The 57,528-nt window shown below is 51.5% G+C and carries 56 protein-coding genes (2 of these 56 running past the window's edge); 42 read left to right on the forward strand and 14 right to left on the reverse strand.

The genetic code is table 11. The features are described 5' to 3' along the window. Together BW972_RS06640 and BW972_RS06645 are read left to right on the forward strand one after the other, a co-directional pair. Positions 1-1,743, forward strand: partial view of a PAS domain-containing sensor histidine kinase gene (locus BW972_RS06640; RefSeq protein ID WP_234986314.1) — the 3' portion only. The gene continues 204 nt to the left of window position 1, outside the view; only the last 1,743 of its 1,947 coding nucleotides appear in the window; the start codon falls outside the window, past its left edge; it ends in the stop codon at positions 1,741-1,743. A gap of 182 nt (positions 1,744-1,925) precedes the next feature. After that, the gene (locus BW972_RS06645; protein ID WP_076421575.1) at positions 1,926-2,840 is read left to right on the forward strand and encodes a pirin family protein; all 915 of its coding nucleotides are present in this window, start codon (positions 1,926-1,928) and stop codon (positions 2,838-2,840) included. A gap of 10 nt (positions 2,841-2,850) precedes the next feature. On the opposite strand, the gene BW972_RS06650 is transcribed toward BW972_RS06645, so the two are convergent. Further along, positions 2,851-3,729 (reverse strand): AraC family transcriptional regulator, encoded by an 879-nt coding sequence (locus tag BW972_RS06650; protein WP_076421576.1) that lies wholly within the window; start codon positions 3,727-3,729, stop codon positions 2,851-2,853. A gap of 147 nt (positions 3,730-3,876) precedes the next feature. Between BW972_RS06650 and BW972_RS06655 the strand changes: the two genes are divergently transcribed. The 18 genes from BW972_RS06655 to BW972_RS06740 all read left to right on the forward strand — a co-directional run bounded on the left by BW972_RS06655 (position 3,877) and on the right by BW972_RS06740 (position 24,264). After that, positions 3,877-4,281, forward strand: coding sequence for a DUF983 domain-containing protein (locus BW972_RS06655; RefSeq protein ID WP_040574515.1), 405 nt, complete (start codon positions 3,877-3,879; stop codon positions 4,279-4,281). A 300-nt stretch (positions 4,282-4,581) separates the two neighbouring features. Continuing rightward, positions 4,582-5,172, forward strand: a complete 591-nt coding sequence (locus BW972_RS06660) for a TetR/AcrR family transcriptional regulator (RefSeq protein ID WP_007659077.1) — start codon at positions 4,582-4,584, stop codon at positions 5,170-5,172. A 212-nt stretch (positions 5,173-5,384) separates the two neighbouring features. Next, the gene (gene spt / locus BW972_RS06665) at positions 5,385-6,626 is read left to right on the forward strand and encodes a serine palmitoyltransferase (protein WP_076421577.1); all 1,242 of its coding nucleotides are present in this window, start codon (positions 5,385-5,387) and stop codon (positions 6,624-6,626) included. Further along, positions 6,604-7,725 (forward strand): hypothetical protein, encoded by a 1,122-nt coding sequence (locus BW972_RS06670; RefSeq protein WP_007659071.1) that lies wholly within the window; start codon positions 6,604-6,606, stop codon positions 7,723-7,725. The genes spt and BW972_RS06670 overlap by 23 nt, the downstream gene beginning before the upstream one ends. Then, positions 7,722-8,714 carry an NAD-dependent epimerase/dehydratase family protein gene (locus tag BW972_RS06675; RefSeq protein WP_076421578.1) on the forward strand — a complete coding sequence of 331 codons (993 nt, stop codon included), beginning with the start codon at positions 7,722-7,724 and terminating at the stop codon, positions 8,712-8,714. Before BW972_RS06670 ends, BW972_RS06675 begins: the two co-directional genes overlap by 4 nt. Positions 8,715-8,753: 39 nt before the next feature. Continuing rightward, positions 8,754-10,082, forward strand: a complete 1,329-nt coding sequence (locus BW972_RS06680) for an inositol-3-phosphate synthase (protein ID WP_076421579.1) — start codon at positions 8,754-8,756, stop codon at positions 10,080-10,082. Between the two features lie 9 nt (positions 10,083-10,091). Next, positions 10,092-10,553 (forward strand): phosphatidylglycerophosphatase A family protein, encoded by a 462-nt coding sequence (locus BW972_RS06685; protein ID WP_007657790.1) that lies wholly within the window; start codon positions 10,092-10,094, stop codon positions 10,551-10,553. Further along, positions 10,554-10,925, forward strand: coding sequence for a GtrA family protein (locus BW972_RS06690; RefSeq protein ID WP_007657789.1), 372 nt, complete (start codon positions 10,554-10,556; stop codon positions 10,923-10,925). Beyond that, positions 10,912-13,515: a DUF5686 and carboxypeptidase-like regulatory domain-containing protein gene (locus BW972_RS06695; protein WP_076421580.1), complete on the forward strand. Its 2,604-nt coding sequence runs from the start codon at positions 10,912-10,914 to the stop codon at positions 13,513-13,515. Before BW972_RS06690 ends, BW972_RS06695 begins: the two co-directional genes overlap by 14 nt. Before the next feature lie 18 nt (positions 13,516-13,533). Beyond that, positions 13,534-14,253, forward strand: a complete 720-nt coding sequence (locus BW972_RS06700) for a CDP-alcohol phosphatidyltransferase family protein (RefSeq protein WP_076421581.1) — start codon at positions 13,534-13,536, stop codon at positions 14,251-14,253. Positions 14,254-14,269: 16 nt separating this feature from the next. Continuing rightward, the gene (locus tag BW972_RS06705; RefSeq protein WP_076421582.1) at positions 14,270-14,830 is read left to right on the forward strand and encodes a DUF4833 domain-containing protein; all 561 of its coding nucleotides are present in this window, start codon (positions 14,270-14,272) and stop codon (positions 14,828-14,830) included. A 7-nt stretch (positions 14,831-14,837) separates the two neighbouring features. Then, positions 14,838-15,458 (forward strand): sterol desaturase family protein, encoded by a 621-nt coding sequence (locus tag BW972_RS06710; protein WP_076421583.1) that lies wholly within the window; start codon positions 14,838-14,840, stop codon positions 15,456-15,458. Between the two features lies 1 nt (position 15,459). Continuing rightward, the gene (locus BW972_RS06715; protein ID WP_076421584.1) at positions 15,460-16,410 is read left to right on the forward strand and encodes a phosphatase PAP2 family protein; all 951 of its coding nucleotides are present in this window, start codon (positions 15,460-15,462) and stop codon (positions 16,408-16,410) included. Between the two features lie 37 nt (positions 16,411-16,447). Beyond that, positions 16,448-17,077: an HAD family hydrolase gene (locus tag BW972_RS06720; protein ID WP_076421585.1), complete on the forward strand. Its 630-nt coding sequence runs from the start codon at positions 16,448-16,450 to the stop codon at positions 17,075-17,077. A 323-nt stretch (positions 17,078-17,400) separates the two neighbouring features. Further along, positions 17,401-18,312 (forward strand): ABC transporter ATP-binding protein, encoded by a 912-nt coding sequence (locus BW972_RS06725; protein WP_076421586.1) that lies wholly within the window; start codon positions 17,401-17,403, stop codon positions 18,310-18,312. Further along, positions 18,309-21,956, forward strand: a complete 3,648-nt coding sequence (locus BW972_RS06730) for an ABC transporter permease/M1 family aminopeptidase (protein WP_143731947.1) — start codon at positions 18,309-18,311, stop codon at positions 21,954-21,956. The genes BW972_RS06725 and BW972_RS06730 overlap by 4 nt, the downstream gene beginning before the upstream one ends. Positions 21,957-22,031: 75 nt before the next feature. Then, positions 22,032-23,549, forward strand: a complete 1,518-nt coding sequence (locus tag BW972_RS06735; protein ID WP_007657782.1) for a sensor histidine kinase — start codon at positions 22,032-22,034, stop codon at positions 23,547-23,549. Positions 23,550-23,586: 37 nt separating this feature from the next. Continuing rightward, a complete protein-coding gene (locus BW972_RS06740) occupies positions 23,587-24,264 on the forward strand; it encodes a LytR/AlgR family response regulator transcription factor (protein WP_076421588.1) in 678 nt (225 codons plus the stop codon). Positions 24,265-24,358: 94 nt separating this feature from the next. Here BW972_RS06740 and purL read toward each other — a convergent pair whose 3' ends face one another. The 3 genes from purL to BW972_RS06755 form a co-directional block, all read right to left on the reverse strand. Next, on the reverse strand, positions 24,359-28,042 hold the full coding sequence (gene purL, locus BW972_RS06745) for a phosphoribosylformylglycinamidine synthase (RefSeq protein ID WP_076421589.1): 3,684 nt from the start codon (positions 28,040-28,042) through the stop codon (positions 24,359-24,361). A 462-nt stretch (positions 28,043-28,504) separates the two neighbouring features. Beyond that, positions 28,505-29,170: a hypothetical protein gene (locus tag BW972_RS06750; RefSeq protein ID WP_076421590.1), complete on the reverse strand. Its 666-nt coding sequence runs from the start codon at positions 29,168-29,170 to the stop codon at positions 28,505-28,507. Then, on the reverse strand, positions 29,167-29,514 hold the full coding sequence (locus BW972_RS06755) for a PadR family transcriptional regulator (protein ID WP_076421591.1): 348 nt from the start codon (positions 29,512-29,514) through the stop codon (positions 29,167-29,169). Before BW972_RS06755 ends, BW972_RS06750 begins: the two co-directional genes overlap by 4 nt. Before the next feature lie 209 nt (positions 29,515-29,723). Between BW972_RS06755 and mug the strand changes: the two genes are divergently transcribed. Beyond that, on the forward strand, positions 29,724-30,287 hold the full coding sequence (gene mug, locus BW972_RS06760) for a G/U mismatch-specific DNA glycosylase (protein WP_076421592.1): 564 nt from the start codon (positions 29,724-29,726) through the stop codon (positions 30,285-30,287). Positions 30,288-30,508: 221 nt separating this feature from the next. Further along, positions 30,509-30,928, forward strand: a complete 420-nt coding sequence (locus tag BW972_RS06765; protein ID WP_076421593.1) for a hypothetical protein — start codon at positions 30,509-30,511, stop codon at positions 30,926-30,928. A gap of 11 nt (positions 30,929-30,939) precedes the next feature. On the opposite strand, the gene BW972_RS06770 is transcribed toward BW972_RS06765, so the two are convergent. Continuing rightward, the gene (locus BW972_RS06770) at positions 30,940-31,407 is read right to left on the reverse strand and encodes a DoxX family protein (protein ID WP_076421594.1); all 468 of its coding nucleotides are present in this window, start codon (positions 31,405-31,407) and stop codon (positions 30,940-30,942) included. A 196-nt stretch (positions 31,408-31,603) separates the two neighbouring features. Here BW972_RS06770 and BW972_RS06775 point away from each other — a divergent pair, with 196 nt between their 5' ends. The 4 genes from BW972_RS06775 to BW972_RS06790 all read left to right on the forward strand — a co-directional run bounded on the left by BW972_RS06775 (position 31,604) and on the right by BW972_RS06790 (position 38,072). Next, complete coding sequence (locus BW972_RS06775; RefSeq protein ID WP_007657760.1) at positions 31,604-32,179, forward strand: TetR/AcrR family transcriptional regulator; 576 nt, start codon at positions 31,604-31,606, stop codon at positions 32,177-32,179. 164 nt (positions 32,180-32,343) lie between these two features. Beyond that, a complete protein-coding gene (locus tag BW972_RS06780) occupies positions 32,344-33,678 on the forward strand; it encodes a TolC family protein (protein ID WP_076421595.1) in 1,335 nt (444 codons plus the stop codon). Between the two features lie 18 nt (positions 33,679-33,696). Then, entirely contained in the window at positions 33,697-34,842 is a 1,146-nt protein-coding gene (locus tag BW972_RS06785) for an efflux RND transporter periplasmic adaptor subunit (RefSeq protein ID WP_007657742.1), read from the forward strand. Between the two features lie 35 nt (positions 34,843-34,877). Continuing rightward, positions 34,878-38,072 carry an efflux RND transporter permease subunit gene (locus BW972_RS06790; RefSeq protein ID WP_076421596.1) on the forward strand — a complete coding sequence of 1,065 codons (3,195 nt, stop codon included), beginning with the start codon at positions 34,878-34,880 and terminating at the stop codon, positions 38,070-38,072. Between the two features lie 202 nt (positions 38,073-38,274). Here BW972_RS06790 and BW972_RS06795 read toward each other — a convergent pair whose 3' ends face one another. Continuing rightward, a complete protein-coding gene (locus tag BW972_RS06795) occupies positions 38,275-38,769 on the reverse strand; it encodes a hypothetical protein (protein WP_234986315.1) in 495 nt (164 codons plus the stop codon). 739 nt (positions 38,770-39,508) lie between these two features. Here BW972_RS06795 and BW972_RS06800 point away from each other — a divergent pair. From BW972_RS06800 to BW972_RS06820, 5 genes are all read left to right on the forward strand, one after another. Continuing rightward, a complete protein-coding gene (locus BW972_RS06800; RefSeq protein WP_076421598.1) occupies positions 39,509-42,178 on the forward strand; it encodes a PAS domain-containing protein in 2,670 nt (889 codons plus the stop codon). Positions 42,179-42,217: 39 nt separating this feature from the next. Further along, on the forward strand, positions 42,218-42,850 hold the full coding sequence (locus BW972_RS06805; RefSeq protein ID WP_007657733.1) for a response regulator: 633 nt from the start codon (positions 42,218-42,220) through the stop codon (positions 42,848-42,850). A gap of 352 nt (positions 42,851-43,202) precedes the next feature. After that, the gene (locus tag BW972_RS06810; protein WP_007657727.1) at positions 43,203-43,658 is read left to right on the forward strand and encodes a hypothetical protein; all 456 of its coding nucleotides are present in this window, start codon (positions 43,203-43,205) and stop codon (positions 43,656-43,658) included. A gap of 69 nt (positions 43,659-43,727) precedes the next feature. After that, positions 43,728-44,138, forward strand: a complete 411-nt coding sequence (locus BW972_RS06815) for a response regulator (protein ID WP_007657726.1) — start codon at positions 43,728-43,730, stop codon at positions 44,136-44,138. Between the two features lie 159 nt (positions 44,139-44,297). After that, entirely contained in the window at positions 44,298-45,599 is a 1,302-nt protein-coding gene (locus BW972_RS06820; RefSeq protein ID WP_076421599.1) for a DUF5690 family protein, read from the forward strand. A gap of 30 nt (positions 45,600-45,629) precedes the next feature. On the opposite strand, the gene BW972_RS06825 is transcribed toward BW972_RS06820, so the two are convergent. From BW972_RS06825 to BW972_RS19715, 8 genes are all read right to left on the reverse strand, one after another. Then, positions 45,630-46,001: a hypothetical protein gene (locus BW972_RS06825; protein WP_007657725.1), complete on the reverse strand. Its 372-nt coding sequence runs from the start codon at positions 45,999-46,001 to the stop codon at positions 45,630-45,632. Next, positions 45,974-46,270, reverse strand: coding sequence for a hypothetical protein (locus tag BW972_RS06830; protein WP_076421600.1), 297 nt, complete (start codon positions 46,268-46,270; stop codon positions 45,974-45,976). Before BW972_RS06830 ends, BW972_RS06825 begins: the two co-directional genes overlap by 28 nt. Before the next feature lie 284 nt (positions 46,271-46,554). After that, on the reverse strand, positions 46,555-47,007 hold the full coding sequence (locus BW972_RS06840) for a DoxX family protein (RefSeq protein ID WP_076421601.1): 453 nt from the start codon (positions 47,005-47,007) through the stop codon (positions 46,555-46,557). 20 nt (positions 47,008-47,027) lie between these two features. Continuing rightward, complete coding sequence (locus tag BW972_RS06845) at positions 47,028-47,600, reverse strand: YceI family protein (RefSeq protein ID WP_076421602.1); 573 nt, start codon at positions 47,598-47,600, stop codon at positions 47,028-47,030. A 48-nt stretch (positions 47,601-47,648) separates the two neighbouring features. After that, complete coding sequence (locus tag BW972_RS06850) at positions 47,649-48,311, reverse strand: NADPH-dependent F420 reductase (RefSeq protein ID WP_076422098.1); 663 nt, start codon at positions 48,309-48,311, stop codon at positions 47,649-47,651. A 113-nt stretch (positions 48,312-48,424) separates the two neighbouring features. Further along, positions 48,425-49,003, reverse strand: a complete 579-nt coding sequence (locus tag BW972_RS06855; protein ID WP_076421603.1) for a Crp/Fnr family transcriptional regulator — start codon at positions 49,001-49,003, stop codon at positions 48,425-48,427. 94 nt (positions 49,004-49,097) lie between these two features. Next, entirely contained in the window at positions 49,098-49,757 is a 660-nt protein-coding gene (locus BW972_RS06860; RefSeq protein WP_076421604.1) for an NADPH-dependent FMN reductase, read from the reverse strand. Between the two features lie 138 nt (positions 49,758-49,895). Next, a complete protein-coding gene (locus tag BW972_RS19715) occupies positions 49,896-50,096 on the reverse strand; it encodes a hypothetical protein (protein WP_143731949.1) in 201 nt (66 codons plus the stop codon). 80 nt (positions 50,097-50,176) lie between these two features. Between BW972_RS19715 and BW972_RS06865 the strand changes: the two genes are divergently transcribed. The 11 genes from BW972_RS06865 to pcaF all read left to right on the forward strand — a co-directional run. After that, entirely contained in the window at positions 50,177-50,557 is a 381-nt protein-coding gene (locus BW972_RS06865) for a cupin domain-containing protein (RefSeq protein WP_007661304.1), read from the forward strand. 35 nt (positions 50,558-50,592) lie between these two features. After that, complete coding sequence (locus BW972_RS06870; RefSeq protein WP_007661303.1) at positions 50,593-50,901, forward strand: GNAT family N-acetyltransferase; 309 nt, start codon at positions 50,593-50,595, stop codon at positions 50,899-50,901. Between the two features lie 8 nt (positions 50,902-50,909). Beyond that, positions 50,910-51,116: a 2Fe-2S iron-sulfur cluster-binding protein gene (locus BW972_RS06875; RefSeq protein ID WP_076421605.1), complete on the forward strand. Its 207-nt coding sequence runs from the start codon at positions 50,910-50,912 to the stop codon at positions 51,114-51,116. Positions 51,117-51,347: 231 nt separating this feature from the next. Then, on the forward strand, positions 51,348-51,557 hold the full coding sequence (locus BW972_RS06880) for a hypothetical protein (RefSeq protein WP_076421606.1): 210 nt from the start codon (positions 51,348-51,350) through the stop codon (positions 51,555-51,557). 1 nt (position 51,558) lies between these two features. Next, entirely contained in the window at positions 51,559-52,446 is an 888-nt protein-coding gene (locus BW972_RS06885) for a helix-turn-helix domain-containing protein (protein ID WP_076421607.1), read from the forward strand. 147 nt (positions 52,447-52,593) lie between these two features. Next, positions 52,594-53,715 (forward strand): muconate/chloromuconate family cycloisomerase, encoded by a 1,122-nt coding sequence (locus BW972_RS06890; RefSeq protein ID WP_076421608.1) that lies wholly within the window; start codon positions 52,594-52,596, stop codon positions 53,713-53,715. Positions 53,716-53,718: 3 nt separating this feature from the next. After that, complete coding sequence (gene catC, locus BW972_RS06895) at positions 53,719-54,015, forward strand: muconolactone Delta-isomerase (RefSeq protein ID WP_007660770.1); 297 nt, start codon at positions 53,719-53,721, stop codon at positions 54,013-54,015. A 47-nt stretch (positions 54,016-54,062) separates the two neighbouring features. Next, on the forward strand, positions 54,063-54,980 hold the full coding sequence (gene catA / locus BW972_RS06900; RefSeq protein ID WP_007660771.1) for a catechol 1,2-dioxygenase: 918 nt from the start codon (positions 54,063-54,065) through the stop codon (positions 54,978-54,980). 19 nt (positions 54,981-54,999) lie between these two features. Continuing rightward, positions 55,000-55,809: a 3-oxoadipate enol-lactonase gene (gene pcaD, locus BW972_RS06905; protein ID WP_076421609.1), complete on the forward strand. Its 810-nt coding sequence runs from the start codon at positions 55,000-55,002 to the stop codon at positions 55,807-55,809. A 6-nt stretch (positions 55,810-55,815) separates the two neighbouring features. Further along, on the forward strand, positions 55,816-57,162 hold the full coding sequence (locus BW972_RS06910) for a 3-oxoacid CoA-transferase (protein WP_076421610.1): 1,347 nt from the start codon (positions 55,816-55,818) through the stop codon (positions 57,160-57,162). A gap of 92 nt (positions 57,163-57,254) precedes the next feature. Continuing rightward, positions 57,255-57,528, forward strand: the start of a protein-coding gene (pcaF, locus tag BW972_RS06915; RefSeq protein ID WP_076421611.1) for a 3-oxoadipyl-CoA thiolase. The gene runs 935 nt beyond the window's last position; 274 of the gene's 1,209 nt are visible here — the first part of the coding sequence; the start codon lies at positions 57,255-57,257; its stop codon lies off the right edge, out of view.

A 57,528-nucleotide genomic window follows, 5' to 3' on the forward strand; every position in this document is an offset into this window, starting at 1 on the left:
ATCTTTTACACGAAAAAGGATGTTGCCGAAAATCACCCGGCAGCGGAACTGAGCAAAGCCATCCTGGAGGGCAAGTACACAGAGGAAGGCTGGCGCGTGAAAAAGGACGGCTCCGTCTTCTGGGCGAATGTGGTCATCACACCCGTGTATAACAAAGACCAGCAGCTGATTGCCTTCTCTAAGGTCACCCGAGACCTGTCGGAGCGCAAAAAGGCCGAGGATGATCTGTACCGTGCCTTTGAGGAGTTGAAGGAGAGCGAAGAACGCTTCCGTCTGCTCATAGAGGGGGTGACAGACTATGCCATCTTCATGCTGGACCCGGGGGGCAATGTGGCTACCTGGAATCATGGTGCCCGCCGCATGAATGGCTATGAAGCGCACGAGATCATCGGAAAGTATTTTTCCAGGTTCTACAGCCAGGAGCAGGTAGAGGAGGGGTTTCCGGATTATGAACTCAGGCAGGCAAAAGAGCACGGCAGATTTGAGGACACAGGCTGGCGCTATAGGAAGGACGGTTCTGTCTTCTGGGCAAACACGGTGATCACTGCCATTTTCAATGAAAAGAACGACCTGATCGGCTTTTCGAAAATAACCCGCGACCTGACTGAAAAGCTTCAGATGGAGCAACAGCTTTTCCGTGTGAATGAAGAGCTGCGGGAGAGTGAAGAAAAAAGCCGCCTGCTGATCGATGGTGTAAAGGACTACGCCATTCTGATGCTGAATCCAGAAGGGATCGTGATGAGCTGGAACGAAGGGGCCGAACGTATCAAGGGCTACAAATCAGGAGAGATCATCGGCCGTCATTTTTCTGCTTTCTACGATCGGGAATCTATCTCAAAAGGCTTTCCGCAGTATGAACTCAGGAAGGCGCAGGAGGTGGGTCGCTTTGAAGACGAGGGCTGGCGCATTCGCAAGGACGGTACTGCTTTTTGGGCAAATGTGGTGATAACCCCCATTTACAACGGCAAAAAGCGGCTGCTGGGTTACTCCAAAGTAACCCGGGACCTGACAGAACGCCGCCGCAACGAGGAGCTGATGCACAAGAATAGTGAGCTGATCAAGATCAACAACGAGCTTGATAATTTTGTGTACGCGGCCTCCCATGACCTGAAAGCGCCGATCACCAACCTCGAAGGCCTGCTGCAGGCGCTGGAGGAAGACCTGGAGGATGACTTACAGAAACACGAGGTGCTGTTAAAACACATGAATGGCGCACTGGGCACGCTTAAAAACGTGATCGCAGACTTGTCTGATGTGACGAAACTGAAACACGAGCACGAGGCACCGGAAGACGTGCAGATTCGGGACATGCTGGAAGACATCAAGATCAGCCTGCAGCCTTACATCGAACACACCGGGGCAGTTGTACAGTGCAAGGACATGGCCTTTGAGACCCTGCGCTACTCCCGCAAAAACCTGCGGAGCATTCTGTTCAACCTGGTCTCCAATGCCATCAAGTATTCGAACCCTGATCGAAGTCCGATCGTCAAAATCAGCACAACCATAACTGAAAGTGGGGTGTACGAACTCTCGGTACAGGATAACGGCCTGGGCCTGGCCCCGAGTCAGATCGGTAAGATTTTCTCTTTGTTTAAGCGTGCACATGACCATGTGGAGGGTTCAGGTATAGGACTATACCTGGTGAAGCGTATTCTCGACAACTCCGGCGACAGTATTTCAGTGGAAAGTGAGGAAGCAGTGGGTTCCAGATTTATAGTTCGCTTCCATCAGGCAAAGAAATGATGACCATACCTGTAATGTCATTTACCTTCCAGATGAAGGCAGGATAGAAGTAAAAAGGGACTGGGCGTAGCATAACTTTCAGCGTATACTTCAGTAAGTAGGTATGGGCGCGGCCCGGGCATGGCCATCGCGCAGAGGGAAGCGTTTCATGCCAGGTATAGGATTATATTAAATGTACACGAATGCTGGATCTTGTCATTGAAGCACGCAAAGCCTCGCTCGCTCCCGGAATGGACGTGCGGCGTATTCTGCCGTTTCGGCTCCGCCGCATGGTAGGCCCCTTTATCTTCATGGACCATGCCGGTCCTGTAGACCTGCAGCCGCCCATCAGCCACGACATGGATGTGCTGCCACATCCGCACATAGGCCTTTCCACGGTCAGCTACCTGTTTGGCGGACAGGTGACCCACCGCGACAGCCTGGGCGTGGAGCAGATCATCAGGCCGGGAGAGGTAAACTGGATGACAGCAGGTAGCGGCATTGCGCACTCCGAACGCTTCGAAGACCCTGCTACCCTGGCCGGGGGCGAGCTCGAAATGATTCAGACCTGGGTAGCGCTGCCTGAGAAGGATGAAGAGTCCGCCCCTTCGTTTGAGAACTATAAACCCGAACAACTTCCCGTTTTTACAGAAACCGGCGTATGGATGCGCCTGATTGCCGGCGACGCTTACGGGCTGCGCAACGGCGTGAAAACCCATTCCCCCCTGTTTTACCTGCATGTCGTGCTGGAAAAAGGCGCCCGTTTTGGTTTGCCAAAAGAGCACTCAGAACGGGGTGTTTATGTGGCCAAAGGCAGTATAGAAGTCTCCCACAGAACCTATACCGTAGGGCAGATGCTGGTCTTCAACATAGGGGCAGACCCTATGATCGTGGCAAAAGAACCAACTACTTTGATGCTGCTTGGCGGAGAGCCAGTGGGCGAGCGCTACATCTGGTGGAATTTTGTGTCCTCGCGCAAGGAGCGGATAGAACAGGCGAAAGCAGACTGGAAAGAAGGACGCATCCTGCTGCCACCCACTGACAACCTGGAGTACGTTCCACTTCCTGCCGATCGTTCCAAACCTGCCGGTGGCCCCTCGCCGCAGGCTCTGTCTTAAGGTATAGCCCTTACTTATTCGAAGCCCTGAATTGCTCGGGGGTGCAGCCTATGTGTTTTTTGAAAAAACGGAAGAAATAGGTATTGTCAAAGTAACCGAGTTCCGCAGCGATTTGAGAACTCGTGAGGTCAGCATGTACCAGGAGGCGCTGCGCCTCCAGCAATGTTCTGTCCTGTATCAGTTCCTTAGTGGTTTTGTTCAGGGCATTGCGGCAGACGTCGTTCAGGTGCTTGGGCGTCACATGCAGGCGTTCTGCATAAAAAGACACAGGTTGTTGCTCCTTGTAGTGCAGGTCGATGAGTCGCTCCAGCTGCTGCAGCAGGGCAAGATCTTTTGCAAAAGTCCCTTTCACAGCCTTACCCGGTCTGAAAATACGGGTTAGCTCGATCAGCAGTATGTCCAGGTACCTGCTAAGGGCCACATCTCGCATCAAACCGTTCTGCCTGTATTCCTGCTGCAGCAGTTGCAGGATGGGCATCAGGGTATTTTCATGAGCCTGGCTGATCCGGAGCACCGGGTTGTAGAGCAGGGCATTGAAAAACGGAAATTCGAACGGCATCCTGTGCGGATACTCCTTTGCATAAAACTCCTGCGAAAAGAAAATGATCAGGCCATCGGCATCACTCGAGAGCTCCCAACTGTGCACCTGCCCGGGCGTCAGAAAGAACACGTTGCCGGGCTGTACGTCATAGGTCTTGAAGTCTATGGTATGTGTACCCTGGCCCTGCGTGACAAACAGGATAATGTAAAAGTCGTGTTTGTGAGGTTTGCGGATGAACAGGTGCTCCTGCAGGTGGGCAGAAAAAGAGCTGATGTAGAAGTACCTGTCTTTGCGGGACCGGGCTTCAAAATCCTGTATCTGGTAAATGGGAAGATGTTCTTTTGCCATGGCAGTTTTCGTTCTATGCCCTCGGATGAATCACTTGATTTGAGCGCTGAGTGCGCAGCCTAAAAGTACAGCATTTCGTCGTTTTTGTGCCGATTCAACAGCATACTAAAGAGCTAAATTTGCTTAGTCATTAGGATACAGAACGTCATGAGCGAGAAAAAGTCATTTTTATACAGTGTCGCTACCGCAAAATGCCCGCGCTGCCGGGAGGGGAACATGTTTCCGGAAGGAACCTTGTATAGCCCCAGGTTCGCAGACATGCACGCGAACTGCCCCTGCTGCGGTCAGGTTTTTGAGCCGGAGCCGGGCTATTACTATGGGGCCATGTATGTGAGCTTCGCATTCAATGTGGCTGTTTTTCTGGTGTTTCTTTTTGTGATGTACCAGGCAGGAGTGGAGGTAACCATCCCCATGATGATGGCCCTGGTCGGAATAACCGTAGTGGGTTTGCTGCCGATCATCTTCCGACTGTCCCGATCCCTTTGGATCCATATCTTTATCAGGTATGAGGGGCCCAGCACCCAGATCCCCAAAAAGTTGCACACACACTGATCCGGGAGCAGGTAGCACTGCTGCAGAACCGGGGATGAAAATAGGCCAGACAAAGAACTTGTCCGGCTGAAGCGATACTATATGCTGCACAGGCCCTGAAGATGGGCTTTGTGGCCTGCATATAGTAGGTTTAGTTTGATTAGACCGCTCCAGGTATACCTGGAGCGGTCATTTGTTTTCGGGGGGTAGGTATAGAGATATCGTTCGGTGATACCCGTAAAAAAAATGGTCTGGGAAAAGTAGATTAATGTTTAACTTTCTTTTACCTTTGGACCGAAAAACGATTTTGGTCTAACGTGTATGAACGAGAAGGATGAGCTTGTAAGAAAGGAGATTCTGGACGAAGCCCAAAAACTGTTCAGGCACTTTGGCTGGGCCAAGACCACCATGGAGGACATAGCCAAAGCCGCCGGAAAAGGAAAGAGTACACTTTATTATTACTATAAAAGTAAAGACGATATCTTTGATGCGGTCCTCACACGCGAGATGGACGAGGTTTTCCGGACGCTGCAGGAGGAGGTGAACAAAGCACAGACAGCTGAAGACAAACTGAGAACCCTTTGTCTTACCCGGTTCAACATCCTCAAAAAGAAAGCGAACCTGTACACTGTAATAAAAGGGGACATAGAAGCCAACATTCCGCGCCTGAGGGATCTGCACAGACGATATGAACTGAGAGAAATCAGCTTGGTTCGGAATATCCTCCGGTTTGGCCTCGAACGGAAAGAGTTTGCCCAGTATGCGGCAGATGATATAGATGCCATCGCATTCGCTATGGTTTGCGCTTTTCGCGGACTTGAGGTAGGCTTGCTGGTCGAAAATAACTTTGCAGCGCTGGAAGGCAGGATGGACATCATCAATAATATTTTAATGCGCGGATTGAAAACGTAAATTTTCGGTCTGACCAAAGTGCTTTCCAAAAATAATCCATAAAATTTAAGGAATTATTGATAATAAATAGTAGTATTAGTAGGGATAAGTAGTTCTATAGTTTATGAACCAAGAGAACTGTGTGAATGTCAACGCGCAGTTTTAAACCGGCTGAAAACGTGCTGGAGTTCATGCCAGTTAAATAAATACAGATAACAATTAACGTGTTGTAGATGGGCAATATACTTCGTGAGAAAATCCTCGCCCGTGAGAAGAGTGCTGCGCACCATGCAGCTGAAAGAGCGATGGCGCAGGGGGCCTATCCTTATTTCAGATCAATAGAGTCTGCTCAGGATACGGAAGTGATCATAAACGGTCAGAAGGTGCTGATGTTTGGGTCGAACGCTTATTTGGGACTTACAAACCATCCGAAGGTAAAGGAAGCGGCCATTAGGGCAATTGAGCAGTATGGTAGTGGCTGTGCAGGTTCCCGTTTTCTGAATGGCACGCTGGACATACATCAGGAGTTGGAGCGCAGACTGGCAGAATATGTGGGCAAGGACGCCGCCCTGGTGTTCAGCACCGGCTTCCAGGTAAACCTGGGCGTGATATCCAGCCTCACCGGCCGCAACGACTACATTATACTCGATGAGTACAACCATGCCTCCATCATCGACGGAAGCAGACTTTCATTCTCCAGGGTGATCAAGTACAGGCACAACGACATGCTTGACCTCGAGAGCAAGTTAAGCCGCCTGCCTGCAGATGCTATCAAGCTGATCGTGGTGGACGGGGTTTTCAGCATGGAGGGTGATATCGTGAAACTGCCGGAGCTGGTGGCCCTGGCTGAGCGCTACGGCGGCAGCATTATGGTAGACGATGCCCACGGACTGGGTGTGATCGGGGAGCAGGGGGCCGGCACGGCCTCGCACTTCGGACTTACCGACCAGGTGGACCTGATCATGGGCACCTTCAGCAAGTCACTTGCCTCGCTGGGTGGTTTCATTGCAAGCGATTTCGATACCATCCAGTACCTGAAGCACCATGCGCGCTCGCTCATTTTCAGTGCGAGCATGTCGCCAGCCTCCGTGGCCAGTACCCTCGCCGCCCTGGACATCATTCAGTCGGAACCGGAGCGCCGTGAGCAGCTTTGGCGTAACACCAACTATGCGATAGAACTCCTGACGGCCGCTGGCCTGGAACTGGGCCCGACGGAAACGCCGATCATTCCGGTCTATGTACGGGACAACTACCAGACCTTTATGGTGACGAAATTGCTGCAGGACAACGGTATTTTTGTGAACCCAGTGGTAGCGCCGGCAGTTCCTGCTGATTCTACCCTGCTGCGTCTCTCCATTATGGCTACGCATACCTTTGACCAGATCGAAGAGGCGGTTACTAAAATTGCTGATGCATTTAAATTGCTCGGCATCAACTCCCGAAATACATCTTATGAAGAGAGTACTGCCTGTTGATACCAAGCAGCAGTTGAAAGCCTTCATTGACTTTCCGCATGCCCTGTATAAAGACGATCCGCACTACGTGCCGGAGCTTTATATGGCGCAAAAGGACCTGTTGACGCCAGGCAAACACCCGTTTCATGACCACTCCGAAGTACAGCTATACCTGGCCTACGACGGTGACAAGCTCGTAGGGCGCATTGCGGCTATACTCAATAACAATCACAACGCTTTCAACAATAGCCGGGACGGTTTTTTCGGATTTTTCGACTGCGTGAATGATGGGGAAGTAGCCAGTATGCTCATCCAGAAGGCACAGCAATGGCTGCTGGCAAAGCAGGTGACCACCATGATCGGTCCGGTGAACTTCTCAACAAATGAAACCTGTGGTTTGCTGGTGGAGGGTTTTGAAAGCTCGCCGGTGGCCATGATGCCCTATAACTACAGCTATTACATACAGCTGCTGGAAAAGCTGGGCTTCCGGAAGAAGGTGGATTTACTGGCTTACCAGTTCCTGTCAGAAGGCTACAACGACAAAGCTGCCCGCATGGCAACAGCTCTTCGTGAGCGTTTGGCACAGAAAGGCATTATCATCCGCCCGATCAACCTGAAAAACTATAAGCAGGAAGCAGAGAGCCTGCGGGAGATCTACAACTCAGCCTGGGACAAGAACCTGGGCTTCGTGCCGATGACACCGAAGGAGTTTGACTACATGGCCAAAGACCTGAAACTGATCGTGGACCCGGATTTCTGTCTGATTGCCGAGCATAACGGGAAAGTGATAGGCTTTTCGCTGGCTATACCTGACATCAACCAGATCCTCAAAAAGATCAAAAGAGGACGTTTGCTGCCAACCGGTATTTTTAAGTTGCTGCTGTTGCGCAAAAAGATAACGGCCGTGCGGATCATCGCGCTGGGCGTGGTGGAAGGGTATCGGAAAATGGGAATAGAAGCCTGTTTCTACGGCGCTGCCATGCAGAAGCACCGGGAAAAGAAGATGCATTCAGCTGAAGCCTCCTGGATACTGGAGAATAACGTGCTGATGAACCAGGGGCTGCTGAAAATGGGTGCTACGCCTTATAAAAAATACAGGATCTACGAGAAGGCGATATGAAGGAGCGTGTACTGATAACGGGAGCAAGCGGCTTTGTGGGGCACCACCTGGTGGAGGCTGCCGTACAGGCAGGGCTGGAGGTATACGCCGCCGTACGCCCTTCCAGCGAGGTAGCGCACCTGCAGAATTTTGACATCCACTACACCTCCCTTAAATTCAACGACTCCGCAGCACTGGTAAAGGAGCTGGAGGAGAAGCAGTACCATTACATCATCCATGCGGCGGGCATCACCAAGGCCAAAAGCGAGCAGGAATACAATAGCGTAAACGCGGACTATACCCAAAAGCTGGCTTTGGCAGCTTTGGAGGCCGATATACCGCTGAAGAAGTTTGTCTTCATCAGCAGCCTGGCGGCGCTGGGGCCGGTAGTGTACAGCGACACAACGCCTATACATGAGCAGAGCAAGGCGCAACCGGTAACAGCCTACGGCAAAAGCAAGCTCCTGGCCGAGCAGTACCTGGCGGAGCTAAAGGATCTGCCGCTGGTCGTGCTGCGCCCGACGGCGGTGTATGGTCCACGGGAGAAAGATATTTTCATCGTTCTCAAGACCCTGAATCTGGGGCTGGAGCCTTACATCAGCAACAAGCCGCAGTGGCTGAGCTTTGTGTATGTGAAAGACCTGGCAAGGGCGGTGATTCAGGCATTGGGCTCAGAAATACACCATGCCTACTACAATGTGTCCGACGGCAACAGCTACGACCGTTACGCCCTGGCTACTATTACCAAGCGCATTTTGGGCAGGAAGGCCATTCGCTTTCACGTGCCGATGGGGGTGGTGACTGTGATGGCCCGGCTACTGGAGGCGGCCTACGCGACCAGCAGCAAAATGCCGGCCCTGAACAAAGAGAAGCTCAACGAGCTGGCCGCCGAGAACTGGAACTGCAGTATCGACCGGATCCGGCAGGACCTGGGCTTTGTGCCGGAGTACGACCTGGAGAAAGGGCTGGCACACACACTGAAATGGTATAAAGAAAACAATTGGCTATAAGTATCTATTTAAAACAGTTTTAGACTTTAAGTGAATAAGATGGAATATCAAGTAAAACCAGCCGAAGGGCGCTTGGGTATCCTGCTTCCGGGACTGGGAGCAGTTGCCACCACATTTATTGCAGGAGTAGAGGCGATCAGAAAAGGTTTCTCGCAGCCTGTAGGTTCACTTTCTCAGATGGGCAACATCCGCCTGGGTAAGCGTACAGATAACCGCAACCCGCTGATCAAGGACTTTGTGCCACTGGCAAACCTGAACGACATCGTTTTTGGTGGCTGGGACGTGTATGAAGACAACGTATTCGAGGCTGCCGCAAACGCGAAAGTGCTGGAGCCGATGCTGCTGCACTCGATCAAGCCGGAGCTGGAGGCCATCAAGCCAATGAAAGCGGTGTTTGACAAGGCCTATGCCAAAAACCTGGACGGCACGCACGTGAAAGAGGCCGCAACTAAGTATGAGCTGGCCGAAGCGCTGATGGAAGACATGCGCACTTTCAAAGAAGAGAACGGCTGCGACCGCCTGGTAATCGTATGGTGCGGCTCTACGGAGGTATACACCGAAGTGAGCGATGTGCACCAGACTGTGGCGGCTTTTGAAGAAGGCCTGCGCAACAACGACCCGCGCATTGCGCCAAGCATGATCTACGCTTATGCGGCGATTAAAATGGGGGTGCCTTATGCAAACGGTGCCCCTAACCTGACAGTAGACATTCCGGCGCTTGTTGAGCTGGCAAAAGAAAAAGGCGTGGCCATCTCCGGCAAAGACTTCAAAACAGGTCAGACGCTGATGAAAACCATCGTGGCTCCTGGTCTGCAAGCCAGAGCGCTGGGTATCAACGGCTGGTTCTCTTCTAACATCCTGGGTAACCGCGACGGCCTGGTGCTGGACGATCCGGATAACTTCAAAACAAAAGAAGTATCGAAGCTAGGCGTGCTGGAAGACATTCTGCACCCGGAGGACAACCCGGAGCTGTACGGCGACCTGTACCACAAAGTACGCATCAACTATTACCCTCCTCACGGCGACAACAAAGAGAGCTGGGACAACATCGACATCTTTGGCTGGCTGGGTTACAAGATGCAGATCAAGATCAACTTCCTGTGCCGCGACTCGATTCTGGCTGCACCTATCGTGCTGGATCTGGCCCTGTTCACCGACCTGGCGCAGCGCTCAGGTATGAGTGGCATACAGGAGTGGCTGTCGTTCTACTACAAGTCGCCGCAGACAGCGGAAGGCCTGCGTCCGGAGCATGACATCTTCAAGCAACTCATCAAGCTGCAGAATACCCTGCGCCACATCATGGGCGAAGACCTGATCACGCACCTGGGGCTGGACTACTACGAAGACATGGTAGAAGAGTCGCTGTAAGCTGAATATATGCTGAAATTACACAAATTGGTTTCCACCAGCCTGGGCATCGGCTACATAGGCAAGGGGGGCGGTACAGTAGCTGCTGTGGCGGTCTGCCTGTGCCTGTATGCGCTGCCGCAGGCAGGTGGGAGCCAGCTTGTTATCTGGCTTCCTGTCATCACCCTGCTGCTCACGGTGCTGGGCGTTTGGTCGGCCAACGAAGTGGAGCCGCACTGGGGCAAAGATGATAAGAAAGTAGTGATAGACGAAGTGGCGGGCATGCTGATCACCATGCTGTTTATACCTGTGTCGCTCAGCACCCTGCTGGCCGGACTGGTGCTGTTTCGCTTCTTCGATATTGTGAAGCCGCTTTATATCCGAAAGCTGGAGAAAGTGAGGGGAGGACTGGGCGTGATGCTGGACGACGTAGTGGCGGGTGTTTACGCAAATATTGTTTTACAAATATTGCTTTACCTGAAGCTATTCTAAATGTTTACCTTTCTGAAGGCGCAGGCTGCTTCTCTGGTAGCTTCCGCTGTCGACTTTCTGGTCACGGTGCTGGTTGTGGAACTGCTCGGCATTTGGTATGTGGCAGGCACCGTAATTGGCACTATTTCAGGGGGCATTACACATTTCGCACTCGGCCGAAACTGGGTGTTCCAGGCCGCACATAAAACTGTGCCAACGCAGGCAGTTAAATATCTGATCATCTGGAAAGGAAGCCTGGTGCTGAACGCATCTGGAGTGTACGTGATAACGCACTATGGTGGTCTGCCTTACCTCTACTCCAAAATAATCACTTCGCTGCTTGTCGGCTTTTTCTACAATTACATTTTTCAAAAACGATATGTATTCAGATAGGAATATGTATAGCGTATACCTATACCGGCTGATTTGCTTCATGTTGCTTATGGCGGCAGGAGTACAGGCCACACCAGTGATGGCCCAAGGCCTCACAACGATTAAAGGCACCGTAAAAGACGCTGCCACCAACGAGGCGCTCATCGGCGTTTCTGTTTTTATACCTGGCACCAGCACGGGTACCAGCACCGACTACGAAGGGAACTTCCAGATCCGGACAAACCAGATCGTCAATAAAATACAATTCTCATACCTGGGATACCAGACCGCCTCGATGGCCGTGACGCCGGGGCAGGAGCAGACGCTGCACGTGAAGCTGCAAACCGATGCCAAAGTGCTGAACGAAGTAGTGGTGGTAGGCAAAAAGCGCAAGGTCAAGTACAGCAACAAGGATAACCCGGCGGTTGACCTGATCAGGCTGATCGTGGACAACAAAGCCAGGAACAGGCCGGAAAGCTATGACTACGTGCAGTATGAGCAGTACGAGAAAACGCAGATGTCGCTGGTGAACACACCGGAAAAACTGAAACGCAATCTCCTGCTGCGTAAATACGACTTCATTACCAACAACATCGACACTACCGTGCTCACGGGAAGGGCGGTGCTTCCTTTCTTCATACAGGAGGAGTTGACGGAGCAGTATTACCGCAAGTCTCCGCAGACGCGCAAGACCGTGGTAAAGGCCGAGAAGAAAGTAGACTTTGGCGAGTTTGTCGACAACCAGGGCATCATGGCCTACATGCAGCACATGTACCAGGACGTAGACATCTACGACAATAACATTACCATCCTGACCAACCAGTTTCTAAGTCCGATTGCCGACATGGCGCCTACGTTCTATAAGTTCTACCTCAAAGACACGGTAAGAACCGATGAGGGACAGCAACTGGCCAGGCTGCAATTTGAGCCGCGTAACCCGGCAGCCTTTATGTTCACTGGCAGTATGTACGTGACGCTTGACGGCACCTACGCCGTGCAGAGCGTGGACATGGAGGTGAGCAAGGGCGTGAGCATCAACTGGGTGCGCGATCTGAAGATCAAGCTGGACTTTGAAAAGAACCCGGACGGCCGTTACCACTTGAGCAAAAGCGGCCTTAAAGCCGACTTCGGCCTGACGCAGAACAGCGACATGGGCTTTTATGGGGAGCGGGTGGTTTCCTTCAGGGACTACAAGGTAAATGAAGCGCAGCCTGCATCGCATTACGAAGGCGAAGCTGTGGTGCGGACGCAACCGACCTCCGTGCTGGGCGAGGACTTCTGGCAGGCCAGCCGGCACGACTCGCTTTCGGCCGTGGAGGTGAATACCTATACCAACATCGACAGCCTGGTGAACATGAAGTCTTTCAGACGCACCATGGACTGGGGCACCGCCCTGATCGCAGGGTATAAGCGGGCTGGGTCCAAAATCGAAATAGGCCCGATCAACACATTCTACAGCTTCAATCCGGTGGAGGGCTTCCGGCTGCGCTTTGGTGGACGCACGACAAACAACTTCAGCAAGAAAGTGATGCTGGAGACTTACACTGCTTACGGTTTCAAAGACGAGCAGTGGAAGTACTACCTTGGCGGCACCTACTCGCTCACAGACCGCTCCATCTGGGAGTTTCCGGTGCGGGCTATCCGGGTAAGTTATCAGAAGGACACCAACATACCGGGTCAGGAACTGCAGTTTGTGCAGGAAGACAATTTCCTGCTTTCTTTTAAGCGTGGCGAAAACGACAAGTGGCTATACAACGAAACCTACAACATCGATTACCTGCGGGAGTTCGAAAATCACATGTCCTACCGCATCGGCTTCCGGAACTGGAGACAGGCCCCGGCCGGTTCGCTGCAATACATACCGGTGGGGGATGCCACCGGTGAGGACGAGTCGCAGCCACTTCAGCAACTCACCACCACTGAGGCTTCGATTGAACTGCGCTGGGCTCCGAACGAGCAGTTTTTGCAGGGTAAGATCTACCGCACACCGGTGGCTAACCGCCATCCGGTGTTCACGTTGCGCGCAGCTGCTGGTATAAAAGGTACCTTCGGGGGACAGTTTGAATATCAGAAGGTAGCCCTGAATGTGAGCAAGCGCTTCTACCTGTCACAGCTGGGCTATTCGGATGTGGTAACGGAAGGCGGCTACATTTTCGGGCAGGTGCCGTTCCCGCTGCTGTCGATTCACCGTGCCAACCAGAGTTACTCATACCAACTGCAGTCATACAACCTGATGAACTTCCTGGAGTTTGTGAGCGACCAGTATGCCAGCGTGCACATCGACCACGGCTTCAACGGCTTTATCTTTAACAAGCTCCCGTTGATCAAGAAAACAAAGCTGCGGGAGTTTGTCACTTTCAAGGCGCTGTATGGCAAAGTGCGCGAAGAGAACATGCCGCACGAAAACCCGGATCTGCTGCGCTTCCCGACAGATGCCAATGGTTTGCCACTCACGTATACGCTAGAAAGCAAGCCTTATATGGAGGCGAGCGTAGGTATAGGTAACATTTTTAACTTCTTCAGAATTGACGTAGTGAAGCGTCTGACCTACCTGGATCATCCAAATGTGTCCGATATAGGTATAAGGGGCAGGTTTAAGTTTGATTTTTAATACTTACAACATAGAAGTATGGACATGAAATCAGTGCGCGACGCGTTGCAGCAGGGAATCTACACGGTGATCAACCCTTTTGTGCGACTCCTGATCAGGCTGGGCTTCACACCCAACGCTGTTACCACCACCGGGCTTATCCTGAACATAGGGGTAGCAGCCATCTTTATCTGGGGCGGGGAAATTAGCAACCGGGGTGAGCTCGGATACGTGGGCTGGGCCGGAGCGCTGGTGCTGTTTGCCGGCGTGTTCGACATGCTCGACGGGCAGGTGGCCAGGCTGGGCAATATGAAGTCCACTTTCGGGGCCATGTACGACTCGGTGCTCGACCGCTACAGTGAAATGATCATGTTCATGGGTATCTGCTATTACCTGATTTCGCACCACTATCTACTCAGTTCACTCTTTGCCTTCATCGCCCTGATTGGCTCGATGATGGTGAGCTATACCCGGGCCCGCGCCGAGGGGCTGGGCGTGGAGTGCAAGGGTGGCCTGATGCAGCGCCCGGAGCGGGTCGTGCTGATCGGGGTATCGGCTATCGCCTGTGGTATTACCTACTATTTTGTGGGTGCAGATTACAAGGTATACGTGCCGGGCATTCCATTTCATATTTTTGAGACGATGTCGGTGTTCACACTGCCTATCACCGTGATGGCGGTGATGACGAACATCACAGCTTATAACAGGCTGATGGACTCCAAAAAAGCCATGGAGCAGAAAGAGATGGCAACCCGCTAAGGAGAAGCTTAACAACGTGAGAAAAATCTTTTACCCGGCACTCCTTCTGCTTTACACAGGTATAGGAAGTGCCAGCGGCCACAGTCCGGCAGGTATAGCCGAAGCAAAAGCCGACACACTGCCGGTGCCGAAGGGCATCAAAGAGCTGCTGTTTTATGTGCAGCGCGACCCGAATGCCAACACGGTTGTGTACGAACTGAACCGGACGACGCAGGGAGCGCTGAACGAAGCGGAGCCGATTCACCCGTTCTGGATCCGGTATGCGGATGGGGGAGAGCAGAAGGAGCTGAATTACATTCAGCGCAAATTTGCCTACGGTCTGAACACCAAAAAACTGGGCAAAGACCACTATGAGATCAAGTTCGTGAGTTATGGCAAACTGGCGCTATACCTACGCAAGACGGCCGATGGCAAGTACCGTGTCTATACCACGATAAACAGGGAAGAGGCTATACTGGACCGCGTGTTTGTGCGGATCGAAGGCGGTACATTTTGGGTGCCCAATGTGCTGTATGTGGAGCTGAGCGGCCGCGATGCCGCTACCGGGAAGGCAGTAACAGGACGTTTTAAACCTTAGTTTACAGATGAAAAAGAATTTCGTGTCTAACTCGCAGGAGTCTGTCAGGATGTTCAGGTATGACTGGATGGAAGCGCTGTCCAAAGTGCACTGGACGGTGCCGCTTTACATATACGTGCCGGTCATCCTCTTCCTGAGCTGGCTGGCGCTATATGTGGAGCAACTGTCGGTGCTTTTCTTTATAGGCTATGCCACACTTGGCCTGTTTGTCTGGACGCTAACCGAGTATGTGCTGCACCGCTTCGTGTTTCATTATGTGCCGAAGGCAAAGTGGGCCCTGCGCCTGCACTTTATTTTCCACGGTGTGCACCACGACTACCCGAACGATACCAGGCGGCTGGTGATGCCACCATCAGCCAGCATCCCCATGGCTACGGCGCTGTATTTTCTATTTGCATTGCTGCTGTCGGGAGGGGAGCTGTATGCTTTTTTTGCAGCCTTTCTGTTGGGCTATCTCTTTTATGATATTTCCCATTATGCCCTGCACCACTTCAACTTTAAAGGTGAGTTCTGGAAGAAGCTGAAAAAGCACCACATGCTGCATCACTACTCCGATGCTACAAAAGGCTACGGCGTGAGTTCTTCTCTCTGGGACAAGATTTTCGGTTCTGATTTTGACAAAAAATAAAATGAGTTTAACAACTACGGCAACAGAGGGGAAGGCGAAAGTAACACGGAAGAATGCCCTTGTTGTAGCCGCCCTTTCGATCGGTTATCTGCTGCTCTCGTACCTGCTGGTGGGGTTCAAGTCTGATCAGCTGGTGCTGGTGGGGCTGGCAAACGCCCTCTACTTTGCAACGCCCATCACCCGTAAGTTCATCACCGGCTTCTCTATCTTTATCGTGTTCTGGGTGCTCTACGATTACATGAAAGCCTTCCCGAACTACTGGTTCAACACCGTGCACATCGAGGACCTGTACAATACCGAGAAAGCAGTGTTCGGCATCCGGAATGGCGAAGGTATACTGAGCCCCAATGAATTCTGGCAGCAGCACAGCAACGCCTTTCTGGATGTGATGAGCGGTATCTTCTACCTCAGCTGGATACCGGTGCCGCTGGCTTTTGCCGGCTTTCTGTTTTTCTGGAACCGGCAGCAGTTTGTGTACTTTTCGCTCACGTTTCTGCTCGTCAACCTGCTGGGATTTGTGGTCTACTACCTATACCCGGCTGCGCCGCCCTGGTACGTGCAGCTGCATGGTTTTGAGTTCATCGCCAAAACACCCGGCAACACGGCAGGCCTGGTGCGCTTCGATGAGTTTTTTGGTATCACCGTTTTCCATTCGCTCTATGCCAAGGGCTCCAATGTGTTTGCAGCCATGCCTTCGCTTCATTCCGCTTATCCGCTTATCGTGCTCTATTATGCCTTGAAGAACAGGCTAGGACTGGTAGCAAAAGTATTCTTTACCATCATCACGGTGGGTATCTGGTTTGCGGCGGTCTATACCTTGCACCACTACGTGCTGGATGTACTGGCAGGTATAGTATGCGCTTCCTGTGGCATCCTCTTGTTCAACTGGCTGGTGGCCAGAGAAGGTGCTGTGAGCAGAGCCATCGGGCAATTTGTAGCCGCCATCCGCTAACAAAGCCTGCAACCAGGCAAAAATCAATCTACACAACATGACAGAAGATAACTTCGCCATACAAAACAAGCGGCTCTATGAGCAGCTGCTCAAGCTGACAGCTGGCGACTACCAGGCCTTTCTGTACGACTGCGACGGCACGCTGGCGGATAACATGCAGGCACACAAAGATACTTACGTAAAGGTGGCTGCCGGTCAGGGCATCACAATCGATCCGGCCATTGTAGACGAGTTTGCCGGACTGCCTATACCTGCTGTGGTCGTTGAGATCAACAAGCGATACGGGAGCAGCTTCGATCCGGAGGCATTTGAAAGATCAAAATCAGAGCTGTTCTACCACGAGTTCATCTCCGAGACAAAGCCCGTGCAGTTTGTGGTAGACCACCTGGTAGCCCATGCCGGTAAGGTGAGGATCGGCGTGGTATCAGGCGGCTCCAGGAAGATGATTCAGAAGACGCTGGAGGTGCTGCAGATCGATCATTTGGTGGAAGTGCTGGTATGTGCCGGTGATACAGGGAAGGGAAAGCCTTTTCCAGACCCGTTTTTGCTGGCGGCAGAAAAGCTGGGCGTAGCACCCGAACATTGTCTGGTGTTTGAGGACGGGGTGCCCGGCGTGCAGGCTGCTGAGGCTGCTGGTATGCAGTGGATCAGGGTAGATCAGGTATAGGGAACAGGCCTTATACTTAGGCCTTGAGTAAAATCAAGTATAGAGTAATTTTTTAAGATGAAAGTAAAACCGCTCCCGCATGGCCTGAGCGGTTTTTTTATGCCTCCGGAAAGGGTAAAGAAAGTTATTGAAATGTAAGGGCAGGCCATAATAGCTCCTCCTCTGGAGGGCAAAATCATAACAACCTTCAGTTTATCACATCTTTTCGGAGTTTCATCACTTTTAGTTGAAGTCCTGTTTGCTGTTTTCTAATCTTACTCCTGTTAAAGGCCTGGTAATCAGCTGGGCGGGTGCAACAGGAACAAGACTAGACAAAAGAAACGATGGAATTAACGATCCGAAACATCTCCAAAACTTATCCGAATGGGGTGCAGGCCCTGCACAACGCCAGTCTGACAATTCCCGCAGGTATGTACGGATTGCTGGGACCGAATGGCGCCGGAAAATCCACATTGATGCGCATACTGGCCACCCTGCAGGAGCCGGACGAGGGACAGATCTTGCTCGGAGACATTGATGTGGTGCGTCAGAAAGCCAAAGTGCGCGAAACGCTGGGTTACCTGCCGCAGGAGTTTGGCGTGTACCGCAACGTGACGGCCGAGCAACTGCTCTCTCATTTTGCCATCCTGAAAGGAATCACGAGTCGTGCCGACCGCAGCGATCTGGTGCAGCAACTGCTGCGGCAAACCAACCTCTGGGAAGTGCGCAAACAGAAGCTGGGTGGCTACTCAGGTGGTATGCGGCAGCGCTTTGGTGTGGCAGTCGCCTTGCTCGGCAATCCGAAACTGCTGATAGTGGATGAACCTACCGCCGGCCTGGACCCTTCGGAGCGGGTAAGGTTTCTGAACCTCCTCTGCGAGCTGGGCGAGAACAGCATCGTGATTCTTTCAACGCACATTGTGGATGATGTATCTGAACTGTGCACGCACATGGCCATCATCAACAAGGGGGAAATACTCATGGAAGCAGAGCCGCTGCAGGCAACAAACGCTATGCAGGGGCAGGTATGGCGCAAGGTGATCCGGAAAGAGGAGTTCCCGGAAATAGAACGTGCGCATGTTGTGATCTCCACCAGGTTGCAGGCTGGGAAGTTTGTGGTGCGTGTCTGCAGCAGTAGTTTACCAGGCATAGGGTTTGAGCCTGTAGAAGCAACGCTGGAGGATGTTTATTTCAGTACCATGGCCGGGCTTAGCGGCAAACGACTACTGCAAGCCGGAAAGGAGGTGGTGCTATGATGTTCTGGGCGATGTTCCGGTTTGAGCTGCGCTACCTGCTGCGCCGCATTTCCACCTGGATTTACTTCGGCATTTACCTGCTGCTGACCTTTGCGATGGTGCTGAGTTTTACCGACAATGTGTACAGCGGAGATTATTTCCTGAATGCCCCGGTTGTGATCGCGGCTATTTCAGCCATTGCCAGTTTGCTGGCACTGCTGGTGATAGCAGCCGTGGCCGGCGAAGCTGCGACACACGACTTGCGGTCCAGAATAGATCCATTGCTGTATACTACGCCTGTCAGTAAGTTTGCCTACCTGGGTGGTAAACTGATGGGTGCTTTTGCTGTGATCGCCCTCGTTTTGCTGGCGCTGCCGCTGGGCCTGATGCTGGCGTTGGTGGTGCCAGGTATAGACAGGGCGCTTTTCGGTCCTTTCCAGTTTTCACCCTACCTGAGCTCCTTTCTGGTGATAGCACTTCCCGCTGCCTTTGTGTCTACGGTCATTTTGTTTTCGCTGGCCTTGCTGAGTCGCCATGCCATGCTGAGCTTTCTGGGAGGCGGACTGCTGTTTGTGGTGGCGCTGGTGAGCAAGGAGATGCTGGCAGACCACCTGGGGCTCTGGCAACTGGCCAGGCAGCTGGACTTTTCCGGCTTTACGATCGTGAGTGAGTTCCGGAAAACACAGACGCCCCTCCACATCAACACACAACTGGTGCCAATCGACGGCTGGCTGCTCTGGAACCGGGTACTCTGGCTGCTGATTGCATTCGGCTTCATGGCCATCGCCTTCGGTCGCTTTCGATTTGCACACCACGCCATCTCAGGTTGGTGGAGCCGGATCATGAAGCGCAAAGCTGTGGAGGCGCCTATTGTAGATGCAGTTCCCATTGCCGTTCCAAAAGTTCAGAAAGAGTTCGGACTGAGCTCCAGACTGCATCAGATGGCTGCCATCGCTTTACAAACCTACCGCGAGAACATGAAGAGCTGGGGCTGGATTGCTTTGTCAGGTATAGCGGGATTACTACTAATGCTATTGCCGGAGTGGCTGGAGGGGTCGCTCGGAGTGCCGACCCTTCCTACGACTGCCCGCATTACAGCCATTTACAACCTGTTCATGTTACGCTTGATCATAGTGGCAGTCATGGTCGTATACGCCGGTCAGCTCGTCTGGCGTGAGCGGGATGCCCGTATCAGTGATATAGCAGATGCTGCCCCCGTGCCCGACTGGGTTTTGCTGCTCAGTAAGCTGAGTAGTCTGATACTGATGCTGCTTACGCTGCAAATTGTATTTCTGCTGGCAGGTATAGCCACGCAACTGTCGCAGGGGTATGAGGCGCTGGAGATCGGCCTATACCTGCGAATACTATTCGGTCTGCAATTGGTTGACTATCTGTTGTTGGCGGTGCTGGCAATGGCCGTGCATGTGCTGGTGAATCATAAATACCTGGCGCACATCATCACGTTTGTCGTCTTTCTCTTCGGAGTATTCGCCTCAGAAATGGGTGTGGACAACAGGCTGTGGGTTTACGGTGCAGACCTAGGCTGGTCTTACTCCGAGATGCGTGGTTTCGGGTCGCAGTTGGCACCCTGGTTTTGGTTTAAGCTATACTGGGCCGCCTGGGCTGGGCTGCTTGCGTTGCTTACTTTCAGGTTTTGGGTGAGAGGCCGGGAAACAGGTATAGGGCAGCGAATGCGCCTTGCGGTGCTGCACCCGTCAAAACAAATGATACTGGTAGCCGCATGCGGCTTGCTGGCGGTTTTTTCGCTTGGTGCATTTGTGTTTTACCAGACAGATGTGTTGAGTGAGCAACTTTCAAAAAAGGAACTGATTGAGCGGCGTGCCACTTACGAGCACCTCTACGGAAAGTATAAGGACATACCTCAACCAACGCTGACAGCCACCAGCCTGCACGTAGAGTTATACCCGGATCTGGGGGAAGCGTGGGTGAGCGGAGTTTATACCCTTCAGAACAAAAGTGAGGTAACCATTGACAGCATCCACATAGCCACAGCCTTTGGCGTAGATACCAGGTATTTAGAGTTGAGTCGGGCAGCCAAAACTGTGCTCGAAGATCGGCCGCATCATCATTCCATTTTCATCCTCGAAGAGGCTATGCAACCCGGCGACTCGCTGGAGCTGAGCTTTGATCTGCAGTACAAGCCCAAAGGCTTTGCCGGGAAAGGGACAGACCATGCCGTGACAGCGAATGGTAGCTATTTTCTGAACCATGCCTGGCTGCCTGCCATCGGCTACCAGGCAAACCGGGAATTGAGCCTTGCACGTGACCGGCAGGCGCATCAGCTTCCTTCAAAGCCGGCTATTCAGCCACTACAGGAAGGAGAAGGACAGCGTCAGAACGCAGATCAGGCACGTATCCGCTTTGAGGCGGTGGTCGGCACTTCTGCAGATCAGACAGCCGTCACAAGCGGGAGCCTGCAGTATACCTGGACAGAGAAGGGGAGACGCTACTTTTACTACGTGGCTGACGTGCCCATACGCAACCTCTATACGTTTTACTCTGCTGCGTATGACCTGCGCGAAACCCAGTGGCAGGACGTGCTGATCCAGGTGCTTTACCATCCCGCGCATGCCCATCAGGTAGATCGGCTGCTCAAAAGTGCGGAAGCGTCGCTGGAATACTATACCCGTCACTTTGGACCCTACCCGCACCGTCAACTCCGGCTGGTGGAGTATCCCGGGGCAGGAAGCGGCGCATCGGCCTATCCGGGCACTATTGCCCTGACGGAAAAATTTTCGATGTTGAACCCTGCCGAAGATTGGCGGGATATCGACCTTGTTTTTGCGGTAGGGACACATGAAATAGCGCACCAATGGTGGGCGCATCAGTTGGTACCGGCTGACATGGAAGGAGCGGCACTGCTGACCGAGAGTCTCGCCTGGTATAGCGCCCTGGGGGTGGTCGAAGCCACTTATGGTGCCGGTCATCTGGAGAGATTACTTTGGGTGATGCGCCAGTCCTACCTCACACCCCGCTCCAAGGCCGATGTGCCGCTGCTGCAGTCCAATGATCCCTTCCTGAGTTACAGAAAAGGACCTTTTGCCATGTATGCCATCAAAGAGTACCTGGGAGAAGAGCAGGTGAACCGGGCCTTGCGCAAGTTGCTGCAAAAGTTCGGTTCAGGAGAGCCCTCCTTGCCTACTTCCCTGCATCTGTACCGCGAACTGCAGGCAGTCACCCCGGATTCCTTGCAGTACCTGTTGGTCGACCTGTTCGAGCAAAACACTTACTGGAATCTGGAAGCAAAGCAGGCTGTAGCTGTTCCAACAGCAGACGGACAATGGCAAGTGACACTCGATGTACGGGCGCAGAAGTCGGTGGTGGATACCTTAGGCAGGGAAACGGCTATACCTGTACATGATCTGGTAGAAGTAGGGGTGTATGCTGCTGGTCAGGAAGGTCAGTTGGGAGAGCTGCTATACCTGGAGAAGCACAGGCTGCATGCAGCGGAACAGCAGATCCAGTTCACCGTTTCCGCCAAACCCGCCCAGGCAGGTATAGACCCGCGCAACCTGCTGATCGACCTGGAAATGATGGACAATGTCAGAAAGGTGACAATTCAGAAACCAGCTGCGCCTACAAAAGCCCTTTATGTACGGCAGTCAGCGCAACTGATCAATTTCATGCTGGATACCATGTTTTAGCGCCATCCGTCACAAAATCAGCCGCATTCATCACATTTTTTGTTTATACTCAACGCTTTAATTTATCATTGTTCTATGAATGATATGACACTGGACAACCACATCGCAAAGCCACTCCAGACGGCTAAAATAGAGTTCTGGGTTGCTACTGCAATTTTTGTTTTTTCGATCTTTTCGCTCTCTACTTCATACGAACCTAACCAGTGGTTTTTTGAAAGGGCAGGGATCGAGTATCACTTCTACAAGCATTATTTCTGGCCACAGCTGATCCGCTATACCTTGCTGTACCTGGGATTTCTGTTCCTCAACTTCAGGATCATACCCAAGCTGATGCAAAAGGAGCATGTGCCGCTTTACTCCCTGCTGCTGCTCGGGCTATACCTGGCCTACTCCTTCGCGGCGGGCGTGCTTGACACCTATACCAAGAGCTACCTGTTGACCTGGGATGATGGCAGTGAGCAGTACTACGGCCTTATTTTTCAGGACAGCTTCCGCCATGCTTTGTTCCTGTTACTCCTGGTCGGCATCTATACCTTCATCAAGTACGCCGGGCTTTACCTGATTGCCAATGCTACGGCGATCTCAGCCAGGTACCGGATCATCAACCGCGATACGCTGACAGCCTTTATCTTTTGGATGATCAGTGTGTTTTTACTGATGGTGTTTAATATAGAGTTTGAAGTCACCCTGACGCTGGCAGTCGTTTCACTGTGTGCCTTGCTGCTTTATTGTGGGGCTTACTATTATATCATCCCGAATGCGCTCAAGTCGACACGCCCTTTCAGGAAATACCTTTTCGTGTCGCTATTAGTAGTTGTACTGGCCTATTTGCCTGTTGCCTTTCTGATCCTAATGTTCATGCATGACGAAGACCATGCTTTCGGACTGAGCTTTTTCAACTCTTTGTTCCAACTGTTCGTAACGGCGCCTTTTGTCTGGTTTTTGTTCAAACGCCAGATGAAGGGGAAAGAGGAGGTGTTTGTGCTGAAGAAAGAACTGGGGACGACGAGTGCTAACCTGGACTTCCTTAGGTCGCAGATCAACCCGCACTTCTTATTCAATGCCCTGAACACGCTGTACGGCACCGCCTTGCAGGAGAACAGCGAGCGTACCGCGCAAGGTATACAGATGCTGGGCGACATGATGCGTTTTATGCTGCACGAGAATCATCAGCAAAAAATCCTGCTCTCCCGCGAGATCGAGTACATGCGCAACTACATTGACCTGCAGCTGCTGCGTACCTCCAGTTCACCCAACATCTCCATCGAGACGAAGATAGAGGAGGTGCTGGGCGAAAAGTACATCGCACCGATGTTGTTGATTCCTTTTATCGAAAATGCCTTTAAGCACGGTATCAGCCTGAAACACAAATCCTGGATCAGAATCACCTTGCATACGGATAAGGATAAGCTTTACTTTGACGTATACAACAGCAAGCAAAAGAAGTCGGAGCAGGATCCGGAAAAAGACAAATCAGGTATTGGGCTGAAGAATGTGAAGCAGCGCCTCGAGCTTTTGTATTCGGAGAGACATGAACTGATTATCCGCGACACGCCGGAAGAGTTTTTTGTGCACCTTACCCTCCAATTGTAAGTATAGTTGATTTCAGAACAGGTATAGAGCAACAAGCATGAAAGCAATAGCAATAGACGATGAACCAATGGCGCTGGAAGTGGTACGGGCACACGCTGCCAAAGTGCCTTATCTGGAACTGGTTGGTTGTTTTACAGATGCCTTTCAGGCGCTCGAGTTTCTGCAAAACGAACCGATCGACTTGCTGTTCCTGGACATTAAAATGCCGGATATCTCCGGACTGGAGTTTGTGACAAGTCTTCAGAAAAAGCCGATGGTGATCTTTACGACGGCTTACTCTGAACATGCCGTCACCAGCTTTGAGTTGGATGCAGTGGACTACCTCCTGAAGCCTTTCTCGCTGCCCCGATTTATCAAGGCCTGCAACAAGGCACAGGAACTGTTGCAACTGCGCGGCACGACGGCCCCTGTGAAAGATTATCTGTTTCTCAAAACCGGTTACGAGCAGGTGAAGGTGCACTACGACGAGATCCTATACCTGGAGGCGGCCGGCAATTACGTGACTTTTGTGCTGGCGGACGGAAAGAAGCTGCTTTCGCGCATGACCATACAGGAGTTGAGTGAGCAGCTGCCTGCCGATAGTTTTGTGCGGGTGCACCGCTCTTATATCGTTTCCAAAAAGCAGATCGATAAAATCGAGCGCCACCAGGTATGCATCAAAGGAAATGAAGTGCCGGTCGGGGCTTCCTATATGCAGCAGCTGCACAGTATCTGATGGCTCAATTTGCGTGATCTAATCGCAGGAATATGAAAAAGGCGCTCCGGTTAATTCCAGAGCGCCTTTTCTTTTATCAGGTTATACCTATTGACTAGTTACCGTTCGCTTCGAGCCACTTTCTGGCATTCACGAAGGCTTCCATCCAAGGCGACACTTCATCATGACGACCTTTCGGGTAGTGCGCCCACTGCCACTGCAGGAGCGAACGTTCGATGTGAGGCATCATCACCAGGTGGCGACCTGTTTCATCGCAGATCATGGCGGTGTTGTAGTCGGAGCCGTTCGGACAGGCCGGGTAGGTTTCGTACGCATACTTCGACACGATCTGGTACTTGTCCTCGGTATGCGGTAAGCTGAAGCGCCCTTCGCCATGCGATACCCAAACCCCCAGCGTGCTACCAGCCAGGCTCGAAAGCATCACCGATTTGTTTTCCTGGATGGTGAGGGAAGTGAAGATACTCTCGTGCTTCTGACTCACGTTATGCAGCATTCTGGCCTTCTGATCGTGCCCCATCGTGATGAAGCCAAGCTCTACAAACAGCTGACAGCCGTTACATATACCTACAGATAAGGTGTCTTCGCGCTTAAAGAAGTTCTCGATGGCATTCTTCGCTTTCTCGTTGTACATGAAAGCACCGGCCCATCCTTTGGCCGATCCCAGCACGTCGGAGTTAGAGAAACCGCCCACAGCCCCGATGAAACGGATATCCTCCAGGGTTTCTCTACCGGAGATCAGGTCGGTCATGTGCACGTCCTTCACGTCGAAGCCGGCCAGGTACATGGCATTGGCCATTTCACGCTCCGAGTTACTTCCCTTCTCACGGATGATGGCTGCCTTGATTCTTGGCTTCGAGCTATCGATAACCGGTTTTTTGCCGTCAAATCCTGCCGGGAAGGTATAAGTCAGTTCGTGCTTTTTGTAGTTCTCGAAACGTTCTCTGGCGCTATGCGGGCCACTTTGCTTGATATCAAGCAGGTATGAGGTCTTGAACCACGTATCACGCAGCTGGGCGATGTCGAAGGTATAGGCATCTGCACCGTTCTTCAGTTCCAATGTTGCGCTTGAAGTGCTTGTTCCTATTTTATGGAACGGTACATTACTGGCATTCAGAGTTTCCTCAACGTCTGCCGAAGCCTGGAATACCAGGCCGATATTCTCAGCAAACAGCACTTTGATGCTATCGGCTTCGCCAAGCGAGGTCAGATCAATGGAAGCACCCAGGTTATTATCTGCAAAGCACATCTCCAGCAGGGTGGTGATCAGACCGCCGCTGCCGATGTCATGACCTGCGGCAATCTTGCCATCTTTGATCAGCTGCTGCAGCGTGTTGAAGGCTTTGCCGAACAGCTCCGCATCCGTAATGTCTGGTGCTTCGTTGCCAATCTTGTTGACGATCTGCGCGAAAGAAGAACCGCCGAGCTTGAAGGCATCATTGGACAGGTTGATGTAGTAGATGTTGCCGCCGTCACGCTGCAACACCGGCTCTACCACCTGGCGCACGTTGCTGCAATTTCCTGCGGCGGAGATGATCACCGTACCTGGCGCAATTACGTCCTCGTCCTTGTACTTCTGCTTCATTGAAAGCGAGTCCTTACCGGTCGGAATGTTGATGCCCAGGGCAATCGCGAATTCAGAGCAGGCTTCCACGGCTTTGTACAGACGGGCGTCTTCTCCTTCGTTTTTCGAAGCCCACATCCAGTTGGCAGAAAGCGAAACGCTCTGCAGACCGTCCTTCAGCGGCGCCCACACGATGTTAGACAGCGACTCGGCAATGGCATTGCGGCTACCAGCTGCCGGATCGATCAGAGCCGAGATAGGGGAGTGACCGATGGAGGTGGCTATGCCTTCTTTGCCCTGGAAATCCAGCGCCATCACGCCGCAGTTGTTCAGTGGCAACTGTAGCGGACCAGTGCACTGCTGCTTCGCGACACGTCCGCCTACGCAGCGGTCAACTTTATTGGTAAGCCAGTCTTTGCAGGCTACTGCCTCTAACTGCAACACCTGCTCCAGGTAGGTATAGAGCTGGTCTTTGTCGTAGGTTACGGGCTGGTATTCACGGGCAACGGTCTGGTCGTTCATTACCACTTTCGGCGAACTGCCGAACATGTCGCTCAGCTCCAGGTCCATTGGTTTCTGGCCGGTAGAAGCTGACTCAAAAGTAAAGCGGTGATCACCTGTCACGTCGCCTACGGTATACATCGGAGCACGTTCACGCTCTGCTATTTTCTGAAGCGTCTCAATATCCTGCTCACCAATCACGAGGCCCATACGCTCCTGCGACTCGTTGCCGATGATCTCTTTAGCTGAAAGGGTAGGGTCTCCAACCGGCAGTTTATCTAAATCTATTTTACCACCAGTTTCTTCCACCAGTTCAGAGAGGCAGTTCAGGTGGCCGCCGGCACCGTGGTCGTGGATCGAAACGATCGGGTTGTGCTCGCTTTCCACCATACCACGGATGGCATTGGCAGCACGTTTCTGCATTTCCGGGTTAGAGCGCTGGATGGCGTTCAGTTCTATGCCTGTGCCGTGCTCACCGGTGTCGGCAGAGGAAACGGCAGCGCCGCCCATGCCGATGCGGTAGTTTTCACCGCCCAGGATCACAATCTTGTCGCCTGCTTTCGGGTGACCTTTCTGCGCCTGGCTTGCTTTGCCGTAGCCAACGCCACCTGCCAGCATGATCACTTTATCGTAACCCAGTTTACGAGGAGCTTCGATTGCATCTGCTATCTCGTCGTGCTCGAAGGTCAGAACAGAACCCGTAATCAACGGCTGACCGAATTTGTTACCAAAGTCCGTCGCACCGTTCGAGGCCTTGATCAGGATATCCATTGGTGTCTGGTATAGCCACTGGCGTTCCTGCGTGGCTTGCTCCCACGGACGGTCTTTTTCAAGGCGCGACAAGGCAGTCATGTATACCGCTGTACCTGCCAGCGGAAGGGCGCCCTGACCACCAGCCAGACGGTCGCGTATCTCGCCACCTGAACCGGTAGCGGCACCGTTGAATGGCTCTACCGTCGTCGGGAAGTTGTGTGTTTCTGCTTTGATCGAGATAACCGATTCAAAATCGCTTACCTGGTAGAAATCCGGCACGTCGGCACGTTTCGGGGCGAACTGCTGCACCACCGGCCCTTTAATAAAGGCTACGTTATCTTTGTAAGCCGAAACAATATCGTTCGGGTTCTTTTCGGATGTTTTGCGGATCAGCTTGAACAGGGAGCTTTCTTTCTCCTCGCCATCGATCACAAACTTGCCATTAAAGATCTTGTGGCGGCAGTGCTCGGAGTTCACCTGCGAGAAGCCAAACACTTCGGAATCAGTCAGCGGTCTGCCCAGCCTTTCGGAAAGCTTGTTTAAGTAATCCACTTCCTCTTCGCTCAGCGACAGTCCTTCCTGCTTGTTATAGGCAGCGATATCCTCTACAGGCTGCACAGGCTCCGGCTGTATGTCAATCGTGTAGATCTCCTGATCCAGGCCCTTATACCTTTGGGAAAGCATCGGGTCGAAATCCGAGAAATCTTCCGCTACTGTTTTAAACTCTTCGATCCGGATAATTCCCTCGATGCCCATGTTCTGGGTGATCTCTACGGCATTGGTACTCCAGGGCGTGATCATGGCTGCACGGGGGCCAACAAAAAAGCCACTCAGCACAGTTTCCTGCTTTAGAGTGGCGTTGCCGAATAACCATTCCAGTTTTTGAATGTCTGTAGCGCTTAGTTCCCGCTCGGATTGCACGGCGTAAACTGTATCGGGCTGACTAAAAAAGAAGTGAAGCATGCTTAGTTATTTTTCTATACGCAAAGATACGGTTCAAATTTAGATAATTGGGCAGGAAAGGGCCAAGATTAGCGGCAATTCTATTGCAATTGTATGGCCAGTGCTGGTAGGAGGTATGCACTAACCGAGAAAATGATGTGGAGAGAAGATCCCTCTGAATACCGCTCATTTAGATGTGAATTGCCCTGTAAGCCAATTTTCGGCCAAATTAAGGATAATTTTTTGAGAAGAGTAGGGGAGAGTGGGGTATAAAGTTTTGTGGTTAAAAAAGGTCGTGCCTGCGCTGGCTGAAGTTTAAGTAAGGTTGCAACAGCACGGAAGATGGGTAATAGCATTATTTAGGATTAGTCTCAGTTATAGGAGGCATAAAAGAAAACGCGGCGAAGCATTTCACTTCGTCGCGTTGGTAGGTTTTAATCATAACGCCTGGCTTACAAGCCTGCTTGTTGAATGAGGTATAGCTTATGCAAAGGCAGCAGGGTATAACTTCTGGGCTCTCTGCTTGATTTTATCTATCGTGTCGATGTAGGCAATGGTCAGGATGAAAGAGATGGTGATGTGTAAGGCATATGGCCAGATGGCTTCGGGGATCAGCTTTTCCAGTACCATGTAGTTGAGGTACATCGGGAAGTACAGCAGCGGCGTAAACCCATAGGTATACTGCATGATTGACAGCTTTTTGTGTAATTTCTTTTTCAGGAAAACAAACTCCTTTACTGCAAAATACAGAATGGCAGCCGTGAGTCCTCCCAGGCTCACCAGTTTCACCATACCTGGATCGAGTGAGGTGAGTGCCAGCTGAAAACCAACGAACAGTGCTAGGGAAAGCAGCAGGTGAGGCAATTTAAAATAAGCTAAGAATGTCCGTAGCCACAGCAACATGTTCTCTTTCTGGATAGCCGCTATTCGCTTTTCATACACATCCATAAAACCGAAAATACCGAAGCTCTTGTAAACTTTCTGAATCGCCTCGTCCAACGTCAGGTCGGGGTTTCCCTCCCATTGCTTCTCAATGTCAGAAGCCAGGTGGTCTACCAGTTCTGTCTGGATGTCATAGGTGTCTACAAACTTCTTCTGCAGAAAGGTATACAGTTTTTCGATGTCTGTGGCTGTCAGTTCCTTTTTCATGCTTTTGAGGGATTAGCTAAGTTCGTATTCATGATCACCTGCATTTGCTCTATAAAGCCTTTCAGTTCGGCCAGCTTGTCCGCTGTTTCTTTTTTGCCTGCCTCTGTCAACTTGTAGTATTTCCGCATCCGGTTGCCGATATGTACCATCTCTGCCTGCAGCAGCCCTTCGGCCTCAAGTTTGTGAAGCGAAGGGTATAGGGCGCCTTCTGTAATATTGAGTTCTCCAGCTGTCAGCTCTTTCACCTTTTGGGTGATTTCGTACCCATACATCCTGTCGTTCTCCTCCAGCAGCTTTAGGATGATGGTCGAGAGACTGCCTTTATAAAGTGAACTGTTTTTCATACTGCAAATATATAAGAATGTTTTGCATAAGAAAGTTATGTATTATTTTTTTGCAAAAAATTCTGGATCTGGTAATTGCTATAAGGCCAGAATTCCTTTTTACTAAATCAAAAAACCTAGATCGTTAAGCTGATGCTTCTTCACCTTTTATTGATTACACTGCCAACCAAATTATAACTGTAAGCAACTGGTATTAGTAAAGAACTGGTATGCAACCTCAAAAACGAAGACCCACCAAAGAAGAGCTGGCGGCGGCTAACAGCAGAACGCTGCCTGATATCATCGCGCCCAACCTCAAAGTCCTTTTCTGCGGCATTAACCCGGGGCTTTACACGGCTGTAGTTGGGCATAACTTCGCCCGGCCGGGCAACCGCTTCTGGCCGACCCTGCATGCGGCGGGTTTCACGCCCCGGCTATACCTGCCCGAGGAAGAAAGGGGACTGCTGGACCTTGGTTTTGGGATCACCAACATCGTAGACAGGGCCACTGCCAGCGCCGCTGAGCTCTCGGCCGCAGAACTGAAAGAAGGAGGGGGCAGGCTGGTGGAGAAAGTGCTGGCGTACCAGCCACAGGTGCTGGCCTTACTGGGGATCTCCGCCTACCGCGTAGCGTTCGGAAAGGCAAATGCAGGTATAGGTATACAGGAGCAGACCATCGGAAACACCAGGCTGTGGCTGTTGCCTAATCCCAGCGGTCTGAATGCGCATTTCCCGCCACAGAAGCTGGCCAGGGTATACCAGGAGCTTCGGATTTTTGTCGATATGCTGGAATAGACAAGCCTGCTCTTTCGGCTATACCTTGCAAAGGCAGGATTTATCAGTGGACCCAAGGTATAACCAGCTATTTAAGTAAAGACAGCTTGCCACCTGGTCTTTACTTTCCCATGCCCTTATGTAACCAAGCTGTATAAATATTTGTATTATTACTTGAAACTATTTTCGTTAAAACATATACCATTAAGTCAAGGCAAATTCAAACTCAGCTGGCATGGAACATGAATCTACTAAACTTTGAAAAGGCGCTGGAGCAGGATTTCGTGACCATACGGCACAGCCCCGAAAATAAAATGCTTTGGAACCAGTGGCGGGGGAGTATACCTTCAGATCCGCTGCGCGAAGCCATGATCTTTGCCTGTGAGTTTATCGTCGCCAACGAAATAGAGCTGATACTTGCCGACTATACCAAGATGCAGCCACCTTCCCTGCAGGACCAGAATTGGATCGCTATACATTCGGCGGAGATACTGCAGCACAGTAAGTTAAAGCGGGTCGCCAATGTGATGGGCACCGATATTTTTCAGCAGCTGTCCATTGAAACCATCTACCAGATCGCCTCCCAAACCCCGCTTCCCTGCGAGTCCCGTGACTTCATGTTCAAAGACGACGCCCTGGAGTGGCTATTCAGCACTGAGTAGCAGAACTCAGGTTAGTCTGCTTGTTCTTCCTCTGGCTGCCTCTGCCGCAGTACCTTATTGTCGATGGAGTAGCGGCCCGGGCCTTTCACCATGAAGAAGAGGAGCAACGCTGTGACAGTCAGAGACAAAACCAGTTCGGCGTTACCCAGACTAATGCCTCCTTGCTGGGGATTCACGATAAGCAAAGCACCTATCAGGATCGGAATCTGGCAGAGCAGAGCCAGTCGCGTAAGCATGCCAAATGCGATCATCAAACCGCCTACTATGTGTACCATGCTGGTGAGGAAATGGGCCTTGCCAGCAGAGAGAACATCCTGGCTGGAGCTGAAGATGTAGAATACGTCGGTGGTATGCTCCAGGAAGAGCAGGCCTTTGATAAACAGGAATAGTCCGAGGAGAATTCTCAGGGCGTCCATCCAGACAGGGTTGTTGGCGCTGTTGATGCGAGGGGTGCGGTGAAGTTCATGTGCAAGTGCCATGGCAGTAGGTTTTTACGTGAAAAAAGCGCTATATCTATATTTACGTTCACAGCCACAATCCCGTTTATTTGCCATGCTTTTGAAGTCGTTTGACCAGAAAATTCAGTTTTTTGGCGGAACAGCTTTCACAATTGTAGCTACAAACGTAGCTTTGCAGACCGAATGAACATTCAATTGGGATTAAAAGGGGATTTGAATGGAGCCGATTGCAGACAAGAAGAAAGCCATATTCATCAGCACGATGGAGCTGGTCCGCGATAAAGGCTTTCATGGGACGCCGATGAGTATGGTCGCCAAGCACGCCGGTGTGGCAGCGGGTACCATTTACCATTACTTCGAGAGTAAAGAGCAGCTCATCACCGAACTGTTCGACTACGCACAGCAGCAGGTTATTGAAGTTGTGGAGCAGGAAACCTGTGCCGCTATACCTTTCAAAGATTGCTTTTTCAACCTCTGGGGTGGACTCTATACCTTTTACCAGAACAATCAGAACCTGCTCCGGTTCTTCGAGCAGTTTGTCAACTCTCCTTACAGCACAGCAAGGCCACCGCTTGAAGAAGACAAGTTTTATACCTTGCTTTTTGCCTTTTTTGAGCGTGGCATACAGGAAGGATTGCTGAAAGAGGTAAGTCCTAAGATATTGGCTACGCTCACCCACAGCAGTGTGCTTTCCATGGCCAAACTGACAGGCAGCGGCCGACTCCATCTGGATAGAAAAGAACTCGAACAGATACTGCAGCTTATTTGGGACGGTATAGCCTTTGACCGTTAGCCGCCAACTTTAGCAAATAAAATTATCGTTACACTGATGTTTAAACAATAACAATAAGCCCCGAAATGAAATAAGAAAGAAAAAACTAAAGCAGTTGCATCACCATCAGTTCCTGCACCTGCACGTTTAATACTCAATCAAAATGCTGAACACCAAAATTATACATGAAATTAACTACTTATTTTAAACAACTGCTGATTGCCTGCCTGCTGGTTCCGGGCGCCCTGATGGCGCAGGACAACACTGGTACAGCCGCGACGGATAGCCTGACCCTGGAGCAATGCGTGGGGTATGCGCTGGAAAACCGGGCGGCGATGGAGCAGGCACTGATCGACGAGCAGATCGGTGAGCGGGAGATCAGAGCCAGTCTTTCGGGCTGGTTTCCGCAGATCAATGCCAACTTCGGGAGCACCTACAACATCAAAAGGCCCCAGCAGCCAATCGGAGGGGAGATCATCACCTTCGGACAGAAGTATAACTCCAACCTGGCGCTGCAGGCTACCCAAAACATTTTTGACAATAACCTGCTCCTCGCCTCCAGGGCGTCTCGTTCCAGAAAGCTGTTGTTGGATCAGCAGGTGACCGATACCCGCATTAACACGGTGGTAGAGGTGAGCAAGGCATTTTACAATGTGCTGCTCACGCAGGAGCAGCTGCGCATCCTGGACCAGAACATCTCGCGCCAGGAAAAGCAGTTCAACGACGCCCGCAGCCGCTACGATGTTGGTCTGGTCGATAAAACCGACTACCAGCGTGCCGCCATTACACTGGCCAACATCCGGTCAGACCGCAAGCGGGTGCAGGAGAACATCAAGGCCAGCGTAGCCTACCTGAAACAGCTGATGGGCTACCCGGTGGAACAGCAGCTGAACCTCACCTACCAGTATGCCCGCATGGAGCAGGAAGTACAGGTAGACACGACTGAGATCATCGCCTTCGACAAACGGGTGGAACTGCAGCAGTTGCAGACACAGCGCGAACTCCTGAAGCTGAACACAGCTTTTAATCGCTGGAGCTTCCTGCCAACCGTTTCGGCTTTTGCCAACTACAACCTCCTGTACTTCAACAACGAGTTCGCCAACCTCTACGACCAGCACTTCCCTAACTCATCGGTTGGCCTGCAGGTAGCGCTGCCGATTTTCCAGGGTACCAGAAGACTGCAGAACCTCAAGATCGCACAGTTGCAGGAAGACCGCCTGGATGTGCAGATCGAAGACGCTCGACGGGCCATTAACACGGAGTACCAGACGGCGCTGGCGAATTACAAAGGTGATTACACGGAATGGCGGACAGTGCAGTCGAACCTGGAGATGGCCGAAGAAGTGTACGAGATCATCAAGCTGCAGTACGACGAGGGCGTGAAAGCCTATGTGGACCTGATCGTGGCCGAGACTGAGCTGCGCACTACCCAGCTGAATTACTACAATGCTCTTTACAGCGTGCTCTCCAGCAAACTGGACCTGCAGCGTGCCCTTGGAAACATAGACATCAACCGATAAAATCAGAGAAACAGGATAATGAAAAATAAATACACCTGGCTGTTCGCAGCCATCATCAGCCCGACTATGCTTGTGTCTTGCGGCGGTGACGATGCCGGACAGCAGCAAATGAATCCTGCAGCCATGGCCGTTCCGGTGAACACGATTCAGGTAAAGCAGCAAAGCGTAACCGGCCGCGATACTTACCCGGCCAGGGTGGTGCCGCTGCAGGAAGTAGAGCTGCGTCCGCAGGTATCAGGTTACATCACCAACATTTTTGTGCAGGACGGGCAGCGTGTCAAAAAGGGGCAGAAACTCTACGAAATAGACCAGAATAAATACCAGGCAGGTATACAGCAGGCGCAGGCCAGTCTTCAGAGCGCCAAAGCCAACCTGGCCCGCGCAGAGAAGGACCTGGAGCGCTACGAACGCCTGGCCGAACGCGATGCCATCGCCAGGCAACAGGTAGACTACGCCCGCACTGAGGTGCAGACAGCCCGCGCACAGGTTTCAGCGGCGCAGGCGCAGGTGAGCAGTGCAGGCACCGATCTGAGTTATTCGACCATCACGGCTCCGTTCAGCGGCGTGATTGGTATTTCGCAGGTTAGGGTAGGAGCGCAGGTATCACCGGGTCAGCCATTACTGAACACGGTGTCGTCTTCTGATCCGATCGCGGTTGATTTCGTGATCAACGAAGCCGAGCTTGGTCGCTTCAGCAACCTGCGTCAAGGCAACCAGCCGGATTCGCTTTTCACGATTCGTTTTAACAATGGCGAGCAGTACGAGCACAATGGCAAGCTGGTCGCCATCGACAGAGCCATTGGCCGACAGTCAGGTACTACCACCGTACGTGTGCAGTTCCCGAATCCGGATGAAAGGCTGATACCAGGTATGACCGTGAGCCTGGACGTGCTGAACCAGGACCTGGGCGACCAGATTGTGATTCCGTTCAAGGCGGTGACAGAGCAGTTGGGTGAGTACTACGTGTATGTGGTGCAGGGCGACTCTGTGGTACAGCAGAATGTGCAGCTGGGCACCCGCGTGAACGGCAACATTGTGGTGCGCGAAGGCCTGCAGCAGGGGCAGCAGATCGTGACCGAAGGTATACAGCGTCTGCGCCAGGGAGCCAAGGTACAGTTAGGCGGACCTGAGCAGGGACAGCCACAGGCAGGTGCTGCAAGATAATTGGAGATAGGTCTTTCAGAAGATTAACAAGCAAGATGATTTCAGAAGTATTTATAAGAAGGCCCGTCACCGCCATGGTGATCTCGATTGTGATCGTGCTGGTGGGATTGCTGGCCATGATGAATTTGCCTGTCACGCAATACCCGGATATCTCGCCGCCTACCGTATCGGTGTCGGCCAACTATACCGGCTCTGATGCCCTGACGGTAGAGCAGTCGGTGGCCACACCGGTGGAGACGCAGATCAACGGTACGCCAGGTATGGCTTACATCACCTCTACCAACACGAGTACCGGCCAGATGAACATGTCGGTTACCTTTGAGGTGGGCACCGACATCGACATTGCGACACTTGACGTGCAGAACCGTGCCAGCATCGCGCAGCCGACCCTGCCGGAAGAGGTAAGGCGACTGGGCGTGACGGTGCGTAAGCGTAACCCGAGTATCATGATGGTAATTGGTATCTACTCGCCAAACCGTACCCATGATATCCAGTTCCTCGACAACTACACCAACATCTATATCAAGGATGCCCTGATGCGTGTAAGCGGGGTGGGAGATATCACCTCCATCGGGCAGGATTTCAGTATGCGCCTTTGGCTGCAGCCAGACAAGCTGGCGCAGTATAACATTGGGGCAAACGAAATCACAGCAGCCATACAGGAGCAGAACCTGCAGGTAGCAGCTGGTACGGTAGGCGGTGCGCCGCAGTACAACACACAGGCTTTCCAGTACCCGATCACGGTAACCGGCCGACTGCAGACGCAGGAGGAGTTCGGCGACATCATCGTGCGCACCAACCAGACGGACGGTTCGGTAGTATACCTGCGCGATGTGGCCCGCATCGAGTTCGGCCGCTTCGACTATGGCCGTCAGTCCAAGATCAACGGTAACCCGGCTACGATGATGCTCCTATACCAGGCACCGGGCAGTAACGCCCTGGAGACCGCCGAAGGCATCTACGCTGCCCTTGACGAGTTGAAGGCTTCTTTTCCGGCCGATGTGGACTACATCGTATCCTTCGAAACAGTGTCAGTAGTGCAGGTGTCGATCAACGAGGTGGTGAAGACGCTGGTGGAGGCCCTGATTCTGGTGATCCTGGTGGTGTTCCTGTTCCTGCAGAGCTGGCGCGCAACGCTGGTTCCGATCCTGGCTATACCTGTGTCCATCATCGGTACCTTCGTGTTCTTCATCCCGCTGGGCTTCACCATCAACACGCTCACACTCTTCGGGTTCGTGCTCTCGATCGGTATTGTGGTGGACGACGCCATCGTGGTGGTGGAGGCCGTACAGCACTACATCGACCATGAAAAGCTCTCAGCCAGAGAAGCTACCCGCAAGGCCATGAAAGATATCACGGCGCCGGTTATTGCCATTGGTCTGATCCTGGCGGCGGTGTTTATACCTGTGGGCTTTATACCTGGTATCGTGGGTAGACTATACCAGCAGTTCGCGATCACGATTGCGATCTCTGTATTGATCTCTGCCTTCGTGGCCCTTACGCTCACGCCGGCACTTTGCTCCCTGATGCTGAAGCCGATGAACGTGAACAAAGACTCACGCGGCATCAACAAGTTTTTCTACAACTTCAACAACTGGTTTGCCCGCACCACCGAGCGTTATTCGGTAGGGGTGCGCAAGAGTATCAAAGCGACACCACTAGTGCTGATCATCCTGATCTGTATCTATGTGGGCACATTCGGGCTATTCGCCACCAAGCCAACCGGCTTTATACCTACAGAAGATGAAGGGCGAATGTTCGTGTCGGTGGAGCTGCCGGAAGGCGCTTCGATGAGTCGGACTTCGGAGATACTTGAGGAGATTGGTAACCAGTTGGGTTCTGTGGAAGCGATTCGAAACTATACCTCCATTGCTGGTCTGAATGCGATTAACTTTTCGTTTAAGTCGAACAGCGGTACCTTCTTTGTGCAGCTGGAGCCCTGGGACCAGCGTAAGGACGAGGCTTCACACCTGAACGGGGTGATGGCTGAAGTGCAGCAGAAGATTGCGGGTATAAAAGAAGCTAACGTGCGACTGGTAGCGCCTCCGGCTATACCTGGTCTAGGGCAGTCGGGTGGTTTCACCTTCGTGCTGCAGCAGCGTCGGGCAGGGGATGTGCGTGAACTGGAGCAGGTGATGGGGCAGTTCCTGGCTGCTGCCAATGCCCGCCCAGAGATTGGGATGGCCTACAGCTTCTTCACAGCCAAAACACCGGGTTACCACATAGATGTAGACCGTGAAAAAGCGAAGCGACTGGGTGTGAACATCGCTGATATTTATTCGACTATGTCCACTTACATGGGTAGCCGTTACGTGAACGACTTCACACGCTACGGCCGTAACTTTAGGGTAGTGGCCCAGGCCGACACTTCCTACCGCATGGATATCGAAAGCCTGAAGCAGTACTATGTGATGAACAGGCAAGGACAGTCTGTGCCGCTCAGTGCGCTGGTGACCTCGCGGGTAGTAGAAAACGCTGCGGTGATCTCACACTACAACCTGTTCCGCTCTGTCGATATCAACGGAAACGCGGCTCCGGGCTACAGTAGTGGTCAGGCGCTGGATGCGCTGGAGGAAGTAGCTGCCGAGGTACTCCCCGCCGGTTATGGCTACGAGTTCACCGGTCTGAGCCGCGAAGAGCGTGCAGCGGGTGCGAGCACGATTTACATCTTCTCGCTCTCGATCCTGCTGGTACTTCTGTTGCTGGCTGCGCTTTATGAAAGCTGGTCGGTGCCGTTCTCCATCCTGTTCGCGATTCCGCTGGGTATGTTCGGGGCTATATTGGCACTCACCTTACTGCCTAAGCTGGACAACAACGTGTACGCCCAGATCGGTATGATCACGCTGATCGGTTTGGCGGCCAAAAACGCGATCCTGATCGTGGAATTTGCCAAAGAGCGTGTGGACCGGGGTATGGACCTGATCGAAGCGACCATCGAAGCGGTGAAGCTGCGTCTGCGTCCGATTATTATGACTTCGCTGGCCTTCATTTTGGGTGTGGTTCCGCTGGCGCTGGCAGCTGGTGCAGGAGCCGTGTCACGCCAGACCATTGGTTGGGTGGTGATCGGCGGTATGCTGGCCGCGACCTTCCTGGCCATATTCGTGGTGCCGGTGCTGTATGTGGTGATCACCCGTATCGCCTACGGAAAAAAAGGCCTGGCCGAACTTCGTGCTAAAGGCGGTGATCTGCCGGATAACGATGGCGGTGATCCGGCTTATGTGAATCCTTAAGTTTGAGTAGTAAGATACAGGGCATTTTGATCCTGGTATCAATGAAAAGCCCCGGCCATTTGGTCGGGGCTTTTCGTTTTTGCCTGAGGCTACACCTATACCTGGAACAGCTTAGCGAAAGCTGCTTTCCTTCTTAATGTCATCCTGAAAGTATCCTGGTAGCGAGTTGTGCCAGCTTTACCTATGGGGTAGGGGTCCTTGTCTAATTTTCCTTTACCTTCTCCAGCAACCTTTCTAACCAGAAGATCAGGAATAGGGCAACGAGGTTTACGCCGATGAATTTCTGGCCGAGGTCGGTGCCGATGCTGAAGTGGAAAGAGGAGAGTGCCAGCCTGAATTTAAAGGTCCATCCTGCTAACATGTCCACCCCAACCCCGATACGTAAGCCCGCTACATACTGGAAGGCGTAGCTGCCGAAGGAGAAGTACACCACCTGCAGCACCTGGTTAATAATGGAGAGCACCAATCCGCGCTTGTGATTGCGGAATAGCATACGGCCGCAAAGGATGGAAAAGATGTAAAGTCCGCCGGCAAAAAGGCCGATACGCATGGCCATCTGGTCTACCACCATCTCGCCGTTGAATAGCACCCAAACAGTGAGTGCTATACCTAAAATACCGCCGAAGATCTGGTAAAGCGCAATGGCTTTTATCTGGTTTCTGATCTGCTTATTCAAATTGATTTGTTGCTTATTCAAGCTGTTCGTTATAGCCTGCAAGTTAGCAAAATTACAGCCGTTCACCCCTCAGACAGTGGTGGTATTCTATGCTTTTACCACCATCTTCGGACTCAGGAATTCTTTTACATCGGATGGTACTCCGGATCCACTTTTGAAAAAAAAATTACATCTTAATTACCGGATTTCAGGCAACATGCCAGAAAAGCAGATGCTGGTTACTACATAGTACTAGACCATTCCTTTTTCTTACTCCTAATAGGGCATCTAGCTCTGTATGAGTAGTTATGGGAGGTTTTGAGAAGTTTTTATTTTTAATGATTAAGCTAAAGCCCTATAAAATATTGAACTACTTGGCAGGTCTGATATACACCGGTTAGCACATAGTAAAAAGAGGGTTTAAATAGTTTAAAGGCACTTTTTCTAAAACTGACTTGTTGATAGGTTTTGCTGCTGAGTTTCTTCAGCCTTGAAACCAGCCGAAGTGCTTAAATTTTTAATGTGTTTTTTTAAGGTTTTGCCTTAGAAAACTTACCAAGCGAATATCTATGCATCAAGCCTTTGCCCATCCATATACAGCAGCTTACCGACCCCTGCATGGGTCTGAACAACCTCCACTCTCAAAGGGAATTTATTAGCTGATTTACTTTCAGTTCAGCTGAGCTTAAGTCATTACCTATTTAGCAACCAGTACGAATGCCCTACTGCTTTACCCACTTCTCCTAACCGAGGGCTGAGGTAAAGCACAAGCTTGAAACTTATGAATAATATGCCATTTGAAAACCTGCCGGGCAGTACAAGCCCGGAGTCCGATGCTGTACTTTCTCCCTCTACAGAAAGCGCAAGTGTGCACGCTATACCCTTCCTCCATATTTTTCAATCCCAGAGTGGCTCCAGCTTACTGCTCTCTCCGCAGTTTGTGGTAGAGGCCGCTACTGACGCGCTCTTAAAAGAGATTTTCATGACACGGGAGGACATTGTAGGCAAGTATCTGTTTGATGCTTTTCCTGACAATCCCGGCTCCCCTCATGCTTTCGCCACCATTAACCTGAGAGCTTCTTTAGATCAGGTACTGGCGACGGGCAAACCGCACCGGATGGATTTGCAGCAATATGATATTAGTGACCCTCAGCAGCCTGGCCAGTTTTTGGAGCGTTATTGGAACGTAACCAACATTCCTATTTTCGATGAAGGAGGTAAAGTAGCTTACATACTTCATGAAACCACCAACGTATCAGATCAGATCGTTACGGAACGTAAGTTAGCGGAGAGCCTTGTGAGGGAGAAACGGGCCACTGCGCTGGGTGACCAACAGCGGTTTCGTTTGGAGCGTTTGTTTGAGCAGGCACCTGCTGCCTTAGCTATACTGGAAGGCCCTGATTTTGTATACAAAGAGATAAATGACAGTTACCAAAAGCTGTTTCCAGGGCGTAAGCTGGTAGGGCTGCCACTATTCGAGGCGCTTCCAGAGCTGGAGAATCAACCAATAGCGGGAATCATACGGAATGTTTACCAGACAGGTGTCACTTTTGAAGGGAAAGAGGTCCTGATTCCGGTAGCGCGCTATGAAGATCAACCGGTTGAAAATATCTATTGGAATTTTATTTATCAGGCTATTTACAATACGAAAGGTGAAGTAGATGGCATACTGATTTTTGCGTTGGATGTAACCGAGTTTATTCAGACAAAGCAGGAGTTAGAGCAGAAATCCGAATCGCTGCTGGAGTTGAACCGGGAATTGGAAGGACGTGTAAAGACGCGAACCCGCGAACTGCAGCGGGCTGAAGCAGAGGCTGAAAGACAGCGTAAGCGGCTTGAAAACTTATTCATGAAGGCGCCTGCAGCCATTTGTATTGTCGAAGGACCAGAACTGGTGTATACCTTAGTAAACCCGGTTTACGAAGGGCTCTTCCCGGAACGGAAACTGCTGGGTAGGCCTATACTGGAAGCACTGCCTGAGATAGAGCATAATCTTGTCTATAAGAGTTTCAGAGAAGTGTATGAACAAGGCAATACCCACGAGGAGTCTGAACTGCTTATACCTTTCGTGCGGCCTGCGGATGGCGTAATTGAAGACAGATACTTTCGGTTTATACTGCAGGCCAAGTTTAACGATCAGAAGCAGGTAGACGGTGTGGTCGTCTTCGCGCTTGAAGTAACAGAACAAGTGAAGTCCAGGATAGCGGTGGAGGCAAGTGAGCAGCAACTGAAACTGATCACTGATTCGCTTCCGGTTCTGATTGGTTACCTGGACCGGGAAGAGCGGTATCGCTTCGCAAATAAAGCCTATGAAAAATGGTTTCTGGTGGACTCGCAGGAGCTACTGGGGAAAACAGTCCGGGAGGTAGTAGGGGAGCCATCTTACCATAATGTGAAAGCCAACATACAGAGGGCCCTGGCCGGAGAAATGTTGGACTTTGAAGCAACTATGCCCTACAGGGAAGACTTTGTGAAGCACATTCAAGTGAGCTATATACCTGATTGCAGGGGAGGCATGGTACATGGTTTCTATACCTTGGTAACGGACGTAACAGAGCAGGTGAATGCCCGCAAAGCACTGGAAGAAAGTGAGCAGAAGGCTAAGACGATGGCTGAAAAACTAGCTGTAACGAACCATGAACTGAACCTGGCCAACTCAGAACTTGAAGACAACAACCGTGACTTGGAGAATCGTGTGCTGAGTCGAACAGCTGCTTTGCAAAACACGAATGAGCTGCTGAAAGAGCATATAAAAGAACGGAAAAAGACGAGTGAGTCCCTTTCCAAATCGCATGAGCAACTACAGGCACTTACCCGTCACTTGCAGGTAATGCGGGAAGAGGAGCGCAAGTATATTGCACGTGAATTGCACGATGAACTTGGGCAGGCTTTTACAGCTCTCAAAATTGATGTAACATTGCTGCTTAAAACCCTTGCGAAAGGACATGTGAAGCAGGAGGTGTTGCAGGAGGAGTTGCAGTCCATGATGAAAACCATCAATAGCTCGATTGCATCGGTACGAAAGATTGTAGCGACTCTTCGGCCTGCAGTGCTGGATAACTTTGGCTTGCTATCCGAGCTAGAGTCGCAGGCACAGGACTTCCAGAAGCGTAGCTCCATCCAAATGGATGTACTCTCTTATGTGGACTATGTCGAACTGGAAAACGAGAAATCCATCGAGGTATTCCGGATCATGCAGGAATCTATGACGAACATCGTGCGGCACTCCGGAGCCTCCAAGGCTAGCATTCAGATAGCGAAGACGAACAGCCACTTCTGTTTTACGATTGAAGATAATGGCAAAGGGCTGCAAGATGACAAACTATCCGGAACACGAACTTTCGGACTTCTGGGAATGCAGGAGAGAGCCGAAAGAATTGGCGCGAGTTTGTCCATAGAATCAAAGCAGAACAAAGGAACACGCTTGACTCTTGAAGTGCCCTTTGACTGAATAGAATTGTAAACCATCATTTTAAACTTACCTGACAGGATGATTAATTTATTAATCGCGGACGATTATGTGCTGATTCGGGAGGGACTCAAAAAAGTTCTTAGAAACGAGCCCGATATCACCGTGGTGGCGGAGGCCACCAACGGGGCAGAAGTACTGAAAAAGCTGAAAAAGAGTGATGCAAATTTTGTCGTGCTCGACATCAACATGCCCGTGAAAAGCGGCTTGGATGTGTTGTTTGACTTAAAGCGCATGTTTCCTCAATTGCCAGTGCTCATTCTGAGTATGTACCCCGAAAAAACCTATGCCCTGCGGTCTCTGAAAGCTGGTGCCTCCGGATACTTATGCAAAGAGAGCGCTGCAGAAGAACTGGTCATGGCAATAAAGAAGGTATGGAACGGCGGTAAGTATATCACAGCCTCCCTTGCTGAACTATTGGCAGATACGCTGGTAGGTGACAATAAACTGCTGGTTTCTCATGAAACACTTTCAGACAGAGAGTTTCAAATCATGTGCAAGATAGCGGAAGGAGAATCATTGAAATCTATTTCAGAGAACCTGAGTCTGACTCTGAGTACGGTAAATACGTACCGAAATCGGATAAACGAAAAAATGAAGTTCTCGTCCAATACGGACCTTATCCGCTACTGCATTCAGAACAAACTTATTTAGTCTGCTTGAAAAAACTTTAGGGCGCCGTTCATAGGTATTCGCAGCACCTTGCCGCCACTTAAGCTTTGTCGTGAAAAATGCGACAAAGCAATCCCCATTTTCGTGACATGTCTTTAGCTATTCAGCCCAACAATCCGGGTATAGGTTAGACTACCTTTGTATATAGTATAGCTTTTCACTTTATAAACGCCAGTGACAGGTAGCCTGTTTGCCGCGTAAGTGTAGCTCGCAACCAATACCCCTTGTTAGTCCTTTTGCGGGCTGTTCCCCCTGTTTCATTGTTAAGCTATATACTACAATTGTCTTCAACTAGTGCTTTTCGGAACAAAACATTATCGAAAATCTAAATCAAATGCCTACTGGTCTGCCCATCAATCTGGAGAAGACTTTTGTAAATGAATTTGGGAAAACTTACAGTAAAGTTACCCTACACGCAGCACAGCGTGCGCTTGTGATGGAGTGGTATGGCTATACCACAAAACACCAGATAGAAGTAGTGGCAATATGGGTAGAGTCGCTCATACAGCAAATCCCTTTTGAAAACCTGCTGAATGACTGCAGTTCTCTCATCTCTGTATGGGATGATTCAATTGACTGGTTCTCACAGGTATGGCTTCTGAGAATGAGGCGCCTGGGAGTGAGTAGCTTCATCCATATAGCCAAGCCCAACAGCTTCGGAGAAAGAATCGGGCGATACTTGTGGCTGAGGAAGCACCCCGAGATGGAGTTTCTTTTTTTTAGCACCAAACAGGAAATTTCCGCCTGGTTGAAACTGCATGATAAGGAAGATAACATTTCAGTTGATTGACTGCAGATATCGTTGTATACAGCGCCTGATCAGACTAACAGTAGAAACTAGCATTACTTACTAATTAACATGAATAAGATTCCCTGCATACTGCTCGTGGACGATGATGAAACCACGAACTATGTCAATACGCTGATCATAAAAAAGAGTGGAATTGTTGAGGAGATAATGGTTGCTCTCAACGGGCAGCAAGCCCATGCTATTATCCAGAACCGTTTCAGCACAGGTAACCCCGAATGCAAGTCAGATATTCCTCTGATTGTGCTGCTTGACATCAACATGCCCATCATGGATGGATTGGAATTCATGGAGTTTTTTGATTCTTTGGAGGACAGAATAAAAGATAAAGTAACTGTATTCGTGCTAACAACCTCCAGTCACCCACACGATCTGGAGAAAATGTATGAGTACGGTGTGCAGGGCTTTATTAATAAACCACTGCAACGGGAGGAACTCGAAGAGCTGGCTAATTTACAGTAAGCAGAAATCAAGTGCTCGACCAAGTGACTGAAAAATTGAGATAAGTCTGATCATCAGAAAACCAAAACAAATCTTACCACTTACGCAATAATTTCATCGCTATTGACTACATTCCCAATAAGAAGATAAAATCACTATTCTGGAAATGATGGAAAAGGCATGGCAGCATTCATAAATAAGAACAGTAGCCAGATTAAAGTAGGGCTTTACGCTGCAGTGGTGGTATTTTTTGCTTACACCATGATCTTTGGCTTCAGGAAGTCGTTTACGGTTGCTACTTTCGACGGGATTGAAATTGCCGGCTATAGCTACAAAACGATTCTGGTCATCAGCCAAATGCTGGGTTATTTGCTGGCCAAATTCTACGGCATTAAGTACATCGCGGAACTCAGACGAACAGGAAGAGGCACCGTGATTCTGCTGCTGACAGGTATCGCCTGGCTCAGCTGGCTGTTATTTGCCCTGGTGCCGACACCCTATAACATTGCTTTTCTGTTTATCAATGGTTTCCCGTTAGGCATGCTCTGGGGCGTCGTCTTCTCTTATGTCGAGGGGAGGAGAAGCACCGACTTTATCGGAGCAACACTGGCGGTGAGCTTCATCTTCGCCTCTGGTTTTGTGAAGTCGGTTGGTGCCTGGCTGATGGTGCAGTTTGGCGTATCGGAGTTCTGGGTGCCGTTCTACACCGGTTTAGTGTTTGCCCTCCCACTCTTGCTATTTGTTTTCCTGATGGAAAGGATTCCGCCACCCAGCGAAGAGGATGTGAGGCTGAGAACCGAGCGGGCTCCTATGACAGAGAATGACCGGAAACGCTTTATCAAAGAATTTTTGGCCGGTATAGTTGTTTGCGTCATCATCTACTGCTTTGCGACGATCTTCCGGGATATACGCGATAACTTTGGCGCAGAAATGTGGATAGAGCTCGGGTATATTGATCAGCCTGCCATTTTCTCGAAAACAGAGACGCCGATTACCCTGATCATTCTGGTATTGATCGGCAGTATGGTGTTGATCAAAAACAATTACAAAGCACTGCAGACAGCGCATGTTTTTATCTTGCTGGGGTTTGCAATAGCCGGTATTTCCACAGCGCTTTTTGCTGCACAATCACTTGACCCGGTTTGGTGGATGATGCTGGTCGGGCTGGGCTTATACATGGTGTACATCCCGTTCAATGCCGTCTTTTTCGACCGTCTGATCTCCGCTTTCAGGTATACCGGTAACGTAGGTTTTTTGATCTACCTGGCCGATTCCTTTGGCTATGTGGGCAGTGTCGGGGTGTTGTTTAGCAAAGAGATCCTGCAGGTACAGCTGAACTGGGTGACGTTCTTCTCTAACAGTGTGATCGCTCTTTCCGCGATCGGTATCCTGCTCACCGCTTTCTCCATGGTGTATTTTGGAAGGAAGTATGAGAAAATGAGGATAAGGGAAGTGAGCGAGGCCAAGGCGGTACAAGTATGATTTGCTGGTTATAAAGATGCACCAGCGCTGTTACTTGTTCAAAAACCGGTAGAAGATCACACCACCTACCGCGTAAAGTGCCGCGTCCACCCAATCGGAGGTATAGCGGGGCATAAACTTCGGGAAGAACACCTCAAAGGCCAGTGAAAAGTAAACTACTGTAAAAGCTACCTGGTACCAGGAGAGGCGCAACCAAGGGCCATAAAAGAAGCGCAGTATAAACAGCGTGACGGTGAGCACCAGCGGCAGGCAAAGCAGATCGTCCAGGTAGTGCTGCACCCACCAGGTTCTCGGCAGTTGCAGCCAGCGCCATACCACATGTACCAGGTATACGGCTGCCAATAGCCAGAACAGCGGGCTGAGGGTGCTCCAGTTTATCCGGCCAGCAATGCGATCAGCCATAGGATAAAGGAGATAATGGAGACGAAGGCGATTTGCAGGCCTAGCCCGATTCTCTTGAAAAACCGCATATACCAGGGGTCATTAGGGTCTATCTCGATCATTTTTATAGAAAAACGCTCATCTTCCTCCTGCCGGCGTTGCTCGCGTGCTTCCTGACGGGCAACGGCAACCGGGTCAAGCACACTGTGACAGTGCTCGCATCGGTCAGTGGGGTTTTGGTTCCAGCGGGACCATTTACCGCAGTTAGGACATTTCTTGCTAGCGCTCATAGATATTCAGGTATGTGGCATGCCACATCGGTCAAAATGGGCAACCGTACTTTAGGTTCCGACCCGCTCAACCGGGCCCCTACAAAGGTAAGGCTTTTCACTGGCTTCAATTGCTCCTGCTTGCTGAGGTTATCAGTAAATCGATTGAAAGCGGATAGGGTGGTCATGCCTGCTACTCCTGTTAAGAGGGCTTTAATAAACTGTTTTCGTTTCATAACAGCTTATATTAGTAAAGGTGCTTCCAGGAAGGGGGTATCCCGGAAGCACCTATTAAAAGCTCATTTTTACTGGATAGAAAGTGGCCTTACATAAGCCGGGCGAAGCACCTTTTGCATCAGCAGATGATCCAGGGAGTACCTGCCGCTACCCGCTAAAAGCAGCGCAATATAGGGCATCAGGTATAGTAGTCCCAGTTCCTGCTTCGCGAACGGATCCGCCCCATGTACCAGTAACACAGCCACCAGCATGGTGATGATCAAGGGGATGGTAGCGAGCCTCGTGCCCAAACCAACCAGGATCAGCAGCGAGCAAAGCACCTCTGCAAAAACGGCCAGGGCCAGTGAAGCTGTTGCACTCAGGCCGAAGAGGGCCGGGAACTGAACCGGATCAGCTGAGAAGAGCATCCCCAGTTTGGGCCACCCGTGCGTGAGCATGAGAGCGGACACGCCTACCCGAGTGATCAGCAGCGCCACATCGATGCTGTTGGCGCTCTGGTGTATGTTAAATAGCTTTTTCATGGCTGATTCCTGTTTAAAACTTACTGGATAAACTCACCGTCCGCTTTGATGCGCACTTCGTCGCTGATCATTGGGGCCGGGAAACCGCTGCCCAGATTAAAGTCAGAGCGCTTGATCGTGCCAGTTACCTGGAAACCAGCCGTCTGCTTTTTGTTCATGGCGTTCTCTACTGTGCCGTTGTACTTCATGTCCATGGTCACAGGTTTGGTTACACCGTTCAGAGTCAGGTTACCAGTCAGCTTGTAGCTGTCTTTGCCGGCTTTCTTAATGGAGGTGCTCTTAAAATCCATCGTCGGGTATTTCTCTACATTAAAGAAATCCGGGCTCTTCAGGTGGTTGTCTCTGTCATCAACACGGGTGTCGATTGAGGCAGTTTTGGCGGTCAATTCTACCACGGCGTCACTGAAATCTGGTTTGGTGGAAGTGATCTTCACATCGAAGTCATTGAAAGTACCCGATACATCGGCAATGCCCAGGTGTTTCACTGTAAAACCGAGCTGTGAGTGGGCGTCATCGTTTGTCCAAACGGAGCTCAGGGTTGTAAATGCCGTCAGGGATACAAAAGCTAACAGGATTAAGAATACTCTTTTCATAAAATGTATGATTTAAATAGTGTTTGAATATAATTGTTAGTGATTTAATTAGTGATGCAGGATCTTCCAGTCTGCCAGCCAGTTATAGCCATTCTTCATGTTGAGCTGGATCAGCAGCAACTGCATACGCTCCAGCGTGCCGCTCACGGCCAGGCTACCTGCTACAATCGGGTTGAAACCAACTGTTTCTACCAGTTCAACCACGGTCTGCAGGGCCTCCTGGTCATCTCCGGCAACGAAGGCGTCGGCCTGTTTCCCGTCAATGACAGGGGTGGCGAAGTCTGCGGCGAAGGTTGTGTTAAAAGCCTTGACCACTTTGGCGTTCGGCAGCAGCTTTTGCAGTTCCTCCGCAGCACTGGTATCCGGGGCGGTCACGAGCCCGTCGTATGTGTCGTTCAGCGGATTGGCGATGCTGATCACGATCTTCTGATTGGCTACGGCTTTTATCTTTTCGGCCACTTCTCGCTCAGCAGAGTAAGGTACCGCCGCGATGATGATGTCCGCCTCCCAGGAGGCATCCCGGGAGCAGTCCGACACCGCTACTTCGGCGCCTGGGTGGCTGCTCTTGATCTCCTCGGCTACGGTCTGTACTTTGTCCAGGTCGTTGGCACAAAGCAGCAGCCGGTAGTTGCCTTTGGCCAGGCCTCTGGGAATGGCTGATCCCATGTTTCCGGAAGCTCCTATAATGGCGATGGTTTGCATTGTCTTCATACCTTTCATTATTAACAATACAAAGGTACGACCATGCCAGGCCTCGTCGCATTGAGCCCAGTCAAGAAAGCACATTGATTCAAATCAATGCTTTTGTAAAAGCAGCTATAGGCTTATTTAGAGGAGATGCGCTTTCTGATGCGGCTCAGGGTCTCGGGGGTGAGGCCCATGTATGAGGCGATCATGTGCTGGGGAACCCGCTGCACAATATGCGGGTAGAGGTTGATGAAATCCTGGTAGCGCTCCTCCACAGAGGCACTGATAATGGAGGTGAGCCGGCGTTGCATGGCCAGGTAGGCTCCCGTGATGTTGAGCCGGGTAAAAGTTTCGTACTTGGGCATGGTTTGCAGCAGCTCCTCGTGTGCCGATTTGCTGATGAGCACTAGTTCCGAGTCTTCCAGGGCGTCGATGTTGTAGGTGGCCGGTTCGCCTGTCAGGAAGCTGTACAGGTCCGAGATCGTCCAGCCCTCCAGACCAAACTGGATGATGTGCTCGTTGCTGTTCTCGTCCACGGAATAAGCACGCAAGGCACCCTTTTCCACAAAAGCGATCACTTTGCATACATCGCCTTCCTGCAACAGGTATTGCTTTTTGCGGAGCTTCTTCAGAGTCAGGTAACTTTTGATGAGCTCTTGTTCCTCCTCTGTAAGCCGGACTTTGCTGTTAAAGTGCTGAAAGTATAACGTGTACATCACCTAGGCGTTATGGAGTGCGTTCGATCAGTGAAAAAGCGGTCCAGCTATCACTGCTGAGCCGGATCTGAAACATGTACCCAATTTAGCTTTTTTATTCCACCCGCTCTGTTTCTTTTGTTGGTTTCTCGCCCAGGAACTCCACCCAGGCCTTTTTGATGCAAGGATAGTGCTTGGAGGCTTCCACCAGGTTCATGAACGACACCAGGTTGTCCTCAAACCGTTTGGCCAGCGTTTTGTCTTTCAGGCCTCCGTTCTCGTCAAAGGCCTCGTGTGCGGTGGCGAGCGAGAACATGTCGGGGTACACACGGGTGCCGAGGTGCTCCAGCGGTACACGCAGCGCCCAAAGCCCCCGGTTGCCGCCCGCCATGGAAGGGGAGGCAGACAGCAGCAGGGCGTGGTGCTGGTGAAAAGGCTGCGGTCGGAAACGCGAGGTCCAGTCGATCACATTCTTGATCACGCCCGGCATAGACCCATTGTATTCAGGGCAGGCGATGATGAAGGCATCGTTGTCCAGGATACGTTTCCTGAATTCCGCGGCCCCTTCCGGATGGTAGTTGTCCACCTCCAGGTCCTGGTTAAACGAAGGGCAGTCAAAGGCTTCCATGTCGGCAAAATCTACGGTGCCACCGTGCTGTTCGATCACCTTCGCAGCCAGCTTGGCCAGTTTGGTGTTGAGCGACCCTTTTCGGAGTGAGGCAGAGAAAACGAGGAAACGGGTATGCTCACGATGGCTGGTTTGTTGCTCTTCCATTGGTTGTCTTTGTTTAGTCTTTAAAACACTGTATACCTTATTGCTGTGCGTAAGCGAGATCGTTTAGCACATCAGTTGCTTCCGCAACCTCCATCTGTTTAACGGTAATTCAGCAAAAAGTTATTGGTGTGCTACCTGCTACACCTGGGCTTCTCGTGCATTTTCCAATGCAGCAGTAGCACCAGCTATACCTGAGCCATGAATGTACATTGCTATCTGCAGATATAACGTCTGATGATCCGGATGCTGGCCAGTTGTAAAGGAGTTTTCTTTCAGATGTTTCCTGATTGTGCAGGGCAGGTATAGCAAATAAACTGATTCAAGGTTGGTAATTATCATATTGCGGACTTTCCGTATACCTGATTACCAATAAGATGACGATTAAATCAAGCATATTTAACTGCATAATCTTAAATAGAATGAAAACAGATATGGAGGCTTTTGCAATTACCCGGGTGTATTCCGACGAAAACGGAGACAGTCGGTTTGAAGATATTACCAGGCCGCTTTTTCCGGAGGGGGAGATCGGCTTTCTGTCGGAGTCAGAAGTGGCGGAGCGCGTCATTTTCAGAAAAGTGGTGCCCACCTATGATTATGACTTCCACAATGCGCCCGACCGGCAGTACATCGTCCTGCTCGACGGCGGCATTGAGATTGAGACCTCTCTCGGGGAAAAACGTACCTTCCGGGAGGGGCAGGTGCTCTTGCTGGAAGACACCACCGGAAAAGGCCACAAGACCCGCAACCTGAAACCTGTCGTACGCAGTTCGCTTTTTATTACCCTTTCCCAGAAGGTATAGCCGTCCTTTTTGAAACCACACAACGCACTCATTTTATGGAAATAGAAGTGAAAGACAATCCTGCCAAGAACCAGTTTGAGGCGACAATAGACGGCCACACCGCTGTGATAGAATACAAACTGCGCCCTGGCGTAATGACTGTGCTGCATACCGATGTACCGGAAGAGATAGGGGGCAGAGGGATAGCGGCCAAAATGACCAGGCATGTGCTGGAGCACATTGAAGCCAACCAATTGCAGGTGATCCCGCTTTGCCCTTACATGCGCTCTTACCTCAAAAAACACCCCCAGTACCAGCACCTGGTGCGTGGCAAGGAGGATAAAAGCGAAGGTATAAACCAATAAGAACTCTTATGTCCCATCAGGTAAATTTCAAGGATGATAAAGTCGTGCAGGTAGAGGAGAGGCAGACCATGTTGCAGGCTTCTCTGGTGGCCGGCATTCCGCATTACCACGCCTGCGGCGGCAAAGGGCAGTGCATCACCTGCCGGGTACTGAAGCTGGAGGGACAGGACAAACTCACGCCCCCACCAGTTATGAGCGCACTAAAAAGAAAGTAAAAAAGTTTCCGGATAACGTGAGGCTGGCCTGCCAGTCGCAGGTGACGGGGGAGGGAGTGACCGTGCAGCGCCTGATACGCGACGACACATACCGGCATATGTTTATTGACGGAAAGGAGGAGAATACCATAGGGGAGATCGGGGAACACCGCAAACTGGCTCTTTTTTTATCGACATCCGCAATTTCACGCCCTTTATCGAGTCCAGTGTTCCTTCGACGTCATCCACATCATGCGAAGGATCATTGCGCTTTTCAATAATGCTATCACCTTGTATGATGGTGAGATCATCGACATGGCCCGCGACGGGCTTTACGCCGTGTTCGGGCTGAACACAAGAATCAGGCTAGCCGAACCCGAAATTTCGTATGTGGCAGAGGTGTCGCCTACCAACAGGATAGCAGGTTGTTTGGAAATATCCTCCTTAATCGGCATCTTATAGCATGCACGGAAAAAGGTTTTACAAAGGGCTTTACGGCACCAACACCATCGAATTTGCGAAAGGGCTCATTCATGTCCACCCTTTCGGGGAAATAGGCAAACGGCACCAGGGGCAGGTTAAACTGCACGCGCACAACAATTTCCTGCAGATCTTTTTAGTGCAGCATGGGCAAACCGAGTTTCACTACGCAAGCGAGAAGGTAAGGGTAAACGGCCCGGCTTTTCTGGTTGTTCCAAAAAACATCGAGCACGGCTTTCAGCATCTCACCGATGTTTCCGGCTGGATCATCAACCTGTCTGATACCGTACTGGAGCACATGCTGCAACGCGAAGCCGACGTGATCTTCGGTATGGAGGAGATTCATATCGTGTCGGTCTCGCCCGAAGAACCAGCCACCACCGAGGTGTTCGACACCATGCAGAAGTGTGTGGACGAATACAACAGCCAGTTTCCGGGTCGGCTTCTGATGCTGCAGTACCTGGTGGGGCAGATGCTGGTGCAGCTCTACCGCATTTCACTGGGCGGCAAGCAGGCATTTTTTTCCTCTTCCAATATCAGCAAGGTATACTTCCGGCGTTTTCAGCAGCTCATGCGGGCTGCCGATACTTACAAGAAAACCGTGGAAGACTATGCCCATGACCTGTTCATCTCCACCGGCCACCTCAGCCGGATCTGCCGGAGCGTTGCCGGCCAATCACCCAAGGATATCCTGATCGACTACTTTATCACGAAAGCCCAATTGGCCTTGTCTGATGTGGAAAGTAACATCGCCGATGTATCCTATACGCTGGGCTTTGACGACCCCGCCTATTTTGCCAGGCTCTTCAAGAAAAAGACCGGCCTAACCCCACTCGAATTCCGCAAAAAGATCGGCGTGACGCAGAAGTAGGCGCCTATATGTTCGATTTGTCTTGTTAAAAGTGCATTTGTCCTATCCGTGAGGAGGGTGAGCGAGTACATTTGTAATACTTAGTGAGTGATTACTTTCCAGGGTAAGTATGCACTCATTTAAAATAGTATTCGTTCACTTAACTATATGAAAGACATGCAGATAGATCGGATTGAGTCTCTCATTGTGGATCTGCCCACCATACGTCCGCACCATCTGTCCATGGCTGTGATGCGCAACCAGGCCATGGTGATCGTGCGCCTGTTCTGCAGCGATGGCATAGAAGGTATAGGAGAGGCGACCACCATTGGAGGCCTGAGCTATGGGGATGAATCGCCGGAAGGGATGAAGCTGACACTGGACACCTACATCGCCCCTTTGCTGCAAGGGAAACCGGCCGGGAGCATCAATGCCATCATGGCTTTGCTGGACGCCCACATCAAAGGAAACAACTTTGTGAAATCGGCTATTGAGACCGCGCTACTGGATGCCCAGGGTAAGCGGTTGGGCGTTTCGGTGGCCACCCTGCTGGGCGGTGCCATAACGGAAACCCTGCCCGTGCTCTGGACCCTGGCCAGCGGCGACACCGATAAAGATATAGAGGAAGCAATGGCGCTTCTGAAAAGCAAACGGCACAACACCTTTAAGCTGAAGATCGGCCGCAACGACTGGAGAACCGACGTGCGGCACGTAACCGCCATAAAAGAAGCCGTGGGACCAGACGTGAAAGTGACCGTTGACGTGAACCAGGCCTGGTCCGAAAGCACCGCCAAACAAGGTATAGCCCTGCTGCAGGAAGCAGGCATCGACCTGATCGAACAGCCCATCATCAAATCCAACTTCGACGGACTCGCCCGACTGACGCAGTACTTTCGGGTACCGATCATGGCAGACGAAGCGGCAGGCACGGTTGCAGATGCGTTTAAGCTCGCCAAAATAGGAGGCGGCAGCGTGTTTGCCCTGAAAATAGCCAAAGCCGGTGGCCTGACCAATATCCAGAAACAGGCTGCCATTGCCCAGGCCGCAGGTATCAGCCTGTACGGAGGCACCATGCTGGAAGGCACCGTGGGTACGGTGGCCTCGGCGCATGTTTTCAGCACACTCCCGCACCTCGACTGGGGCACCGAGCTTTTCGGGCCGCTTCTGCTGACTGAGGACATCGTCAAGACCAGGCTGACCTACGAGAATGGTGTGATGGAAATTCCGCAGGGCCCTGGCCTGGGTATAGAACTGGACATGCAACAAGTCGAAAAATTCAAAAGAAGATAAGCTATGCTATTTCACGTGCACATGACAGTAAACATCCCCCTCGATCTGGACAAAGACTATGTGGAGGGGCTGAAAACAAAAGAAAAAGCGCTTTCGCAGGAGCTGCAGCGGCAGGGTAAATGGACGCACATCTGGCGCATCGCCGGCCAATACGCTAACATCAGCATTTTCAACGTGGCCAGCGCCGGCGAACTGCACGACATCCTGATGTCGCTCCCGCTATACCCTTTTATGGACGTGGAAGTGACCGCACTCTGCCAGCATTACTCCTCAATCAAAAACGAGGAGGAAGCCCACTAAAAACCGCCTTAAAACAGATTAACCTTAAACCTTAGCATAAACTAACCATGGAAAGACATCAGATAGACGCCGTTGTTGAAAAAATCAAATCAACAGAAGTTCCCGGTCAGGGCTCGGAGCGCATCAAAGAGATTGTGAACCGCCTCACCACCGACCTTTTTTATGCCATCGAAGACCTGGACATTCAACCGGAGGAGATCTGGAAGGCAGTGGACTGGCTCACGACCACCGGGCGGAACAATGAATGGGGCTTGGTAGTGGCAGGTATAGGGCTGGAGCATTTCCTGGATTTGCGCATGGATGAGGCCGAGGCGAAGGCAGGTATAACAGGTGGTACACCCAGAACGATCGAAGGGCCGCTGTATGTGCCAGGCTCACCCGAGTCGGTAGGCTATGCCGAGCTGGAAACAGAACCTGAAGTGGGAGGCGAGCGCCTGTACATGCAGGGCCAGGTACGCGACGAAGACGGCCGGCCGGTGCCCAACGCCAAAGTAGAGGTATGGCATTGCAACCTGAAAGGTATGTACTCGGTATTCGATTCTTCGCAGCCGCCGTTCAATTTGCGCCGTGCCATCATCACCGACGCAGACGGCAGGTATAAGTTCAAGAGCATTTTGCCGGTCGGCTACAGCTGTCCTCCGGGCGGCGCGACCGACCAACTGCTCAATGCCATCGGGCGCCACGGCAGCCGGCCGGCCCACATCCACTTCTTTGTAACGGCACCCGGCTACCGCAAGCTCACCACCCAGATCAACATTGAGGGCGACCCGCTCATCTGGGACGATTTTGCTTTTGCCTCCCGCGAGGAACTTGTGCCGCACATTACCCGCTATACCGCCGCAGAGGCCAAAGAGCAGTTTAACATCGACGAGCCTTTTGCTTCCATAGATTTCGATTTTGAGATACACAAAGAGCGGGAAGGCGTGTTTGCAGCCGAGATTGAACGTACCCACGGACCTCGCTAATAGCTAAACCAAGCACCAGATGCCAACAACAAAAATTGCCGGTAACGACTGTTTCTATACCTATGAAGACCTGGGGCACGACGATACCATCGTGTTCTCCAACTCGCTGGGTACAGATCTGAGCATGTGGGACCCTGTGGTGCAACTGCTCAGGCAGCATCTCAACATCCTGCGCTACGACACCCGCGGCCATGGCCAAAGCACCATCAGTTCCGATACGGTTACCATCGCCGAATTGGGGCAGGATGTCATTGCCTTGCTCGACTTGTTAGGTATAGGCAAGGTATACTTCTGCGGATTATCCATGGGAGGGCTGATCGGGCAGTGGCTGGGCATTCACCATCCGGAGCGATTCAAGAAAATGATCGTGGCCAATACCGCCGCAAAGATCGGGACAGCCGAGGGCTGGAACGCACGCATTGCGCAGGTCAGGGAACATGGGTTGGAAAGTATACTGCAGGGGACGGCGCAGCGCTGGTTTACGCCGGCTTTCAGGGAGGCGCACCCCGAGGTGGTCGAGGCCGTGCTGGAGAAGTTTTGCCATACCTCGTTGCAGGGATACATCGCCAACTGCGCTGCCGTACGCGATGCCGATTTCCGGAAAGAACTGCCGAAGCTGAAAGTGCCGACACTGGTGATCAGTGGCACAGCAGACGAAGTGACCACACCCTTAGATGGCGAATTTCTGGCGGGCGGCATCCCGCGCTCCCGGCATGTGCAACTAGAGGCCAACCACCTCTCCAGCATGGAACTGCCTGCTGAGTTTGCCAAAAATGTACTGTACGCCGCCAAAAATGAGGGCGACTTTTATCTACAAATTTACAATTAATAGCATATGAAATCGGTACCACAGATAAGCCTGGAAGAAGCGGTTGCTTTGGTAAAGGATGGTGATATACTGTTGCAGGGTGGCTTCGGGATGACGGGCAACCCGGTGCACCTGATGCACGCGCTGGCTGAAACCGGAACGAAGAACCTAACCTTTATTGGCAACAACGTAGGGGAGGCAGGTATAGGCGGCGGCAAACTGCTGCGCAACGGGCAGATCAGGAAAATGATCGGCTCGTTTTTTACCAGCAACCCGGAGGCTGTGAAAGCTGCGCAGGAGGGCAAAGTGGAGTATGAACTACTGCCGCAGGGCACACTGGCCGAAGCCATACGAGCGGGCGGCGCAGGTATAGGTGGTTTCTTCACGCCAACGTCAGCGGGCACCGAACTGGCCAGGGGGCGCGAAACAAAAATGATCCAGGGCAAGGAGCAGGTCTTTATAGAGGGCATACGGGGCAATGTGGCCTTCGTGCGCGCCTGGAAGGCCGACACCGCCGGCAACCTGACCTACCGCATGACCGAGCAGAACTTTAACCGTGCCATGGCCACTGCCGCTGACCTGGTGATAGCCGAAGTGGAAGAGATTGTGCCTGTGGGCGAGATCGCCCCGGAGCACGTGCACACGCCGGGCTCTTACGTGGACTACCTGGTAGAGGCGAAACTGACGCTGGAAGACCTTGGCTCCTCTGCCTCCGTGGCCTCGTCCAGAAAAGCAGACGAAACCCGCATGAACATGGCCAGGCGTGCACTAAAGGAACTCAAAAAAGGAGATGTGGTAAACCTGGGCATTGGTATACCGACGCTGGTAGCTGACCTGATCACTCCGGAGGACGGCATTGTGATGCACACCGAGAACGGGATGCTGGGTGTGGGCCCGTCGCCAAAAGATGGCGGCGGCGCAATGGATTACCCTGTCAACGCCGGCAAAATTCCGGTAACGGCCCTTCCGGGCTCCAGCTACTTCGACAGTGCCGATTCCTTTGCCATGATCCGCGGGCGCCATGTGGACATTGCCGTGATGGGCGGTCTGGAAGTGGATGAGCAGGCTAACCTGGCCAACTGGGCCGTGCCGGGGCAGCCACTACTCGGTGTGGGTGGCGCCATGGACCTGGCCTCGGGTGCCAAAACGCTCATCATCACCATGACCCACACGAACAAAGACGGTTCTTCGAAAGTAGTGCCGACCTGCAGCCTGCCTCTCACCGCCCTCAAAGCCGTGGACATGATCATCACCGACCTGGCCGTTTTCCGCTTCATCGACGGGCAGCTGACCCTCATCGAACTGATGCCGGGTGCTACCCTGGAAGAGGTGCGGGCTAAAACAACGGCCAAATTTATAGAGAAGCTGCAGTAGTCGTCCTGTTCAGAGTTTTTTACATTGATACAAATAACAACCTGAACGGCACGGCTTAACAATTGAAATCTATACCTAAAATTACCTTACTGATGAGCAAAGAAGCCTTTATCATAGATGGAATCAGAACACCGATCGGTAACCTGGGTGGGGCCTTGTCGCCTGTCAGAACCGACGACCTGGCAGCCATGGTCATACAAGAGCTGATCATACGGAATCCGGGAATACCAAAAGAGGCCGTTGATGACGTCATATTGGGTTGCCATAACCAGGCCGGTGAAGACAACCGCAACGTAGCCCGCATGGCGGCGCTGCTGGCCGGGTTGCCGGTAACCGTGCCAGGTGAGACCGTAAACCGGTTGTGCT

The organism is Pontibacter lucknowensis (assembly GCF_900156415.1).
Lineage (GTDB): Bacteria > Bacteroidota > Bacteroidia > Cytophagales > Hymenobacteraceae > Pontibacter > Pontibacter lucknowensis.

What these genes read in the sequence shown, in the direction of transcription:
- BW972_RS06645 (WP_076421575.1), top strand. Translation starts at nt 1,926, where the DNA reads ATGCTGGATCTTGTCATTGAAGCACGCAAAGCCTCGCTCGCTCCCGGA.
- BW972_RS06650 (WP_076421576.1), bottom strand. Translation starts at nt 3,729, where the DNA reads ATGGCAAAAGAACATCTTCCCATTTACCAGATACAGGATTTTGAAGCC.
- BW972_RS06655 (WP_040574515.1), top strand. Translation starts at nt 3,877, where the DNA reads ATGAGCGAGAAAAAGTCATTTTTATACAGTGTCGCTACCGCAAAATGC.
- BW972_RS06660 (WP_007659077.1), top strand. Translation starts at nt 4,582, where the DNA reads ATGAACGAGAAGGATGAGCTTGTAAGAAAGGAGATTCTGGACGAAGCC.
- spt (WP_076421577.1), top strand. Translation starts at nt 5,385, where the DNA reads ATGGGCAATATACTTCGTGAGAAAATCCTCGCCCGTGAGAAGAGTGCT.
- BW972_RS06670 (WP_007659071.1), top strand. Translation starts at nt 6,604, where the DNA reads ATGAAGAGAGTACTGCCTGTTGATACCAAGCAGCAGTTGAAAGCCTTC.
- BW972_RS06675 (WP_076421578.1), top strand. Translation starts at nt 7,722, where the DNA reads ATGAAGGAGCGTGTACTGATAACGGGAGCAAGCGGCTTTGTGGGGCAC.
- BW972_RS06680 (WP_076421579.1), top strand. Translation starts at nt 8,754, where the DNA reads ATGGAATATCAAGTAAAACCAGCCGAAGGGCGCTTGGGTATCCTGCTT.
- BW972_RS06685 (WP_007657790.1), top strand. Translation starts at nt 10,092, where the DNA reads ATGCTGAAATTACACAAATTGGTTTCCACCAGCCTGGGCATCGGCTAC.
- BW972_RS06690 (WP_007657789.1), top strand. Translation starts at nt 10,554, where the DNA reads ATGTTTACCTTTCTGAAGGCGCAGGCTGCTTCTCTGGTAGCTTCCGCT.
- BW972_RS06695 (WP_076421580.1), top strand. Translation starts at nt 10,912, where the DNA reads ATGTATTCAGATAGGAATATGTATAGCGTATACCTATACCGGCTGATT.
- BW972_RS06700 (WP_076421581.1), top strand. Translation starts at nt 13,534, where the DNA reads ATGGACATGAAATCAGTGCGCGACGCGTTGCAGCAGGGAATCTACACG.
- BW972_RS06710 (WP_076421583.1), top strand. Translation starts at nt 14,838, where the DNA reads ATGAAAAAGAATTTCGTGTCTAACTCGCAGGAGTCTGTCAGGATGTTC.
- BW972_RS06715 (WP_076421584.1), top strand. Translation starts at nt 15,460, where the DNA reads ATGAGTTTAACAACTACGGCAACAGAGGGGAAGGCGAAAGTAACACGG.
- BW972_RS06720 (WP_076421585.1), top strand. Translation starts at nt 16,448, where the DNA reads ATGACAGAAGATAACTTCGCCATACAAAACAAGCGGCTCTATGAGCAG.
- BW972_RS06725 (WP_076421586.1), top strand. Translation starts at nt 17,401, where the DNA reads ATGGAATTAACGATCCGAAACATCTCCAAAACTTATCCGAATGGGGTG.
- BW972_RS06730 (WP_143731947.1), top strand. Translation starts at nt 18,309, where the DNA reads ATGATGTTCTGGGCGATGTTCCGGTTTGAGCTGCGCTACCTGCTGCGC.
- BW972_RS06735 (WP_007657782.1), top strand. Translation starts at nt 22,032, where the DNA reads ATGAATGATATGACACTGGACAACCACATCGCAAAGCCACTCCAGACG.
- BW972_RS06740 (WP_076421588.1), top strand. Translation starts at nt 23,587, where the DNA reads ATGAAAGCAATAGCAATAGACGATGAACCAATGGCGCTGGAAGTGGTA.
- purL (WP_076421589.1), bottom strand. Translation starts at nt 28,042, where the DNA reads ATGCTTCACTTCTTTTTTAGTCAGCCCGATACAGTTTACGCCGTGCAA.
- BW972_RS06750 (WP_076421590.1), bottom strand. Translation starts at nt 29,170, where the DNA reads ATGAAAAAGGAACTGACAGCCACAGACATCGAAAAACTGTATACCTTT.
- BW972_RS06755 (WP_076421591.1), bottom strand. Translation starts at nt 29,514, where the DNA reads ATGAAAAACAGTTCACTTTATAAAGGCAGTCTCTCGACCATCATCCTA.
- mug (WP_076421592.1), top strand. Translation starts at nt 29,724, where the DNA reads ATGCAACCTCAAAAACGAAGACCCACCAAAGAAGAGCTGGCGGCGGCT.
- BW972_RS06765 (WP_076421593.1), top strand. Translation starts at nt 30,509, where the DNA reads ATGAATCTACTAAACTTTGAAAAGGCGCTGGAGCAGGATTTCGTGACC.
- BW972_RS06770 (WP_076421594.1), bottom strand. Translation starts at nt 31,407, where the DNA reads ATGGCACTTGCACATGAACTTCACCGCACCCCTCGCATCAACAGCGCC.
- BW972_RS06775 (WP_007657760.1), top strand. Translation starts at nt 31,604, where the DNA reads ATGGAGCCGATTGCAGACAAGAAGAAAGCCATATTCATCAGCACGATG.
- BW972_RS06780 (WP_076421595.1), top strand. Translation starts at nt 32,344, where the DNA reads ATGAAATTAACTACTTATTTTAAACAACTGCTGATTGCCTGCCTGCTG.
- BW972_RS06785 (WP_007657742.1), top strand. Translation starts at nt 33,697, where the DNA reads ATGAAAAATAAATACACCTGGCTGTTCGCAGCCATCATCAGCCCGACT.
- BW972_RS06790 (WP_076421596.1), top strand. Translation starts at nt 34,878, where the DNA reads ATGATTTCAGAAGTATTTATAAGAAGGCCCGTCACCGCCATGGTGATC.
- BW972_RS06800 (WP_076421598.1), top strand. Translation starts at nt 39,509, where the DNA reads ATGAATAATATGCCATTTGAAAACCTGCCGGGCAGTACAAGCCCGGAG.
- BW972_RS06805 (WP_007657733.1), top strand. Translation starts at nt 42,218, where the DNA reads ATGATTAATTTATTAATCGCGGACGATTATGTGCTGATTCGGGAGGGA.
- BW972_RS06810 (WP_007657727.1), top strand. Translation starts at nt 43,203, where the DNA reads ATGCCTACTGGTCTGCCCATCAATCTGGAGAAGACTTTTGTAAATGAA.
- BW972_RS06815 (WP_007657726.1), top strand. Translation starts at nt 43,728, where the DNA reads ATGAATAAGATTCCCTGCATACTGCTCGTGGACGATGATGAAACCACG.
- BW972_RS06820 (WP_076421599.1), top strand. Translation starts at nt 44,298, where the DNA reads ATGGCAGCATTCATAAATAAGAACAGTAGCCAGATTAAAGTAGGGCTT.
- BW972_RS06825 (WP_007657725.1), bottom strand. Translation starts at nt 46,001, where the DNA reads ATGGCTGATCGCATTGCTGGCCGGATAAACTGGAGCACCCTCAGCCCG.
- BW972_RS06830 (WP_076421600.1), bottom strand. Translation starts at nt 46,270, where the DNA reads ATGAGCGCTAGCAAGAAATGTCCTAACTGCGGTAAATGGTCCCGCTGG.
- BW972_RS06840 (WP_076421601.1), bottom strand. Translation starts at nt 47,007, where the DNA reads ATGAAAAAGCTATTTAACATACACCAGAGCGCCAACAGCATCGATGTG.
- BW972_RS06845 (WP_076421602.1), bottom strand. Translation starts at nt 47,600, where the DNA reads ATGAAAAGAGTATTCTTAATCCTGTTAGCTTTTGTATCCCTGACGGCA.
- BW972_RS06850 (WP_076422098.1), bottom strand. Translation starts at nt 48,311, where the DNA reads ATGAAGACAATGCAAACCATCGCCATTATAGGAGCTTCCGGAAACATG.
- BW972_RS06855 (WP_076421603.1), bottom strand. Translation starts at nt 49,003, where the DNA reads ATGTACACGTTATACTTTCAGCACTTTAACAGCAAAGTCCGGCTTACA.
- BW972_RS06860 (WP_076421604.1), bottom strand. Translation starts at nt 49,757, where the DNA reads ATGGAAGAGCAACAAACCAGCCATCGTGAGCATACCCGTTTCCTCGTT.
- BW972_RS19715 (WP_143731949.1), bottom strand. Translation starts at nt 50,096, where the DNA reads ATGATAATTACCAACCTTGAATCAGTTTATTTGCTATACCTGCCCTGC.
- BW972_RS06865 (WP_007661304.1), top strand. Translation starts at nt 50,177, where the DNA reads ATGAAAACAGATATGGAGGCTTTTGCAATTACCCGGGTGTATTCCGAC.
- BW972_RS06870 (WP_007661303.1), top strand. Translation starts at nt 50,593, where the DNA reads ATGGAAATAGAAGTGAAAGACAATCCTGCCAAGAACCAGTTTGAGGCG.
- BW972_RS06875 (WP_076421605.1), top strand. Translation starts at nt 50,910, where the DNA reads ATGTCCCATCAGGTAAATTTCAAGGATGATAAAGTCGTGCAGGTAGAG.
- BW972_RS06880 (WP_076421606.1), top strand. Translation starts at nt 51,348, where the DNA reads ATGCGAAGGATCATTGCGCTTTTCAATAATGCTATCACCTTGTATGAT.
- BW972_RS06885 (WP_076421607.1), top strand. Translation starts at nt 51,559, where the DNA reads ATGCACGGAAAAAGGTTTTACAAAGGGCTTTACGGCACCAACACCATC.
- BW972_RS06890 (WP_076421608.1), top strand. Translation starts at nt 52,594, where the DNA reads ATGAAAGACATGCAGATAGATCGGATTGAGTCTCTCATTGTGGATCTG.
- catC (WP_007660770.1), top strand. Translation starts at nt 53,719, where the DNA reads ATGCTATTTCACGTGCACATGACAGTAAACATCCCCCTCGATCTGGAC.
- catA (WP_007660771.1), top strand. Translation starts at nt 54,063, where the DNA reads ATGGAAAGACATCAGATAGACGCCGTTGTTGAAAAAATCAAATCAACA.
- pcaD (WP_076421609.1), top strand. Translation starts at nt 55,000, where the DNA reads ATGCCAACAACAAAAATTGCCGGTAACGACTGTTTCTATACCTATGAA.
- BW972_RS06910 (WP_076421610.1), top strand. Translation starts at nt 55,816, where the DNA reads ATGAAATCGGTACCACAGATAAGCCTGGAAGAAGCGGTTGCTTTGGTA.